We start from the raw sequence: 57,405 nt of genomic DNA on the forward strand, positions 1-57,405 counted from the left end.
ATATCGTCCTTTCAGAGGTTTTAAAGAAGCTGCTGCATGTAACAGGATTACAAACGGGGTGGATTTTTTTAATTGATGATTCCGGGAGACTCGAACTGGCTGCTAAGGAAAATTTGCCGCCGGCCTTATCTCATAACAACTATACTCCCATGTGCAGCGGCGATTGCTGGTGTATCGACCGCTATAGCGATGGGCGATTGGATAAGGCTACCAATATCATTGAATGCAAACGCCTGGAAGATGCGATTGAACGGAAAATGGGTGATACAAGGGGATTAACCCACCATGCCACCGTACCGCTTAAAGCGGGCGATGAAAAATTTGGCATCCTAAATGTGGGTTCTCCTTTTAAAAAGCATTTTACTAACGGAGAATTGGCGCTATTGGAATCAGTGGCTTTACAAATCGGTACAGCACTAAAACGAATAAAATTAACCCAGAAAGACCAAGAAATCGCTTTAGCGGCAGAGCGGAATAGACTGGCCAGGGACCTGCATGATTCTGTCAATCAATTGCTGTTTTCCTTAAGTCTTACTGCTTCCGGCGGCAAAGAAATGATTGATAAAAGGGAAGTTAGAGAGACATTCAGTTATATTCAGGATTTGGCTCAGGAAGCGTTAAATGAAATGAGGGCGTTAATTTGGCAGCTGCGGCCAAGGGGATTAGAAAAAGGTATTGTCAGCGCGTTATGCAGTTATGGGGAAATGCTTGGTTTAACGGTGAATATCAAGTTAAATGGTGTCATCCATCTGCCATGCGCTATTGAAGAGGGGATCTGGCGGATTGGTCAGGAGGCATTGGCCAATTGCAAAAAACATTCGGGACAGTCTATAGTCGACCTATCCATTGAGGCCTCGGAAACGTATATTATGCTTATATTTAAAGATAAAGGCAGCGGTTTTATTTATGACGATACGAAAGAGCTGCCATCTCTCGGGCTAAAGAGCATGAAGAATCGGACAGAATCATTAGCAGGTTCTTTTAAACTAAAAAGTAACCCTGGCAAGGGGACAACGGTGCAAGTAAAAATACCGTTTTAGGAAGAGGAAAAACATGGGAATACGCATATTAATCGCCGATGACCATCACGTAGTCAGACGGGGTTTGGTATTTTTTCTGCGAACACAGGAAAACATCGAAATTATCGGGGAAGCAAAGAATGGGCAGGAAGCCGTCGAGATGGCTGGGAAACTAATGCCTGATTTGATTCTGATGGATTTGGCCATGCCCGTAATGGATGGGATTGAGGCCACGAGGAGAATTATTGAAACACAGCCTCATCAAAAAATAATGATACTTACCAGTTTTTCGGATCAAAACCATGTGATCCCGGCAATCGAGGCCGGAGCTTCTGGTTTCCAACTAAAAGATATCGAGCCGGAGGAACTGGTCAAGTCAATCAGACAGCTAATGCAAGGGGAGAATCAGCTGCATCCAAAAGCGGCCACCCATTTACTTTCCCGCTATACGCTAAAAAATGAAGAACAAAAGCCGCTAGATGAACTGACGAAACGGGAAGTTGAAGTATTAAAGGAAATAGCCAGCGGCAAAAGTAATAAAGAGATTGCGGCCACCTTATACATTACCGAAAAAACCGTAAAAACTCACGTTTCCAGCATTTTGGCTAAGCTTGAGGTTGCCGACCGTACCCAAGCGGCACTTTTCGCAGTGCGAAATGGGGTTGTAAAAAATTGAAATCAAGTTTAACACGGCTTTCCTAAGGTGAAAGCCGTGTTTTTTGGTGGAATTCTAAATTCTAATCTCCGGTTGTTAAAATGTTCCTCAACAAAAAGTGGTTTCCCCTTGTTTTTTCAGGAAAGACTATACATCGGTACCTCATTCGTGTCGTGTTCAACGGTTTCATTTGCATGGTCGATGTAACGCAGCAGGCTATATAGCTTCTTTTCAATGACAGAATAGTCACGTTCAAAATTGTAGGCATGCAGGAAATGTTCGATTTTCTTTGATAAAAATTGATCCGTAGTCCGAACCATTAATATCAGCAAATTATCCCATTCAGATCGGTGCGTATAGTATAACGCCCGGTCATAATCCATTTTATTCATTTGATCTGTCTCCTCCTTATTTAGGAGTTAAGCTTATTGTATGACATTTAAAAGAGAACACCCGCAGAAAATGTTGACACCCACTGTTCACAAGGTTTTCAACTTTTACCTGTATAAAAATAAGAAATGTGAGTGATTATGGCGAGAACATTATGTTTATTATTGATATTTATGGTGTTATGTGACGAAGTGCAGGCAAATATGGCAGTTGCAAATGGGCCGTATACCTACGAAGCATTTGAACAGGACCTCATGCAAATAAACACGAAATTTGGTAAAGATATTGAAGTGAAAAGCATCGGAACGACTCACTTTGGCCGAAATATTTGGGCACTGAAGCTTGGAAAAGCCGAAAAAAATATTGTGATGATAGGCGCTCACCATGGACGGGAATGGTTAACAAGTCTGCTGTTGATGAAGATGGTCGATGCGTATGGTGATTTGTACCGCAAAGATCCCAAAATAACTGCGCTTTTGGATAAAGTATCAATTTGGTTTGTCCCTATGCTCAATCCGGATGGTGTCATGATCCAGCAGAATCAGCTGGAAGGATTCCCGCCGATCGAACTTCAGCAATTGATCATCATGAACGATGGGGTAGAGAATTTTGAAAGTTGGAAGGCTAATGGTATCGGAATTGATTTAAACCGTCAGTATCCTGCGGGCTGGAACAAACTTAATCAAGGGCCGCAGGGACCTTATTACAAGTTATTTAAAGGAAAAAAGCCTTTTGAGGCAAGGGAAGTCATTGCGGTGAAAAAATTGATCGAAGACACCAAGCCATCGATTGCCGTTGCTTACCATACCGCAGGACAGGAAATTTACTGGAGTTATCAAAATGGACAATATCGCAATCGTGATCACTTATTGGCAAAAAAAATTGGTGCATTGACAGGCTATAAATTGGCAAAACCCCCTGAGGATGCGATTGGAGGGGGATTTACCGATTGGTTTATAACCCGCTATCGGCGTCCGGCGCTGACCATTGAGATTTGCCCCCTCGTTGGGGAAACAAATCCGCCAATATCCATGCTGCAATCTGAGTGGAAGCGAAACAGGCAGGTTGGACTAAAGCTGGCAAAGGAAGCAAGAAAACTTCCTCACTGATTTTCGATAGACTTCCCAATCAGGTATTGACATTTATTTCATCAATCCCCGATTCCCTTCATACATTGTGGTAAGAGGAAAAGGGGGAGTGGCTGATGAATGAGGCAGATAGGAAAGCACTGGAATATGCCATTGGTGAAATAACCGAAATTGCAACCGGCTTTGGTTTGGACTTTTATCCGATGCGATATGAAGTTTGCCCAGCTGAAATTATTTATACGTTTGGAGCTTATGGAATGCCAACCCGATTTTCGCACTGGAGTTTCGGGAAGCAATTCCATAAAATGAAACTGCACTATGATTTGGGATTAAGCAAGATTTATGAGCTGGTTATTAATTCTGATCCATGCTATGCATTTTTACTGGATTCCAATTCCTTAATCCAAAACAAGCTCATCGTTGCCCATGTATTAGCTCATTGTGATTTCTTTAAGAATAATGTCCGGTTCCAAAATACGAAACGTGATATGGTCGAAAGTATGGCCGCAACCGCGGAACGGATTCATCAATATGAAATTCAATATGGAAAAAGAGAAGTCGAGAAATTCCTTGATGCCGTGCTGTCGATTGATGAACATATTGACCCGTCGTTAATGCGGCCAAAGCTCGCCTGGTCAATCGAGGACGAGGATGAAGAAGACGATATCAGTCCTACAGCGTCTCCATATGATGATCTATGGAAACTTGATGATAAGGGGAAGACTGAGGAAAAACCAAAGCGCAAAAAGAAATTTCCGCCAAGGCCGGAGAAGGATTTGTTGCTGTTCATTGAATCCTACAGCCGCGAGCTGGAGGATTGGCAGCGTGATATTTTAACGATGATGCGGGAAGAAATGCTGTATTTCTGGCCGCAGCTTGAAACCAAAATCATGAACGAAGGCTGGGCATCGTATTGGCATCAGAGGATCCTCCGGGAAATGAACTTGACCAGCGGTGAGGCGATTGAATTTGCCAAATTAAATGCCGGTGTCGTCCAGCCATCAAAAACCGGAATCAATCCTTATTATCTGGGCTTAAAAATACTTGAGGACATTGAAGAAAGATATGATAACCCGACAGATGAGATGAAGCGTAGAGGCGTAAAGCCAGGGTCCGGCCGAGAGAAGATGTTCGAGGTTCGCGAAATTGAATCGGATATTTCCTTCTTGAGAAATTATCTAACAAAAGATTTGGTCATGAGGGAAGATATGTACCTGTTCCAAAAGCAGGGACGGGACTATAAAATTGTCGATAAGCAATGGGAGCATGTGCGTGACCAGTTGGTCAATATGCGAGTTAACGGTGGGTTCCCATACATTACGGTCAATGACGGCGATTATATGAAAAACGGCGAGCTATACTTAAAGCACTGGTTTGAAGGGGTGGAGCTCGATGTTAAGTATTTGGAAAAGGTACTCCCATACATTCATCAGCTTTGGGGCCGGCCGGTTCATATGGAAACCACGATTGAAGATCGGGCGATGTTGTTCTCGTATGATGGGAAAGGCGTCCACCGAAAATATTTATAAAGTCTGTAAAAGGAACTCCCCCACCCTTTTTGTGGAGGAGTTCCTTTTATCGTTTAGATAGCTGAAAGTTCTTTTTCAAGCGCCTTTTCTACAGGAACGTATTTGTAGCCGAGGTCTTTTGCCACTGCTTCATACGTAATTTCTCCGTTTGCCACGTTCACACCAAGCTTTAAAGCAGGATTCCCGATGATTGCTTTAAAGACACCATTACTCGCAATCTGTAATCCGTAAGGAACCGTCACATTCGTTAACGCAATCGTTGAGGTTCTTGGTACCGCCCCTGGCATATTGGCAACAGAGTAATGGATGACTCCATGTTTTTCAAACGTTGGGTTATCGTGTGTGGTCACATGATCGATCGTTTCTACAATTCCGCCCTGGTCAATTGCTACATCCACAATCACCGCGCCAGGCTTCATTGTTTTGACCATTTCCTCTGTAACAAGTTTAGGAGCTTTTGCCCCAGGAATAAGGACGGCGCCGATTAATAGGTCTGCCTCAGCAACAGCCTCGGCGATATTATAAGGATTGGACATTAATGTTTTAATTTGATTTCCAAAAATATCATCTAATTGGCGCAGACGGTCAGCACTTAGATCGATGATCGTGACATCAGCACCCAGGCCAATCGCCATTTTTGCCGCATTTGTTCCGACAATGCCGCCGCCAATAATTGTCACCTTGCCACGATTTACTCCTGGGACTCCGGCAAGAAGGATTCCTTGGCCGCCATTATTTTTTTGCAAGAAGGAAGCACCGATTTGCGCTGCCATACGGCCGGCCACTTCGCTCATTGGTGTCAGAAGAGGAAGTGTCCTGTTTACAGAAACCGTTTCATAGGCAATGGCAATAACGCCTTTATCTTTAAGTGCTTGTGCCAGCTCAGGTTCGGCAGCAAGGTGTAAATAAGTGAATAACACCAATCCTTGGCGGAAGTATTGATATTCGCTAGGGAGCGGTTCTTTTACCTTCATAATCATATCTGCTTTGGTCCAGACGTTTTCGGCAGTTTCGAGAATTTCAGCACCAGCTTTCTCGTAAGTTTCATTGTTGAAACCGCTTCCAATTCCAGCGTCCTTTTCGATAAAAACATGATGCCCGGCTGTAACGAATGAACTGACACCAGCAGGGGTAAGCGCTACCCGGTTTTCGTTGTTCTTAATTTCTTTAGGTACACCAATATACATCTCCCAATTCCTCCTACTGTTTAACTATAAGAAATCCCTTTGTTTAAAGTATAAATTGTTTAGCAGGGAAATTCTTTGTTGCTATCGGAGAAAGATAGAGGAATTTTTTGGGGATTTTCACAAAAAGTTTATATCCCCTTGTACTTTTCCAGTTTTAAATCGAGAAAAAGCATCATTTTCTGATTTGGATCCTTGAAGTTAACCTCCCCAATTTCGGAAATTCGTTTTAATCGGTAATTTAACGTGTTTGCATGGACATTTAATGCTTTTGCCGCATCATTTATATTATTGTCGCAGTTTAGAAAGACCTCTAATGTTTCAACGAGGTTGCTATTATGCTTTTGGTCATATTGATGAAGTCTTCTTAAAGAATAATTTTCGTAACCTTCCGTTTTTCTCTTTTCTAAAAGAAGGTCAAAAAGTTGATAGATACCCAGTTTGTGATAGTTATAGATATTTTTTGTTTCGTGTGGAAACTTAGCTTTTATCGATAAGACAGCCAGCGTTTCTTCATACGCATTCGTGATTTTTTGATAGTCATGATAGATACCGCTATACACTGGAATGATATTATAAATCCCGTAGCGGTCTGCCATTTTTCCTGTGAACAATAGTGAAAACTGTTCTAATTCCCAAAACACATTATCGAAGTTGTCTGTGGATACCAGCAAAATTAACTGATTACAGTCAATTGTATAAAGGATAATTTTTAACCGCTGGTTTGTTTTTAATAGGTACGAGATGGATTGTTCATCCTGACTCGTGATGTTCACCTGAAACTGAAAGACAAGAACGGCGAAAGAGGAGGGCGGAGTGATTTGCAAGCTATAGAAGTGCTCACTGATTTCCGCTGGATTATTCAAGTGACCGGTTAACAATTTCCAAAAGAATTCTTGAAATCGCTCTTCTTTTTTATTCTTTCTTGTCTGCAGCTGAAGCAGTTTATTTTTTACAGCGTCTGCCGCTTTTTTTAACAGCGTAAAATCCTCATCTGTTAACGTTCGATCGATTTCCAATGCCCAGATAAAGCCTAGAATTTCATCATGTTTCCAAATGGAGATGGCCACTCGATGGCTGAGCCCGATTTCATCCATGTTTTTTACCCGTATTGGCTCTTTCGTTTTTAGCAGGGCTGGAATCGTGCCTTCCTTCCAAAGCTGATTTATCACCTTTTCAGGTACCCTGCGCCCAATAATCGTGGAGACTCTGGCAGGGTCAGTTCGTTCATCATGCGTGCTATAGGCAAGAAGCCGGTGATTGGCATCCTCAATGGTAACCGGGCATTGTAACACCTGGCTAATCAAGTCGGCGAATTCATCTAAACTATCAAATGATGTCTTAAATGGATCATATCTAGTATTCAAAGAGATTTGCCCCCATAAGTTTATAGAAAAATCTTTGTTAACGCTTGCATCCTCTTGTTTAATTTTACAAAAAATACAGAAGAAGTTCATGTATTTCTACAAAATTACCTGACAAAAATTTCAGATTGAATAGTTGAATTCTTCACATACTAATTGTAAAGCTGAAAGGGGATAATCAAGATGAAGAAACTGGTGGTGTGTTTTTTTGCTGTAGTGCTGTCAATGACAGTGACGTCAGAACTTGCCTTTGCCGTAACCGGGACAAGCACCAAGGACCAATTGCTTGAGCAAAATACGATGTCCGTTCTTTGGTTTCAAAAATCTGGAGAGGCGAAAGCCCTCTATTATCAAGGCTATAATATGGGGAAACTGCGGTTGGATGAAATCCTAAAGAAAAATCAAAAGAGAAAAGGCAAAAACCCTGCCATTGTGCTGGATATAGACGAGACAGTGCTGGATAACAGTCCTTATCATGCCTGGATGGTCCAAACAGGCAAAGGGAATCTGTTGGACTGGAGCAAGTGGTTCAACCGTGCAAAGGCGAAACCGTTGCCTGGGGCCCTCGATTTCCTTAAGTATGCCGATTCCAAAGGGATAGCAATCTTCTATATATCTAATCGAAAGGAAGCACATAAGGAAGCAACCATAAAAAATTTACAGCAGGTCGGTGCACCGCAAGCGGACGCGGAACATGTTCTTTTACAGCAAGATGGAGAGTTAGGGAAGGAATCCCGCCGCCAGCATGTAGCAAAGACCCATGAGATTGTTTTGCTCTTCGGGGACAACTTAAACGATTTTAAAGAATTTGACCAACTGTCAGCCTCTAAACGAATAAACAGGGTGGAGCAGGACCGGAACGATTATGGCAATAAACTGATTGTGTTTCCGAACCCGATGTATGGGGATTGGGAAGCGGCGATTTATCAATATGACTTTAGCAAATCTCCAGAAGAAATTAGCAAAGTTAGAAAGGCCAGCCTTCAGGGTTTAGAGCCTTAAATCAAGAAACGCTGCAGCCAACTGACTGCAGCGTTTGATATTTTATTGAATAATAATTGTTGCTTAGCTTCTTACATTGTTAAGAATATTGATGGCAAAGATGATCACACCCAAGACCATTAAGGTACCTCCAGCCGCAACTGCAGGACCAGCGGAGCCGACACCTGAAATCAAAAGAGCCAGCCCAATCATCATGATAGGCAATGCGATATTATGAATCCAAAAATGAACTTTTGCCAATGTTGTGTCAGCTGCACCTGGAAACGCTACATAAATAAGACCGGCTAGTGTCATAGCCGTCCAGCCTAGTAAGTTGATATGGACATGAACTGGAGTGAAGTTGAAGTTTTCCGTCATCGACATGTACATCCCAATGCAAACCCCAATAACAAAGTAGCACACGGAAATCTTGATAAACTTTACACCCAATTTAACTCCCCCTATAAAAATAATGACTACAGTAGTAAATATGTAGGATATTTTTGAAGTAGAACAGTCATTTTGTCGGACGAGAAATAATTTTATTAGGGGAAAAAGGTCCGATAATGAACAAAAAAACACCTTTTGAGAAAGGTGCTTTTATGATGATTAAAAGATTGCTTTAATCCCTACTAGAACAAGCCCAATTAAAAAGCCGCAAACGGCTCCATTGACGCGAATCCATTGTAAATCTTTGCCGACATTGGTTTCAATCATGGTCACTAGCGTTTTTGTATCGAGCTTATCGAGATTTTCTTTCACAAGCTGCCCAACCTTGGCGTGATTTTTATCAATAAATCCAGTAATGTGCGATTTAATCCAGGATTCTAATTGGTCCATTTTATCCTTATCGGAAATAAGGTCGCTTAAATAATCCTTGATAAACGGCAGGACATACTCTGCATAAAAGTCTGGTTCTTCGACAAACTCCAATGCTTTTTGCCTGATTTGGCTTAACAGTTCGTTGATTTTTTCTTCTGCCTGCCAGTTTTCAATTAATTGGGATTTGAATTGGTTCAGCTCTAGATATACTTTTTCATCAGATTTAATGCTTTCCAGCTTTTGATGGATATGGATTAACAATGTTTGCCGGTTTTGATTAAACGGGTCTCGGAAACTGTCAATTCCTTTAAGAATCAGGTTTTGGATCATGCTCCCCAATTTTTCTTCGTTGATAAGATTGCTAAAGGAACGCAACGCAATCTGCATAAACCCATCCACTTTTATATTTTCAATCATGTCAACAGCCATGCCGCCAAGCCGGTATTTTGTAGTATCTTTCTTAGCCCATTCATCAACTTCTGCAATGAATAAATCCAGCGCTTTTTCGTCGTATTTCCTTAGGGAGATTTGATCAATTAATAATGGGATGTAATCCTTGATATCCAAAGAGTTTAGATGCGTTTTCAATTCCTTTTCAACGATTGGAGCCAGTTTGTTTACATTAATCATTGTAATCAAATGCTTTGTAAGGCCGGTTAGACTTTGTTTAACAGCATCCGAATGGATTTCTTGATTTACAACAGCAAATATTTTATCTGTAAATCGGAACCCCCCAATTTTCTCACGGATACTTTCCTTTGTAAGCCAATCATTCTCCAGCATGGCAATGATTTTGCCAATGATTTTTTCACGGTTCTTAGGCAGCAGTGCAGTATGGGGAATCGGAACTCCCAGCGGTTGCCGAAACAGGGCAGTAACCGCAAACCAGTCCGCAAGCCCGCCAACCAGCCCCGCTTCAAAGCCGCCCTGGAAAATTGTTTTCCAAATGGATGGCGGAAGTGGAATGGTGGCTAGAAATCCGACTGCCATTACAATTAGCGAAATAGTCGCCAAATGTTTTGAATTTCCTTTTGTTCCTGTCATCTTTGTACCCCTCGTTTATAAGATGAAAATAACATTTGACGCTATTATCTCAATAAATCTTTATAAAAAGCAAAAAAAACCTCTTAAAAAGCTTCCCAATATGTGAAAACTCCTCTCAGTTTAGAGAGGAGCTTTTCTTTTCTGGCTTTATATGGGTGATGAGTCCATCTAAATCAGTTATATAAAACTGAGTTTTTGGCTCGAATTTTAGATATTTCTCCTGCTGGAGCTGATAATAATTCACCTTATGAAGCGGGTCAAATTGCAGCATCGGGTATTTTTTCTGCTCCTTGACGTAACTGTCTACGGCCTTTTGAACCATATCCATTTCAACAGGAATATCTTTTTCATGTTCTTCAAATAGATCATACGTTTCTTTTGACATATAAAAGTTTTTTGATGGAATCCCGCCTAGTAAATGGGCCAATTGGGTAAAGTCTATACTGTTATCATCATTAACAAGGATAGTTCGATAGACTCCTTTTGGGAGGTTATCGGAAAATTCCCTGACTGCTTTTCGCACCTCCTCAATTGAAACTTCAATGATTGGATATTTACTCGTGTCGACTGCCGCCTTTTTAGCAGAGTTTTGCTCCTCCTGCTTCCCTTGTTGGAGTGGAGTTTTAAAATATTTCTGCACCATGGAATAAACGGTTATGCCACCAAGGCCAATTCCTAAAAATGTCCCGATTAAGGTGAATATGGGATCTTTCCCAAATCTTCCATCGAGAAAACTGCCCAGTTTATAACCGCCAAATACACAAAGAGCAATTGTGATGCCAAACACCATATTTAAAGAAAGGGTTTTCATTAGAAAGTTCGTAAATTCATTCCAATGTTCGTCATTCTTGTTTTTTCCCTTTTCGAAAAATCTTCTAACTTCTTTTATCATTTCTTCAGAAACATTATTCTCTTTAAAAAACCCTTCCAAATACTCTTTTTCCGATTTACCTTCATTTTTTAGCAGGCAAGCTGTTTTTTCAACGGAGCCCTTCGTGTAATGGACATAAATCCATTTTTCTTCAAATCCTAATTCGAGATTCTCTGTTACTCGGCCCAAGTATTTTGTAAACTTGTGCTTCATCATTACGCCCCCTTAATTTGTTCTGTATGTGAAAAGGACAGGCTGTGAGCAGGGAATGCTTCAGTTTTTGCCTCTTTTAGGATTTGTCTCGCTTCCTCTTTAGCTGATTGGATGATAAGCTTCGCTTCACCTTCGGTTCGCTTTCTGATTTCTCTTGCATCAATCTTAGCCTGCTTGAGGATTTGTTCGCTAATTTGCAGATTATTTTCAGCCTCAAGCTTATATTGCTCAGTTAATTGCAATTGGTTTTGAATCTGGTGTTTTCGATTCTCAAGAATACCAACGAGCTTTTTAAATACAAGCTTTTTTAAGATTAATACAAGTACGGTAAAAATTAAAGCCTGGTAAATCATCGTCCCCAACGATATAGGCAATCCCAATACTGTAATGTCCCCCAATTCCTTTTCTCCCCTTTCTATAGATTATGTTAAACGGTGAGCAATGTAAACCATAGTTAATGTAACAAAAATATAAGCCTGGATTGCCCCAATAAAAATGCAGAACGCCTGCCAAATAATCATCGGGACTGCCGCAAGTGAGGCAATAACAAAACCTTTCGTTACCGCCGCAGCCAGTAAGGCAAGCATGACCTCGCCGGCGTAAATATTTCCGAATAAACGAAGCCCTAAGGTTAATGTCGTGGCAAATTGCTCAATTACATTAATCGGAAACAAAAATTTAAACGGCTTAAAAAAGCTTACTAAATAATGTTTAAATCCGTTTTCACGAATATCGATAAAATGGGTATATACGATAATCATGATTGCTAGTGTCATAGTTACATGGGCATCTGCAGTTGGAGATTTCCACCAGGTAACTGGATGCTCCTCTGCCGTCATGATGGAAAAGGGGACCCCCATTAAATTTGCAATGAATAAATACATTAATAGAGAAACACCAGTAGATAAAATAAATAAATTGTTGGCTTTTCCCATTGAAGTATTCATTATGTCTTCTACAAACTCGAGAAGCCACTCCATAAAATTTTGCCACTTGTTTGGTATGTATGTATCGGGATTTCGTGTAAATAAATAGGCAATAAGAAAAACAATGATGGCTGCAACAGTGGTTGTCAGAATGATCGACAAGTCAAACGTTAAGTTCATCCACTCAATTTGAGGTTTGGCGTGTTCCATGATGTCCACCCCCTTTCATAACCAGGTAGGGAACTAACATGATGAGGAACGGAAGAAGTGAAGTTCGCATCTATAGTATAACAGAAAAGATTATTATTGCATGATAGTTCACAATTTATTCCTAATTTTCAGAATATAAAAGTGTAGCCATGCTTTTAAAGGTAGTAAACATTGCACAGTTGAAAATTTTATTATTAGACACCTTTTTTAGAAAAAAACACCTTTTCACTGCAACCCTTTTTGCTTTTAATCGTCTTATATTATGTTGTACAATAATCAAGTTGTTAAATTTAGAGAAAATGGGGGAGAAACCATGAAGAAATTTCTAGTATCACTTTCAGCCTTAGCGCTAGTTCTCGGTCTTGCTGCTTGCTCAAGCAATGATGAAAGCAAAACGGAAGAAAAGGATACGAAAAAAACCGAGGAAGCTGCAGCTCCAAAAAATAATGTTAAAAAAGATTTAGTCAAATTCTATAATGGGCTTGCAGAAAAGATCAACGCTAAAGATGGCGATTTAAATGCATATGAAGCTAAAGCGGCAAAGAAAGATCCTAAACCGGAAGATTTGCCGACTGCTGAAGACAGAGCTAAGGCAAGTGAATCTGCTGCAGCTGTGGCAGCAGAGTTAAATAGCACGCAAATTCCAGCGGAGTTAAAAGACCATCAGGCCGACCTCGAAGCAGCTGTAAAACAATACGCCGCCGCTTATCAAGCAAAAGCAGATGAATTGAAAAAGGATGCACCAAACTTTGAAGCTGCTGAAGCCACTTATACAAAAGCGGAAGAAGCGCTCGGCAAAGTTTATGAGGCAGAAAAAATGTTCCCGCCAAGCCTGGGCAATCAAGTAAATTAATCTATTATAATGAACAAGCCGAGATGAAGGTCCCGGCTTGTTTTTATTTTTCCTTAATGAACGTTTCCAAACTCTTTATAGGTCACTTGGAGTTCATTTAAAAGTTGATCCACAGACAAATAAGTTTCAGTATTCTCAAAGAACCACATATCATTTTCTTCAATATAAAAGGCTATCCCATCCACTTGTTTCGTAAATGCTGCATTTGCTGGTGTTTCAATTGAAAAGGCAAGGCTGTAACCCTTATGTTTTTCACCAAAACCAGCATATTGCGGGTACATCCGAATGCTAAAAGGGTTATTAAATTCAAATTCTTTTTCGAACCAATTTACAGCTTTTTCATCAATTGTAATGAACATATTTTTAGCACCAACCTTTTGTTAATGTGGTTTATTTTGCAAAGAAAGTTCAGGTAAAAGATTACCTGGTTAAAGAATATAACTTTTTCACGTTAGTGCCTATGATAATGTTCACTGTTTTACTAAAATGGATGAAGTGTTAAAAAATGTTCATTATTTTCAAGGTTTGGACTGATAATAACCATATAATTGTTACTGTTATTGTAACATCCATAAGGTAAATACGGTGGTATGATAGGTGTAATCAGAAAGGGGTTATGGCAAATGGAAAACGAATTTGAAAAGTTATCCGAAAATGTTAATGATATAAAAAGTTTAATCAAAACTTTTAATGATACTCTGTACCATATCGAAAAAAGACTGGCTAGATTGGAAAAAGTGGATAGTATCGAACATAGGGTGGCAGTCAACCAGATTGATTTATCCGATATTAAGGAATCTTTGGAACGTATCGAAAGCAAACAGGGAAGTGACATCCACCATTTAAATCGCCGCTTGGATACTCACCTTGTAAAAATTGCAAAAGTGGAGGAAGAAATTCTTATGTTAAAATCAAAATGAAAATAAAAAGATTAGGAAAAGAATCCTAATCTTTTTATTTTGATTTCGAAAAGAGAGCGCTTACTTGCTTTTGATTAATGCTTTAACGCCGTAATAGAGTATAGCCAATGCAAAGATTAGAATTGCGAGAGCGCCAATAACATGAAAGAATGATGACAGTCCGGCTAGAAATGAGATGGCTGGCATTTTAACAAGGGCAAAGCCTGCTAAAATACAAGCTAAAAATAAAACAGCTGTTTGATTCATTTTTTATCCCCTCCTTAATAGCAACATATGCAAGACGGTTGTCCAATGTATAGTTCAACTGTCCCATTTTTGGGGGCAAAAAAAAAACAAACCCGTTACAGGTTTGTTTAGTATAGCACCTCGGATTTCGAGAGGGCAATTTGCTGGATGTTTGCCTCGCCGTCCTTGGCTAGTTTGGTCACTTCAATATATTTAATGTGGTGCTCTTCCATTTCAATGATTTTAAAGGCAAACGACTCATGAATCATTACGTCGCCTTCTTTGGCCTCATAATTTTCGGTCAATATCCAGCCGCCGATTGTATCGACATCTTCATCGTCAATTTCAACCCCCAACAAGTCATTAACCTCGGAAACTAAAACCTTTGAATCTATAATATAATGGTAGTCTTTGATTTTACGAATCTCGGGAATTTCATCATTATCAAATTCATCCCGTATTTCTCCGACAATCTCTTCAAGGATGTCCTCAACCGTTACCAGCCCTGAAGTGCCGCCGTATTCGTCCATTAATACCGCCATATGCAGGCGGTCTTTTTGCATCTTTACAAGAAGATCGTGGATAGGAATCGTCTCAATAACCCGAATTATCGGGCGAATATAGTCTTCTAATGTTTGGCTGAACATTTTTTCATTTCCAATCAAATCTGTCATAATTTCTTTTATATTGACAAGACCGATAATATGGTCCTTATCTCCATCAATGACAGGATATCTGGTGAACTTTTCCTCCCGGACAATCTTGAGCACGTTTTCAAGGGTTTCATCCTTGGATAACGATACTATTTCTGTCCTTGGAACCATAATCTCTTTGGCAATGCGGTCATCAAAGTCAAAAATTTTATTCACATACTTAAACTCTGATTGGTTAATTTCGCCACTTTTATAGCTTTCCGAAAGGATAATTCGCAGCTCTTCCTCGGTATGGGCAATTTCATTTTCGGATACAGGCTTTAATCCAAAGATCCTGGAGACAATCCGGGCTGAGCCATTCAGCACCCATATAAACGGATACATCACCTTATAAAAAAAGATTAGCGGCCGTGATAAAGTGAGGGTAATCCATTCGGCCTTTTGAATGGCCAGGGTTTTAGGGGCCAGTTCTCCAACCACTACATGCAAAAACGTTATCGACGCAAAGGCAATTGAAATCGATAAAATTTTTGTAGCACTTTCAGGGATGTTCAAGGCCAAGAACACCGGACCAAGCAAATGCTCGATCGTTGATTCCCCAATCCATCCTAGACCAAGAGCGGTAATTGTGATTCCCAACTGACAGGCTGAAAGATACTCATCCAGGTTTGAAGTTACCCGTTTCGCCGCGATGGCTCTCGAATTTCCTTCCTCGATTAACTGATCGATTCTTGAGCTTCTAATCTTAACAATAGCAAACTCTGAAGCTACAAAAAAAGCAGTTAACGCGATTAAAATGGCTATTAAAACCAAGTTAAATATGTCCAAATAAATTCCCTTATCCCGTCCAATAAGACGAGCAGGGTGTCACCTCCTAGTTTAATAAAAAATTAACTTGTAACCATTTTTAAAGACTTAATGAATGCCTTACTCAGGGAGACCCAAATTACTCGTTAACTTTTTCTTATGCTTAATCAATTTCGACATATAAATAAATTACTAATAATTATAAAGAATATAAACTATACAGTCAAACGTTCTAGGTTCGAGTAGGTAATCTTATCTACAATTTATGGTAAAATATAAACAATATGAACAAATTAATTCTAAATATTATGAAAAAAATTTTTAGGACAGAACGTCCCCTTATTCAGGTGACGCTCTAATTTTTTTCACTTCAATAAATAATATATGATGCCCCTCAATATCGTTGATCTTAAAACTAAAACCATCCTTTTCAATGAAGTCCCCCTGTTTGACATCGAACTTCTGGGTCAAAAACCAGCCGCCGATTGTGTCAACATCTTCATCATCGAGAGCAGTGCCCAATAAATCGTTTACCTCACTGATCAGTACCTTCCCATCCAGCAGATAATGGTTTTCTCCCAATTTTTGAATGAGCGGAAGCTCGTCCGTATCAAACTCATCGCGGATTTCGCCGACAATCTCTTCAAGTATGTCTTCAACGGTTACAATGCCTGCCGTCCCGCCATATTCATCGGATAGAATCGCCAGGTGTGAGCGGTTTTTTTGCAGCTTCAACAACAACTCTTGTATTGGAATTGTCTCGAGGACATGAATCGCAGGTTTCAAGTAATGCATGAGCGGTTGTTCGCCGTTGCATTTTTGCCGAATGCAATCGGTTAAGACCTCCTTGATGTTGACTACCCCTAAAATATTGTCCTTGTCGCCATCGATAACCGGATACCGGGTATATCCTTCCTTACTGACAGTGTCGATAATCTCTTCTAGGGCAGCATCTTTGGAGAATGTAATAACCTCGGTTCTCGGCACCATGATTTCTTTGGCAATCCTGTCGTCAAATTCAAAAATCCGATTCATGTAACGATATTCGGACTGATTAATTTCCCCACTTTCATAGCTTTGTGATAGAATCAGCCGTAACTCTTCTTCAGACATAACCATATCTTGCTCTGAGACCGGCTTAATCCCGAATAGTCCCGTGACAAAACGGGCCGAGCGATTTAATGCCCAAATAAACGGAAACATCAACTTGTAAAACCAAATTAATGATGGAGCGAATAGCAAAATAATTTCCTCCGATTTTTGAATAGCGAAGGTTTTTGGGGAAAGTTCCCCTATAACTACGTGAACAAATGTAATTAAAATGAAGGAAAAAATGACTGAGATGATATGCACTAGTGATGCCGGAATATGAACCCAGTTAAAAACGGGATTTAACAGGGTTCGAATGGTTGGTTCCCCGAGCCAGCCCAAAATTAATGAAGTAATCGTAATTCCAACCTGTGTGGCCGATAAATAGCCATCCAAATTGGAAATAACCTTCTTGGCCGCCTGCGCTTTTTTGTGACCTTCGGCCACAAGTTGATCGATCCTTGTTACCCGCACTCTTACAATTGCAAATTCTGAAGCGACAAAATAAGCGGTAAAAGCAATCAGGATCATAATTGTTAAAATATTTATCCAAATCATCGGTCGCCTTACAGCTTGGTAAGGCACGCCACCTCACTTACATTACTCTTTCTCTCATTATTGCCTTATTGGGCAAATTCTACTTGTATAAAATATAAAAAAGCTGTCATTGTAGTGACAGCCATTTTAATGTTGTTGTTAATATGCCTTTGCATGATTGCCATTCCATTCGCGGGCAAGCTTGCTATAGATGATGATGTCGTGGAAATAGCCATTTAAATGCTCGCCATCTCGGATCGTTCCTTCTTTTTTAAAACCGAGCCTTTCGGGAATGGCCTGGCTTTTATAGTTTTCAACGCCGCAGCGGATTTCAATGCGGTTTAATCCTAGATCATAGAAGGCATAATTTAGTACTCCTTTAACTGTACGTGTGATGATTCCGTGCCCTTCCGCGTTCTTGGCAAGATAGTAGCCGATGGAGGCTATTTTATTGTACCAGTCAATTTGATGGAGGCCGATTGACCCTACAAGAGTGCCTTTATAGACAATACCAAGATTACAGGCATTGCCTTCCGCAAATTGATTTAGCCAGACGGGAATGACCGATTCAAATTGATATGGCGAAGTCATACTGTCCACCCATGGCAGCCACCTGCGCAAATGTTCCCGATTCTCTTCCACCAATTGATAAAGCTGCAATGTATGATGACGTTGAAACAATTGGAGTTCAATTTCATGATCAACCTTTAAAGTAAACATGAGGCAATACTCCTGTAAAATTTTTACTACATCATATGCAAACAGTTCCCGGCTGACAGTTAAATTAGAGAAGATTATAAAAATCCTAAAAAACATAAGCAGCTCGTATCGGTGATTTTTCCTTGTCAAACCGGAGAAACAATAGTATAGTCGGAAGTGGAATAAGTGAATATTTCCACAGGGGGAGCTGCCATTTGCGCGGCTGAGAGTGAACGTTCGAGTTCTGACCCTATGAACCTGTTAGTTAATACTAGCGTAGGGATGTGGTTTTGCCTAAGTATTTAAGCAATGCAGACAAACCTATGTCGTGCATTGCTTTTTTTATTGGAAAAACTAATATCCCCTTGCTCGGGAAGCTACACAGGTAGCTAAGTACCATTTCACAAAGGGGGAGATTGAAAGTGAACAGCAAGAAAAGTAACACACGTTTCATCGCGGAGGTCGCCGTTTTTTCGGCACTAGCCTATTTATTGGATTTGGCGGCTAATATCATGTCGTTAAAAATTTGGCCCCAGGGCGGGTCGATTTCCATTGCCATGGTGCCGGTATTCTTGATTGCCTACCGTTGGGGCATAAAAGGCGGTTTGTTAACCGGATTTTTGCTAGGGTTATTGCAATTTATTCTTGGATTTGCCCAAATTTATACGATCATTCAAGGAATAATCGATTATTTTATTGCCTTTACTGTCGTTGGTTTATCAGGTGTCTTTGCGGGTCAAATTAAAAAGTCTTTTGAGAAAGGAGAAAGAACCAAATGGATGACCTATGTTACCTTTGGTGCCTTTCTTGGCAGTTTGTTCCGCTATATATGCCATGTTTTCTCCGGAATTGTCTTTTTCGGCGAATATGCTCCGGAAGGCCAGCCGGTAGTTTTATATTCGCTGGTCTATAATGGAACCTATATGCTGCCAAACTTCATTGTTAGTTCGATTATCATTATTTTGGTAATTTCAGCCATGCCTAAAAAAATGTTTCTTCATGAAGCGTAAAATATTCAGGAAAAAGAAAAGCCTGCAAAGCTTTTCTTTTTTTTTTCGAACAATTGTCAAAAATACCACTTCAAAACTCAAAAAAAAGAGTTATAATGACTATATAAGAAAGAGAATCATTCTCAATTAACATAGATTGGGTGATAACGTCATGTTTGGTACATTAAAAGCTGGGGATAAAGGAAAAATTATCGATATTTCTCATGTAAGCCACCTTGTACAAAGAAGACTACTGGATTTGGGAATCACCGAAGGGTCTGAGGTGTGTGTGAAATGTGTCATGCCATTTGGCGGCCCAATAATGATTGAATCATGCGGCCAATGTGTTGGAATTCGCCGCAAGGAAGCGGTTCAGATTGAAGTGGTGAGGGTATAATGGAAATCGCTCTTATAGGTAACCCGAATACAGGGAAGACATCGTTGTTTAATAATCTAACAGGATCCTATGAGTACGTCGGCAACTGGAGCGGAGTTACGGTTGAAAAAAAGGTCGGGGTCTTTAAAAATAATATTGGTCATCTGATTGATTTGCCTGGGGTTTATACACTTAACCCTCTGTCTCGCGATGAAGGCGTTGTTACTTCGTTCTTTTTAAATGAACCGGTTGACCGTTTGCTTAATATTTTGGATGCGTCACAATTAGAACGGAATTTGCACTTGACTCTGCAATTGCTTGAATACGATCGGCCTGTTTTAATCGGCTTGAATATGATGGATGTCGCCAACAAGCGAGGAATTCATATCGACGTGAACAAGTTGTCTGACATTCTTGGCGTGCCGGTTGTGCCTGTTGTGGCCCGAAGTGGCAAGGGCTGCGACAAGTTGGTTGATGTCATTTCGACAAAGTCGCTTAAACCTGTCAGTAAGAACCTTGTTTATTATGGCAAAGAAGTGGAGTCGGCCATTACAGAACTAGCCCGGGAGATCTCCGGAAAAGCCGATCGTTCACACCGCTGGCTGGCCATTCAGTATTTTGAAGGAAACACTTATGTTAAGGATTACTTGGAATCTATCGCCGGCGAGCAAAAATTAACAGCGATCGCGTCAAAATTGGCGGCAGAGTTATTAAATCGCTATGATGCAAAATCAATGGCAAACTTTATTTATTTAAAAAGAAAAGAAGCGATTGAGAAAATTGCTGCTGATGTTGCAATCAAAAAGGATGCCGTCATTCCGCTGTCAGAAAAAATCGATGCTATTGTAACAAATAAGTATTTGGGCATGCCGATTTTCTTACTGTTCATGTACCTCATGTTCATGCTGACATTTGATTGGCTGGGAACGCCCTTATCAGACCTGTTGGATGGTTTATTAACCGGACCCATTACAACTTGGTTTGAAACAGCGTTAACTGCTGTAAATGCGTCCGATTTTATTCAAGCGTTAGTTCTTGAAGGCTTGGTGGCAGGTGTTGGCGGAGTTCTCGTGTTTGTTCCGCAGATCTTTATTCTTTTCTTCTTTATTTCGTTATTGGAGGACTCAGGGTATATGGCCCGAGTTGCGCTAGTCATGGACAGAATTATGGAATCTGTGGGACTGAACGGAAAAGCGTTCATTCCGATGATGATCGGTTTTGGCTGTAACGTGCCGGGAATCATGGCTGCAAGAACGATTGAAACACCGCGGGAACGGCTGTTAACGATTTTGTTGACACCGCTCATGTCATGTTCGGCACGGCTTCCGGTTTATGCGCTGTTTGTCGGAGCGTTTTTTGCCGGACATAAAGCCTTCATTGTTCTCAGTCTGTATGTACTAGGTATCGTTGTTGCGCTGACTTTGGCAAAAATCTTTTCTTCGACTTTATTAAAATCAGAAACTTCGTTATTTGTGATTGAACTGCCGCCATACCGGCTGCCGCAATTCCAGTCGCTATGGAGAAGTACCTGGGATAAAGGAAAAGGTTTCGTCCGGAAGGCGGGAACTTTTATCTTTGCCGGTTCTGTTTTCATCTGGCTATTGTCATACGCAGGCCCTCATGGATTAAAAGTGGAGATGGATGACAGCTTTTTAGCGGTAATCGGAGGTGTCCTTGCCCCAATATTGGAGCCAATCGGATTTGGCACCTGGCAGGCAGCCGCTTCGTTAATTACGGGTTTCCTTGCCAAGGAAGCAATCATTTCGACGATGAATATCATTTATTTTGTTCCGAATGATGCCAGCCTGCAAGGATTGCTGGCAGACTATTACTCGCCGCTGGCAGCCTACAGCTTTATGGTATTTATTTTATTGTACATTCCATGCCTTGCGACGGTTGCAACGATTTTTAAAGAAACCGGGTCAAAAAAATGGACGACCTTTTCGATCGGTTATGCTCTTGCGATTGCTTATGTTCTTTCATTGATCATCTATCAGGGCGGAAGGTTGTTTGGATTAAGCTAAAAGTAAAGGGAGTGGAGGAAAATGGTTGCCAGCATCTTGATTGGGACTGCGATATTTGGTTATGCCGCTTGGGCAATGGTGAAATTTATCAATAAATCTAAAAAAGGCAAATGCGCTGCCTGTGATTTGAAAAAATCATGTTCAAGTGGGTGCGGCATCCCGTCTGAAATGAAATAAAAAGAATTAAACTGCTATTGTACCAGATAGCAGTTTTTTGCATTTTTATAGGGTTATTGCTTTTAAATCAAGAGAGGTTAGTGTAAAATTTCACTAGAAGCTAGTGAAGGAAGGGCTTAAGATGACCAGGGATGAAATTATCAGGAGTGTTTCGGATAAACTCCGATTAATCCGAACTGAAGCAGGTTACACGCAGGATAAAATGGCAGACATCATCGGTGTATCAAAAAAAACACTTGTCCAAATTGAAAAAGGAAGATTGCTTGCCAACTGGTCTACGGTCGTTTCCATCTGTGCCTTATTCCGCGAAACGGAAACAGTCCAATTTTTATTTGGGAACGAACCATTGGAAGTATTGGAAACTGTCGCTCGGGAAGGCATTGATGTTCGGAAAACCAAAACGCTTGGCGGCCGGATTTGGTGGCGGGTCATTCAGCGGAAAAACGGATTTATTCTGCAGCAAAACGTCCTTAGTAAGCATTACCGAATCCTCGATGATAGAAATTACCGGATTTTCTCAAGCTTTGATGAGAAGCTTTCCAAACACCGCTTTAAGGAATTGACTACGGAAGTTTAGGAAATAAAGATGGGACGAGTTCCTGTCTTTTTATTTTTGGCGCGTTTTGGTCATAAAACGGCCGAAGCTACCGAATATTATACCTGTTATCACTACCGATCTATCTTTTTCGTATTTACGCATCTTCGGAGGTAGAATGATGGGATTTTTAAAGAATTTAAAAAAATGGCATGTGCTTCAGATTATTTTGCTAACTGGATTAATACTTATTTTATTGTTTTTTGGAGCGTTGCATTATTTTTCCAAGGGCGCCGATATTTCTGGCTTAAAAAATGAACTGCCGCAGCCGACGGTATTTTACGATGCTGGTGGGAACATTGCTAGCAAGGTGTCGGCCAATAAAAATGAAGGGGTACCGATTAAAGAAGTCCCCAATTCGATGATAAATGCCGTGATTGCCATTGAGGACCACCGCTTTTACCGTCATAATGGTGTTGATTTAATTGGCACATCGCGGGCGCTTGTTCGCGATATTAAAGCAGGTGCGATGGTCGAAGGCGGAAGCACCATCACCCAGCAGTTAATTAAAAATACACTACTCACTTCGCAAAAAACTATGACGCGAAAAATGCAGGAGGTCTTTTTGGCATTGGCCGTTGAACGGGAATATTCCAAACAGGAAATTCTGCAAATGTATGTTAACCAAATTTACTTCGGAAACGGGGCCTGGGGGATCAAGCAGGCCGCCAGCAAATATTTCGGGAAGGACGTTCAGGACCTGTCCATTGGTGAATCTGCATTGCTAGCCGGGCTAATCAAGGCGCCTTCTGCATTAAACCCGTATCATCATATGAATAAGGCAATAGACAGGCGCAACCTTGTTTTATTGCAAATGAAAAATCATGGGTACATTTCAACTGCTGAGTACGAAGGGGCAAGAAGGGAAAAAGTCGTGCTGAACGATAAAGGCGGCGATCCGTTTCGTGGGAAATTTCCATATTATGTGGATGGGGTATTATATGAAGCCATTAACAAGTACGGGCTTTCCCAGGATGAATTGCTGACAGGCGGGTACCAAATTTATACCGAGCTTGATCCGGTCATGCAGTCTGCAATGGAGAAGACGTACCAAAATGACGCATTATTTCCAAAGGGAGCAGACCGGCTTGTCCAAAGCGGCGGTGTCCTGGTCGATCCGAAAACGGGCGGGGTAAGGGCGCTTGTCGGCGGCCGGGGAGATCATACGTTTATGGGCTATAACCGTGCCGTTCAATTGAAAACACAGCCGGGGTCTTCGTTTAAGCCATTGGCAGTTTATGTGCCAGCATTGGAAGAAGGCTGGAAGCTTACTGATATGCTGAAGGATGAGCAGATGAAGTATGGCAATTACCAGCCGAAAAATCATAATTCCCAATACGAGGGAGAAGTGCCGATGTATGAGGCGGTCATGGAATCGAAAAATACTTCGGCGGTGTGGCTTTTAAATGAAATCGGCCTTGAAAAAGGGGTCAATTCTGTCGAAAGGTTTGGATTCCAATTGGCGAAAGAGGATAAGAACCTGGCGATGGCACTCGGTGGCCTGCATAAAGGAATTGCCCCCATTGATATGGCCGAGGCGTTTTCCGTGTTTCCGAACAATGGGGTTCGGGTTGAAGCACATGCGATTACGAAAATCGTTGACCGTGACGGAAAAATTATTTCAGAGTGGAAAGCGAAAAAGGAAAGAGTCACAACAAAAGCGGTCACTGACAATATGACGACGATGCTGCTCGGAGTTGTCGAACACGGTACGGGAAAGGCTGCACAAATCCCCGGCCGCGAAACGGCAGGAAAAACTGGCTCCACCCAGGTCCCAATTAAGGGGGTAAATGGTGTCAAGGATCAATGGTTTGTCGGCTACACGCCTCAATTGGTCGGCGCCATCTGGGTCGGTTACGACAAAACCGATGCAACGCATTTTTTAACACCAACCAGTGATGCCGGTGCCGCTGCCGTATTCCGGGAAACGATGAAGGAAGCACTGGCGAATACGCCAGTTGAGAAATTTGGAGTGTCCCATGTCGGTGAGTTGATTGAAAAACGGGAACAAGAAAAGTTGTATGAGAATTTCCAAAAGAATTTTGACAACGAAATCCACAAATGGGAAGAAAAGTGGAACAAACAAAAGGAAAAATGGGAAAAGAAGCGGAAGGATAAAGGAAAGGGCAACGGAAAAGGTAACGGTAACGGAAAAGGTAAAGATAAGGATTGAGTGGTTTAGGCACAGGGTGCGAATTAGCCCCTGTGCTTTTTTGGTGTGATTACTTGTGCTGATAGGAGTTCTACGTGCCCGAAACGGTTGGAAAAATGAGCGGGAGGTTACGTATCGGTGTTCTACGTGCCCAAAATGGTTGGACAAAGGAGAAATTGGTCACGTAGCGGTGTTCTACGTGCCCAAAATGCTTGGACAAAGAAGAAATTGGTCACGTAGAGGGTTTCTACGTGACCAAAATGGCGGGGAAAAAGAGAAATCGGTCACGTATCAGCTATATCAGCCCCTTCTGTTCCCGCCTTTGCGATTCCTACAATTATAACATTACCCTTTTTTAGTAAAATACGTCCATATGCCATAACCGGTTAATTGATAATTTCTTAAAAGAATCTGTCTAATTGTTTTCTTAGGGACAATCAACCCACACCATTCAAATACCAGATTCGTAGTCACTTTCAGACCAGGAAACAGCAACATCAATTCTTCGACGCTCCCCACAACTGCTGATTCAACAGATTCCTCCAAACCACTATCCCGACAAACAATTCTATTGCCCCGTAAAAATGTAGAAAGCTTATGAGATGCGGAACTAATGATTCCTTTTTGTAACCCCTCATAGGTATAAGCGGGATAGTTTGAATAAGGGTAATCTCCTATATCAAGCGAAATTAACAGATTGGCGAGATTCTCATGGCCTTTTGTTAATGTGGAAAATTCCGTATTCAGTTTTTTCAAAAAGCGATTAAGTTTTGTTGGAAGAATAACAGAATCATTGGGAGGAGCTTGATATAAAGTAAAATCGGGGTTGATATAAACTAGATAGGCTTCAATGTGGAAATTTAAATTATATTGTTGCAGTAACTGGCGAAACAGTGATTCACAACGTTGCAACTGGATTAAAGGATCATCTATTTCTTTCCCAGCCATAGTCTTAAGTTTCTTAGATTCATAAATATATTCGCCTTCGAAATTTTTCACATCAATAAGATAGATTGTTTTTTGATAGATAAGCACTGTGTCAATTTGAAAATACTTGTTGCCAAGTTTGAGCAGCAAACCATTGATGATATAACATTGATTTTGAAGCTTTACAGTTAATCCATCGAACTTTACTTCACCCTCAAAGCCCTTTTCTGCAGCATAATAATTCCTTTTTTCTTGCTCTGACAGGAACATACGTGCATTTATAGACCTCATCTTGCGTAATTCCTCTGGTATCTGTCGAGATTTTTTAAGCATAAGCCACCGTCCTTTATTCTATACTAAAATTAATTTTACAGAAAATTCATGTCAACTCTCCTCAGAATATATGAAAATTATGTTAACATTTGTAAAAATAAAAGATATTAAACCATCCCCGAAAAAAGTAAAATAATAGTAGTTAACCAAAAGAGAGGTGCGCGTGATGATTATTGTTACCACGGATTACATCCCCGGCAAGGAAATTAAAGAGTTAATCGGGTTTGTGAAGGGCAGTACGGTTCAGTCAAAGCATATTGGCAAGGATTTATTAGCTGGGTTGAAGACGATTGTCGGCGGGGAGATAAGGGAATATACGGACATGTTAAATGAGGCTAGACAAAAAGCGATTGACCGTATGGTTGACGAGGCGCGGGATTCAGGTGCTAATGCCATTGTCGGGATGAGACTGCAGTCAAGCTCGGTCATGCAGGGGGCGTCTGAAATAATTGCCTATGGTACTGCGGTATGGGCCGAGTAATGATTAAAGTTTCTGAAATTTGGGAATTGACATCTAAATTGGCGAGTGATAATCTAACAAAAGAAGAAAAAAGGAAATGGAGGGTTACGAAATGACTATTTTAAACAGAGTGCATATCACAACTAAATATTCTGACGTAACCTGTCCGCAAAAGTATCTTTTTAGTTGAATATACAAACAACACAGGTTGCGTGATCTTTGACTCGTAATCTGTGTTTTTTTGTCTCTATTTTTAAAAAGGGGCATACTGCACAATACTGCGGTATGCCTTATTTTTGTCCCAAAAAAGGAGGAACGAAAATGTTATTGTTTATGGAAATCTGGATCGCACACAATGAAGGTGATTTCGAAGGCGGCTAGCAGACATACAAAAGGGGGAAGACATCAATGTTTTCGGTATTAAAAAAATTAAGCTGGTTTTTTAAAGAAAATTGGCAGCGTTATACAGTTGCCATATTCATATTAGTATTCGTTGGAATTTTAGAGGTGATCCCGCCAAAATTAATCGGGATAGCGATTGATGATATTCATGTCGGCGGCATGACCAAATCAAAGATTTTCCAATACCTGGGCATATTGCTGGGCATCATGGTTTCAACCTATGGGATTACCTATGTTTGGCAATATAAATTATTTGGCGGCGCGTTTCTGATAGAGCGAAAACTCCGCTCACGGTTCATGAACCATTTGTTAAAAATGACTCCGGGCTTTTATGAAAAAAATCGGACTGGTGACTTAATGGCCCGTGCCACCAACGATTTAAAGGCTGTTTCGATGACGGCAGGTTTCGGCATTTTGACACTGGTGGATTCCAGCGTTTGGATGCTGACATTGCTGTTGACGATGGGGTTTCTCATCAGTTGGAAGCTGACACTGGCGGCAATTATCCCGCTGCCGATTATGGCCGTTTTAATGCAAATTTACGGAAAAAAAATCCATGCCCGTTTTATGGAGGCACAGGATGCATTCGGTGAGCTGAATGACCGTGTTCTTGAGTCGATTGCCGGAGTTAGAGTGGTCCGCGCTTATGTTCAGGAGAAAGCAGATATGCAACGGTTCCATAAGCTCACTGAGGATGTTTATCAAAAAAACATTCAAGTTGCAAAAATCGACTCCTTATTTGATCCGACTATAAAAATTCTGGTCGGCATCAGTTATCTAATCGGCCTGGGGTATGGAGCCTATCTTGTGTTCCATCAAGTGATAACTTTGGGAGGTCTTGTTTCCTTTAATGTGTATCTGGGGATGCTGATTTGGCCGATGTTTGCTGTCGGAGAATTGATCAATGTAATGCAGCGTGGGAACGCTTCATTAGACCGGGTCAATGAAACCTTGGCGTATGAGGCGGACGTGAAGAGCCCTCCAGAGCCAGTTCAGGTACCCACGCCTGAAAACATTACCTTTCAAAGGGTAACGTTCCGTTATCCCTCCTCGAAAAGTGATAATCTGCAAAATGTGAATGTGAAGCTTCACCAAGGAGAAACCCTAGGTATCGTCGGCAAGACCGGAAGCGGCAAAACGACCTTCATTAAGCAATTATTGAGGCAATACCCGCTTGGTGAAGGGAAACTGTCGATTGCCGATGTCTCGCTGGACCAGCAAAGCCTGGAACAAGTCCGCAGATGGATCGGCTATGTCCCGCAGGATCATATGCTTTTTTCAAGGAGTGTGAAAGAAAATATTCTATTTGGCTGCAAGGATGCTACCGAGGACGATCTGCAAACAGCTATCGATCTTGCGGCATTCCGAAAAGACTTGGAAATGCTTCCGGAAGGGCTGGAAACGCTTGTCGGCGAAAAAGGGGTTGCTCTTTCCGGAGGACAAAAGCAAAGAATCTCCATTGCGCGAGCCTTAATAAAAAATCCAGAAATTCTGATTCTCGATGATTCCTTATCTGCGGTGGATGCTAAAACCGAGAAACAAATTATCGATAATATCCGTGAGGTGCGGAAAGGAAAAACTACCATTATTACTACCCACCGAATGTCAGCGGTTCAACATGCTGATCACATCATGGTCCTAGATGACGGCCGGATTGTTGAGGAAGGCACACACGAACAACTCCTTGAACAGGGAGGCTGGTATCAGGAGCAATTTTTGCGCCAGCAAGTCGAAAATAAAGAGGGGGTAACGGCATGACCACCGGAAGACGGTTATTAAACTACGCATTAGCCTATAAAAAATTGATTATAGCCGCATTGGTTATGCTGACCATCTCTGTTGTAACCGATTTGGCCGGCCCGTTTATCGCCAAAAGCGTGATTGACCAGCACATATTAGGAATCGAATCGACCTGGTATGAAACAGCCAAGAGCCAAAAAGCGGTTCATTTTAACGGAAAGTATTATAAACGGGAAAAGTACCTGTCAGAGATCGACCAAAAAGGGAAGCAAGTCAGTATCCTGCAAGTAGGAACGAAATTTGTGTTTATTGATGATGGTATTCAATTTGATGGAAAGCGAAGCATAAAAAATGAAACACTGATCATTAAAAAGGGCTCGGAACAAGCGGAATATAAGGCTCGAATCCTTAAAGGGCCAGAACTGCTCGCTTTTTATCAGCCAGAAATTCCCGGTATTCTCAAACTATTGGCTATCTATTTTGGCTTATTGGTGGTTTCGGCGATCTTCCAATTTGGCGAACGATTTGTTTTGAAAAAATCGGCAAACCGGATCATTCAGAAAATGCGCGAGGATGTATTCGGCCAGATTCAACGGCTGCCGATCCAGTATTTTGACAATTTGCCGGCCGGAAAGGTGGTCGCAAGGATTACCAATGACACGGAGGCAATTCGCGAGCTCTATGTTACTGTATTGGCAACCTTTTTTACCAGTGTCATTTATATCACCGGTATCTATGCAGCTTTGTTTATTTTAAATGCCAAATTAGCGGCGATTTGCTTGCTGCTGTTGCCGCTTTTGTATCTCTGGATGATTATTTACCGAAAATATGCCTCCAAATATAATCGAATCATCCGTTCACGTAACAGTGAAATTAATGCGATGATCAATGAATCGATTCAAGGGATGAGCATCATTCAGGCATTTAATCGCGAGAAACAGTCGAAGGAAGAGTTTGAAAATCTCAACCATGGTCATTTTAAATACCAGAATAAATTGTTAAACTTGAATGCCTTAACAGGGCACAACCTTGTAGGGATTCTCAGAAACTTGGTCTTTGTCGCGTTTATATGGTATTTCGGGGCTCAGGCGCTTCTCCCAGCTAACGTGATCTCACTGGGTATACTTTATGCTTTTGTTGACTATATTAACCGCTTGTTTCAACCGGTTCAGGGCATTGTGAACCAGTTAGCCAACCTTGAACAGGCCCTGGTCGCCGGTGAACGGGTGTTTACACTGATGGATGAAGCAGGGGAAGACGTCAGCGAAGAGCGGATTCCAAGAATTAAAGGCAATGTCGCGTTTGAAAATGTCTCTTTTGGGTATAAAGAAGGCGAATATGTTCTTAACAATATCAATTTCCAAGCAAAGCCAGGAGAAACCATCGCCTTGGTTGGCCATACTGGTTCCGGGAAAAGCTCGATTATGAATTTGCTGTTCCGGTTTTACGATTGCCAACAGGGAAAAATCCTCATTGATGGCAAGGATATTAAAAGCTATCCGAGGCAAACGATTCGCGATCACATGGGGATCGTACTCCAGGACCCTTATTTGTTCACCGGTAGTATTGCCTCAAATGTGAGTCTCGATGATCCTTGGATAACCCGTGAAAAGGTGGAAAAGGCACTGAAGGATGTCGGTGCGGAGAAAGTATTTAAGCATTTGGAAAATGGTTTTGATGAACCGGTGATTGAAAAGGGCAGCACGTTATCAAGCGGGCAGCGTCAATTGATTTCGTTTGCCCGAGCGCTTGCCTTTAATCCAGCTATACTGATTCTTGATGAAGCGACCTCAAGCATTGATACAGAGACTGAAGCACTGATTCAAGAAGCGATGGATGTGTTAATGAAAGGCAGAACTACATTTATCATTGCCCACCGGTTATCGACAATCCGCAATGCCCACCAAATTCTTGTGCTAGACCGGGGGAGTATTGTAGAAATGGGAAATCATGATGAATTGATGGCGGCCAAGGGAAAATATTATCAGATGTATCAGCTGCAGCAGGGCGGGCATGGCCTCGCCGGTTAGAAAACGAAATGGGAACCCTTTACTCTAGGGTTCTTTTTCTTGTTGTTCACAAATTGTTCACTTCATTAAGTGTAAAGTGTTATTTTTATCACTGCGAAACAAAAGGGGCGGTGTTATGGTAAAAATGTTTACCAAAATTTTTTCAATGGGGTGGGAAAAACATGACTGATTATTCAGTGGTCCTTATCATCGGCAGTATCTTAATTCTTTCCTATTATATCGGCTATACCATTATTAAAGCTTAAGCTGCAGACAAAGTGTCTGCAGTTTTTTTCTTCTCATATGTTATGGTAATATGTGGATATAATGATAATCTACAAGAAGGTGGTATCCATATGGAGAATTACCGTATTGAAAAAGACACGCTTGGTGAGATTCGTGTTCCGTACGATAAATTTTGGGGGGCACAAACGCAGCGGAGCAAGGAAAATTTTAAAATTGGCAGTGAAGTAATGCCAATAGAGCTGATCTACGGTTTGGTGTACGTAAAAAAAGCGGCTGCAATGGTCAACTTCCGGTTAAAAAAGTTAAGCGAAACAAAAATGAATGCGATCACAAAAGTATGTGATGATATACTATCCGGAAAGTATGATCAACATTTTCCCCTGTCTGTTTGGCAGACTGGCAGCGGGACGCAATCAAATATGAACGTCAATGAGGTAATCGCCAATCGGGCAAATGAGTGGCTGTCTGCACAAAATCAAATGGAACGGATTCATCCAAATGATGATGTCAACATGTCGCAAAGCTCAAATGATACATTCCCGACAGCGATGCACATTGCCGGATACAAAAAATTGACCGAACAGCTTCTTCCTGCAATTAAGGAGCTAAAGAATACATTGCTTGAAAAGGAAAAAGATTTTTCGCAAATCGTGAAAATCGGAAGAACTCACCTCCAGGATGCAACACCATTGACACTAGGACAAGAGATTAGTGGCTGGAGTTATATGCTTGAGAAAAATGAGAAGATGATATCGGCTGCAAGTGATTACATGCTGGACCTTGCCATAGGGGGGACAGCTGTTGGAACAGGAATCAATGCAGGTCCGCAATTTGCAATAGAAGCGGCTAACCAGATTGCAGAGCTGACCGGTTTTCCATTCCGGCCGTCAGAAAATAAATTCCATGCGTTGATGAGCCACGATGAAATTGTGCTTATCCATGGAGCGTTAAAGGCGCTGGCGGCCGACTTGATGAAAATCGCCAACGACATCCGGTGGCTTGCCAGTGGACCTAGAAGCGGGATTGGGGAATTGACAATCCCCGCAAATGAACCGGGCAGTTCGATTATGCCGGGAAAAGTAAACCCAACCCAAAGTGAAGCATTAACTATGGTGGCCTGCCAGGTATTTGGCAATGATGCGACGATTGGATTCGCAGCAAGCCAAGGGAATTTTGAATTAAATGTGTTTAAGCCGGTGATTATTTACAATTTGATTCAAACGATTGGCCTCCTGACGGATGGGATTCACTCTTTTAATGAAAAATGCGCAGTGGGAATAGAGGCGAATTTGGAAGTCATCAAGCAGCATGTAGACCGCTCATTAATGCTAGTAACCGCATTAAATCCTTATATTGGCTACGAAAAAGCGGCGGAAATCGCCAAGCTCGCTTTTAACGAAAATCGCACCTTAAAAGAAGCTGCGCTTAAAACCGGGTATGTGACAGCAGACCAATTTGATGAATGGATTAAACCTGAAAACATGGTATAACCACAAGGAAAGCCCCCTCTGACTAGAGAGGGGGCTTTAAGCCATATTATTAATTTGTTTCAATCAGTTTTACTTTAAATTAGCGTTGGAAACCGCCGCCAAGTTGAGATTCAGCCATTGCAACAAGACGCTTAGTGATCTCTCCTCCGACAGATCCGTTAGCACGTGAAGTTGTGTCTGCACCAAGATTTACACCGAATTCTTGAGCAATCTCATACTTCATTTGATCAAGTGCTTGTTGTACTCCTGGTACTAAAAGTTGGTTAGAGTTGTTGTTACTTGCCATAGTTGAATAACACTCCTCTTAGTTAGTTTGGGGTTAGTATGGAGTTGAACCATATTGGAAAGCCACCTTGGCCTAACCCACGTTTATAGCTGAGTAAAAATTGGTTGGTTGGATGAACCGGAGTTGCACCGGTTAGAACCCTAGTCTGGCTTCATCCATCGATGAAATTTGTTGAGCTTGAGTTGTAATTGCTTGGTTGTTAATCATTATTATGACTAAATTCCAAAGGCTTATTCGAATTTTTATATGGAAATTTATCCCTTGTCATAGGGGGGATAAACTAACGCAAACTATGGATAAATCATAATTTAAAGGGTGAACTGAATGTCAATATGCCCGGTTTGCAACGGCCTGAGGGAAGTATTTTTATTGTGTACAAATTGCGGGGAAGCGATGATGGAAAGCGGCAGGTTAATTGATTATTTTGATGATTACAGTCCGTATATGGAAATTGATTTAATGAAACTGGAGGATGGCTATCCCGACACCCATTCTGGGCATAAATGTCCGCATCTATACAGCTGTCCGGCCTGTCATCACGACGATATCATTTTTATTAAAGAATAGGAGGCCGACATTTTGTCAGCCTCCTTTTGATAAAATTATTTATCTGATTGCGGGCGAACGCGAAGTTCAGTTTCACTGTCAAAGAAGTGTGCTTTATTTAAATCGAAGGCAAGCTCCAATGTGTCGCCTGGCTTTACATCGGCACGTGAATCAAGTCGTGCAACAAAATCTTGGTCATCAAGACTGGAGTAAATCATTAATTCGGCTCCTGTTAATTCGGCAACATCGATGTTGACCTTAACTTTTGTTCCGGCAGAAGCATCAATAAACACAGGCTCATCATGAATATCCTCAGGGCGGATTCCAAGAACCATGTTTTTACCGACATAGCCTTGTTCACGAAGATATTTCATTTTTCCTTCAGGGACGGAAATCACGGTTTTACCAATGATAAATTTGCCATCTTCCAATTTCCCGTTAAAGAAGTTCATAGCCGGGGAACCGATAAAGCCGCCGACAAATACGTTTTCCGGCTTTTCGTAGACTTCTTTTGGCGAGCCTACTTGCTGAATGATACCGTCCTTCATTACAACTAGGCGGGTTGCCATTGTCATCGCTTCTGTTTGGTCGTGTGTTACATAGATAGTCGTTGTGTCTAAGCGGCGGTGAAGTTTAGCAATTTCTGCACGCATTTGCACGCGAAGCTTGGCATCAAGGTTAGATAATGGCTCGTCCATTAAGAATACCTTGGCATCACGGACAATCGCACGTCCCAATGCAACACGCTGGCGCTGACCGCCGGAAAGGGCCTTTGGCTTTCTTGTTAAATAGGCTTCAAGTCCAAGAATTTTCGCTGCTTCTTTTACGCGCTGGTCAATTTCATCTTTAGGGAATTTGCGAAGCTTTAAGCCGAATGCCATGTTATCATAAACAGTCATATGCGGATATAAGGCATAGTTTTGGAATACCATCGCGATATCGCGATCTTTTGGTGCCACATCGTTTACGCGTTTGCCATCAATAAAGAAATCCCCTTTTGAGATTTCTTCAAGACCAGCAATCATTCTCAAAGTTGTCGATTTACCGCAGCCTGATGGGCCGACAAACACGATAAATTCTTTATCTTGAATGTGTAAATTAAAGTCCTTAACGGCAGTTACTTTGTTATCGTAAATTTTATAAATATGATCTAATTTTAACTCAGCCATTTGGAAAGCCTCCTTGTTTTATCTAACATCTTCAGTTTACAAGGAATAGTGAAAAATTCGTATGGACAGGATGCACAAAAAATGAAAGCGCTCTATTGGGCAGTTTGTCATTGTTGTGTATGTTCAAACAGCTGGCAGGCAAGAAAAACCGTAAATGCCCCGTAAAAATCCTTTAAGCCAATTCCGGTTCTCTCGGTGAACTTATCAAGCCGGTATTGCAGTGTATTACGGTGAATGTACAATTTTTTGGCAGTCGTACTGGCATTTAAATTATTTTCGAGAAACACCTTAATCGTGGTATACAGTTCGGGATCCCCCGCAAACAACTCAAAAATCTCGTGTGGTATTTGGCCTGCCAATTGCTTCGGCAAATGGGCGGCCAAATATGCAGGAAAAATGCGTTCATAGGTAAACAATCTTGAATTATTTCCTAAATTTCTAACCGCAAAGGCAAAGTATTCCCGTTCCTTCTTATAAATACTAGGGAGCATTTCAGTAAGAGGATATAGCTTTCCAACGTAGAATGAAATTTTTACATAAAAATCGCTTTCCAATGTTTCCGACATCGAAATTAACTCACCATCTGAAAGGGAGATTTGTTTTTTGCCTTCAATGACGACCCCGTTTTTCCGGCTTTCCCAAAAAATGATGGTGTCCTCGGTGAAAAATCCTTTTAAGGCATCCTCAATTTCAGGCTGGTTAATATCATGGCCGTTGATTTGAAACTGAACGAAGCGATATTCATGATCGGACGGATTGCTTGGAGGCGGTCCGTCAAACAATAAAAATTCATGCCATTTTCCAGAGGCGGTATTGCCTACTGTAGGTTGAAAGTCAATCAATTGGTACAGCGTTTTAAGGACGAGTAATTCCTGCTCGCTAATTTCTGTTTTTGGGATGCCAATCCACTCGTGAGCGGCTTCATCAAAAAATACGTATTGATGCTGTGGTTCCTGTTTTGGACGTTCAGCCAGCATAACGGAATTACTAAATAATGACAATAGCTTTTTTAACATAATTCATTTCCCCAGTCTGTTGTATATCATCCATTATAACAAACATAAAAAAAGCCGGGTCATGGTGACTCGGCGAATTAATCTGCTTGATAGGGTGGCTCTTCCTCTGGAAGCTGCCGTGCATGTTCAATATTGACGGCATCGTGGCGCGCATGTACGGAACCACCAGACAATCCTTCATTAATCATTCTGTCGATATCCACATATGCTTTGTCTCTACCTTCATAGTTGGAACCTTCATTGGTCATTTTTTCGCTTTTCTTGTTCAAACCCATCGATCCTTTCAGAAAATCTTTCCTTAGTTAGTTTATGACTAGGAGCAATTTTCATTCAAAAGGGGACAGCTATTTACTCATAAACATGATAAAGCATTAACTCATGAATCTGACTCTTTAGCGCTTCAATTTCCTCTTGTTCGGGAGTATTCGAGGTCCATTCAATTTTGCCGGTTTGGTGGTAAACCCCTGTAAACCTTTGTTTTTTATGATAAAAGGAAAAATTCCAGCCGGGAATATTTTTGTTCTCGAATAATGGCTTAAATTGAAAGTGCATGATCATTGTCAGAATCTCCCTTCGGCAATCTTGTTTACTCTTTAAGAGTAACCTGTTTTGCTAGAGATTTAAATAGGTTTTTTTGCAAGCTGGAGGAATAACTGGCATAGTTGGTCAATTTTCCGCTCTTCAATTTCCGGCTCATTAAAGCTCATCGGTTTTGAATTTACTTCAAAAATATAATAGTGCCCAGTTGTGCTTACAGCGGCATCAATCGAAAATTCACCAAAATAGCCGAATTGCTCCGATAAAGCAGTTCCAATAGGAGAGACAATGCTGTGGATAAAATGATCATGGGCAGAGGTTTGCACTCTCTCATATGGGAGCATTCTGCCTCCCGAGGGGATATGGGTGGTGATATCCTGTTCCTGTGATTGCCTGATGCCGATGCCAGTCACTTTATATTTTTCTTTGTCAGCATGGGCGAGGATTCGGAAATCGTACCGAAAGCCATCAATCTGTGACGATTGGATTTCTTGCTGGGCCAAATAATTTTTTTTAAGCAGCAGTTCGCGCCATTCCTCCCAAAAATGCTGGAAAGATGGATACGTTTGTGATGTATCTTTATCTTGCAATGTCAGCCTGTTGTCTGAATCAATCCTTAAGCGGAAGATTCCTTTACCTTTGGAGGAATTGGCCGGTTTCAAATAGATCCTTTTATATCCCGTTAAAAATGAGTGCAGTTCGTCCTCCGCCGTAACCAACAGCGACTCTGGCAGGTACTTCTTCAGGAACGGATGCTTCTTTAACAGCTGATATAATTCAAATTTATCAATAAAAGATGGATTGAAAAACGGGATATTTTTTTCTTTTAATAAAGAAAAAAAATGTTGGCTCTCATCCTGTTGCTCTGTTTTTCGAAAGGGAATTCGGTTATAAACGACATCAGGGTAGGGGAATCTATCCCTCATCCAGCGACTTTGCTCAGGATCAAATATATAGCCGTCAATCATGTCTTTGCCGGTATCCTCATAGGTAAACACAAAGCTTATTCCATTAAGTGAAATAAGCCTCTTTTGCAATTTAATAAATAATTCGCTGTTGCCTATTATTGTTCCATCAGACCTTCGTGCTGCCATAATTCCGATGACCGGATGGGGGAGGGAGCTGTTCATTTGAACAGTTCCTCCGGATGCATTAATGACTGTTCAGTTAAAAATACTGCATAGGCGAGCGATAATTTTCGCGTAAGAAAATCAAATTGTTGCAATTTCGGGTGGGTGAATATCGACCTGCCTGGTTTGGAGTTTGCTTCAAACAGCCAAACATCGCCGTTCTTGTCGATGCCCAAATCAAAGCCAATTTCGCCGATAATTCCGGAAATATTCCGTTCTAACGCCTGGCTTAAGGTAAGGGCGGCTTGGGAGAGTTTTTTTGTGTATAGTTCGCATTCATCATTTGGAAATATCTCCGCAATCGTTTTTATTTCTCCGCCGTTTCGTTTATGCGTGGTTACGGAGCCCTGTCCGGCGATTTTTGCGGCAATCGCTGACACCTGCCAATTTCCCGACTCGTCCTTATTGGTGTGAACGCGAAAATCCACGGCACGCTGATTGGTGCGAATAAGATGAATGCCTTGCTGAACCACCATGTTTTCAAGCGATTGATTGGGGAATACCCATTTAAATAATTTTTCCAAGGTTGAAAACTTACGTAACCGGTTGACTTCATCTCGATCTTGGTAGCGGCAATAGTAATATCCCGAATTTCGGTCATAAAGAATTTGGTGAATTCCGAGCCCAAGACTGCCATTCTTTGGCTTGATATAAACATGACCATATTTGGCGAGCATGGTTTCGATTTTTGAAAAAGAAGTAAATGGATGAGTCTCGGGAAGATAATTCTCGACTGACCCTTCCTGTAACAGTCGTTCGTAAATGTCAAGCTTATTAAAAAATCCAGGATTGTACCATGGAATGAGATAGTCCTTCTGCAGCCGCTGCTTGACCCTGGTTAATTTCCGGCTGTTTTCACTTTTGCGGTTGGGCAGTCGGTCATAAATCACATTCGGAAATGGAACTTCGATGCTCTGCCAGGTTTGCTGATGATAAAAAATTCCCTCGATGACCCCTTGCTCCCAATCGATATGCTGTTCACCAAAAATAAACACACAGGCCCCGACATTTTTACCTACCGACAAAAGCTTGGAAAAAAACGCGGTTCGCTCTCCAATCGGTTGTTCGGGAAGCTGTGTAAAACCGGCTGTGAAAATGCCAACAAGCGGCCCGATATAGAGTACCCCATTCTCGATAAATGCATGGAGCGGCTGCCTTAAATTCGGAAACTGGAGAACTTTTTGGATAGGTTTGCTAATGACAATCCGGTTATGGCTGTCAGGGTGGGGCCGAAAATCCACTTCCATTGATTTTGATCCAAAAGCAATTTTGTTCAATACCTTATCCTCCATTAATGAAGGAGGACAAAAAACAATTAATTGGTCGTTTGGGGCTACCTCAATGAGATAACGTTTTCGCATGATCGTACTTCCTTTCTTTTGAATCTGTCTGGGAAAGGAGTTTTGCGTAAAGCAGGGGCGCCCGGAACAGGATATCTTTCAAATTTGGACGAGTTTGCAACAGGACCTTCCGGCCAGGCTTTGAATTGATATCGAGTATCCAAATCGAGCCATTTTTGGCGATGCCGATATCCACCCCAATCTCAAATAATGGCAGAAATCTGTTCTCAAGCAGCTGTGGCAGTTCCCTAAGGATGTATTGTAGCTCCTGTTTAATATATTCACCCTTCGCAGGAGGAATCGCAGCCGCCCATTCGGCATACGTCATCACTGCCCCCCCGGCACTTAAGTTGGAGAGTATTCCTCCGGTTGTCCCGACCCGGATTCCTCTGCCCCTCTCTCCCCAAACGCCCTTGTCATTTTTTTGCATCAGAATTCGAATATCAAATGGTTGCGAGTCCTGATTGGACAATTCAAGGTATGGCTGCATAAGGTATTGATGCCTGCGGAACAGTGACTGCAGCCATTGAGTTAACTTTGCTTCATTGGGGAAGATTCGCGATATGATTTTTAGTTGTTTTTCCGTTTTGACATGAAAGGTTTTGTCACTTTTTCGTAAATAGTAAATCCCGTAGCCTTGTGAGCCGTTGACTGGCTTTAAGATGATTCTTTTGCCTGCATGTAGTTCTTTTAAAACCACTCCCGGACCAGGTACGGATTGTGTCTGGGGCAAGTAGGCAGACAATACTGTGTCTTTTAAGGCATCATACAACTCCAGCTTATTTGGCAGTCCGTATCCCAAAAAATTAATATCCTTTTTGGATTTTAGCCATGAGACAATTGGCAGGCATTGTTTCGAGTGCTCGTCATCTCCGTAAAAGCATCGGTCATACAGAAGGTTAGGTATCGGAAACTCGGCATCAAACCAGGCTTGGGAACGATGATCGAACCTTTTTCCCTTAACCTGGAGAGTATGCGGGTTGATTTCGGAGGGGATAAAGCGGAAGCATTCCACTCCGAGAGATTCCCCGAGCTTCGCGATTTCAGTTATATAGGAAGCTTCACTTTCTAAGGAAAGCGACATTATTCCAAAGGCTGTCATTTTTTAATCCTCCTTTTCTGTCATCGAATCAAATGCAAGCATGGTGCAAAGTTCGATAATGGCTGTGGCGGATGGCCTGATTTTTCCTGGTTCATCCTCGAAAAGCTTTGAAGGTTTCGAGTTGACTTCTATCAGCCAAGGATTCCCGGCAAGATCCACACCAATATCGATGCCGAGTTCCCCGGTGAGTCCTGACCCGGTCATGCTGACACTCTCGGCAATTGTCAGTGAAAGTTCTTTGATTCGCACAAGTGCTTTAGACGCTTGTTTATTATCTAGTACAGCTCGCAAGGCCCTGAGCGGTTTCATGCTCGTGCCGCCCCTGGCCAAATTAGCAACAAATTCTTCATCCGCTCCAATCCTGGCGATGGTGGACGTGACCACCCACCTATGATTAATATTCTTATGGCACAAGACTCTAAAATCAACGGGCTTAGTATCAAGGGTTAAAAATGGAATCCCTTGCTGGATGATATAAATGCGGTTTCTAAGCAAGGTTAGGATGACTTGATAAAGTTCCGAAAGCGGGTAATGGTTCGCCGAATTTTCTGGCTTATGATGTAAGGAGGATTGTATTGAAAATAGGCCATCTTGCACCCGGGTTATTTTTATGATGTTTCGTCCTTGGCTGCCATGGACGGGTTTTATAAACACAGTTTCATAGGTTTGCACAAAGTCATAAAGGTTTTCCTTTGAAAAAATTTTTGTCTCCGGGAGTGCCGATAGCAGCTGCTTCCCTTCGCTTAGCCGCTGGTAAACATCCCATTTGGACAGAAAGCGATCATTAAAAAGCGGAATCGCCAGTTGTTCCAGCTGGTTGCGAAACTTCTTGAATGAAGGGCTGTGTTCAAGTTTGCGGGAATGAATTCGATTATAAATGACATCAGGTAATGGAAGTAATGCTTCATGCCAAGCCCCATTTTGAAAATAATAACCATGTATCGGAAATCGATCATGCCGAAACACATAAAAAAACCCGCCTCTTTCCTGAATTCCATGGTGAAGTTCTTCGCAAAACGCATGGATGGACCGGAAGTTTGGCTGTCCCTGCCCGGGTTCCGGAAAATCTGTCACTAATCCGATTATTGGACCGATCTGCAGGGTGTTAATGTCTTGCTTGTAGACTGCTTGAAACTTATGACTATTGAGCGGGAGGCTAAATTTTATGAAGATATTTTCAGAGACTAATATTTCGTTTCCAGCGTTATCAGTCAATTGAATATCTGCAGTTACTACTGTTTTTCCACATATCAGTTTTATTGCTTCGGTTTGGTTCAGTTGTAGTTGTTGATGCAATTCAGACGATAGTTGGATGAAGCGGTCCTTCGTATTTGTGGGTTTCCTGGCAGCAACCGTTACAGGAATTAATGAAAAAGCCATAATCACTCCTCATTTAATTCATTTTCTGGGCATTTGTATAGTATATTATGTAGTAGCAATTCCGTTGGTGATTTGAACATTCTCGCATTTGGATGAATAGTTTGTTATAGTTGTAAGGAATTGTGACCAAAAGGAGTGGACCCAAATGGCAGTTAATTTATATGATTCAGCTTATGCGCTTGAAACCGCCATCCGTCAAAGTGATGAGTACCGGGAGCTAAAGCAGGCATATCAAGAAGTCAATGCCGACCCCACGGCCAAGCAAATGTTTGACCAGTTTCGGCAAATGCAATTGAACTTGCAGCAAAAGCAAATGATGGGACAAAATATTTCCGAGCAAGAGGTACAACAGGCCCAGGCAACTGTTGGTATGGTCCAGCAGAACCCAAAGATTGCGAACCTTATGCAGGCTGAGCAGAAGATGAGCATGATCATCGGCGAATTAAACCAGGTCATTATGAAACCATTAGAAGAGCTTTATGGCCAATTTTAAGATGTATTTTTAGGCTTTCGGGTACGTACCCCGGGGCCTTTTTTCTTTTGACGAAGGTTAAGAAATGGTTTGCTTGGTGGGCAATTTTCCATCAGTTTTACATGCTTTGTTCTATAAATGGCTGAAAACTCATAAAAGTTATATAAGGGTAATTTCACCAAGAACAGGGGGCAACATGATGATCTATCGCTTACTGGCGTTAAATATTGATGGGACATTGCTGCAATCAAATGGCAGAATCCATAAATCCTCAAAGGAAGCCATTGAATATGTCCGGCAAAAAGGAATATATGTTACGCTTGTTACATCCCGCAGCTTTGCTTCAGCCCGCAAAGTGGCCAGGGCCTTGAACATAAAAGCTCCACTCGTAACACAGCAGGGATCGTATATTGCAAATGCAGAGGGAAAACTAAATTATGCTAACCGGATTAATCAGGACATCACCTATGATACAATCCGGTTTCTTGAGGGATTGCCATGTCAAATCCGCCTTGTGCATGAGGATTACTCCGTTGCAAATAAGCAAAAGCTTCGCAGCAACCTCTTGTCTAGAACCGTATTTACCTCTGGAGACCCGATGTTTTATACGCAGCAATTTGTATCTTCTGTCAGCGAATACTTACATGAACATCCTATGACACCGCCAAAGATTGAGGTTTATTTTGAAAATAAAAACGATCTGGAGGATGCAAAAAAAGCGCTGGAGGGCATGTATACCGAAATTGATATGATCAGGCTCGACCCGTTACGGATTGATATTGTTGCATCAGGCGTTTCCAAGCTGACAGGCTTGGCATACCTCGGCAGTCAACTGGGATTCAAGCTTCAAGAAATGGTCTATATTGGCGACAGCATTGACGATATCCCATTGATCGAAGCTGCCGGACTTGGCGTATCGATGTGGAACGCCCCATTTGAGGTGAAACGGGCCTCGGACTGGGTAACTAGATCACAAAACGAGCACGGTGTAGCCTATATGGTAAAAGAACACTTCCGCAAACAGCAGCCAATTGAATTTCTGCGGAAGATGAAGATAATTAAACAGTAACTCGAAAATAAGCGTAGGAAGATATCAATTTAAACTTGCAAAGGATACCAGCAGAACCTGCTAATGGTATCCTTTTTTGCTTGTGAATAATTTCCACTATATTGACCTTATTTTTTTGATTATGTACACTTAAGTAAGTTTATTTTGAAAGGTGATTTACTTGAAAATTTCAATCATAGGATTAGAGGATGAAAGATTCAATCGGCCGCTTCAGCTGATTGCCAATTTGTTTTTTGAAGAGTCACAGATCCTGTCAGCTGATGCCACAGATGCTGATTTATTGATAAAATTTGATCTGAAGGTTGACGAAAAGATTTCTGTTACAGCAGAATTAACGGCCAATGAAGGCAAAGCAGTTTCTGCTGATTACCAAACGGAATTAAATCTGACAGATTCAGAGAAAGAGCGGTTTACACAAATCAAAAATGCCGTTTCCCATGTTTATTTAACTGTTTTACAGGACTGGACAGGCATGACGCAAAAATGGGGAATTCTCACCGGAGTTCGGCCAACCAAGCTGCTTCATAAGAAATTGCAGGAGGGTATTCCCTTGGTGACGGCGCATCGGCAATTGAAGGATGACTATTTAATTACCGATGAAAAAATTAAGCTGATGCAGCAAATCATCGACCGGCAGCTTGCAGTTGTCCCCGATCTTTATTCATTAAGGCGGGAAGTCAGCATCTATATCGGCATCCCGTTCTGCCCGACCAAATGTGCTTATTGCACCTTTCCGGCCTATGCGATTAATGGGCGCCAAGGATCGGTTGATTCCTTCTTGGGCGGCCTTCACTATGAGATGCGGAAAATTGGCCAATGGCTGAAGGAAAAGGGTGTTCGAATTACTACCGTTTATTACGGAGGTGGCACTCCGACTAGCATTACCGCGGAAGAAATGGATATGCTCTATGAGGAAATGTACCAATCGTTTCCTGATGTAAATAAAATCCGAGAAATCACGGTTGAAGCCGGTCGTCCGGATACGATTACGCCTGAAAAATTAGAGGTTTTGAAGAAGTGGAAGATTGACCGGATCAGCATTAATCCACAGTCATATACCCAAGAAACGTTGAAGGCGATTGGCCGCCATCACACCGTTACTGAAACAATCGAAAAATACCATTTGGCGCGTGAAATGGGTATGAACAATATCAATATGGATTTGATTATCGGCCTTCCAGGGGAAGGGATGGAGGAATTTACTCATTCTCTGGCAGAAACAGAAAAGCTGATGCCGGAATCGTTAACGGTTCATACCTTATCGTTCAAGCGCGCTTCGGAAATGACGAAGAACAAAAAAAAATACAAGGTTGCTGACCGTGCTGAGGTTGAAAATATGATGGAGTCGGCCCAGAATTGGACGGCAGAACACGGCTATGTCCCGTATTATTTATACCGCCAGAAAAATATCCTTGGCAATCTTGAAAACGTTGGCTACTCACTGCCAAATCAAGAAAGTATTTATAACATCATGATCATGGAGGAGCAGCAGACCATTATCGGGCTTGGGTGCGGTGCCTCTAGTAAGTTTATTGATCCATTGACCGGAAAGATTACGCACTTTGCCAATCCAAAGGATCCAAAGTCTTATAACGATGGTTTTGAGGCTTATACAGATGAAAAAATAAAAATTTTAGAAGAGTTATTCGCTGAAAAAGGTTCTCCTGCATAAGTGCTGGGGGCCTTTTTTATGTAGAATATTCCATTCTTAATAAAGGATAATTTTTGAAAATGTCGAATATTTAAAGGAAACCAATTCATAGAATGCTATGGATTTTAAACGCTTTCAAAACTGGAGGGGGAATAGTTTTATGATGGTAACACCTTTAACGATGACGCAAATGCTGGAACGGGCTGAGCGATATTTTCCGAAGAAGCAGGTTGTTTCACGAACGGAGAGCGGGATCCAGCGCTTCACTTACAAACAAATTGGCGAACGGACCAGAAGGCTTTCTGATGCATTAACAAAACTGGGCGTTGAAAAAGGGGACCGGGTCGGAACGTTGGCTTGGAATCACCACCGCCATTTAGAGGCCTATTTTGGAATTCCTTGTATCGGCGCAGTCCTGCATACAATCAACATCCGGCTTTCACCGCAACATATTAGCTATATTATCAATCACGCCGAAGATAAAGTACTCCTAGTAGATTCCGACATCCTTCCATTGCTTGAAAAATCCGCATCAGAATTAAAGACTGTAAAAGCTTTTATCATCATGACAGACAAAAAAGAACTCCCTGAAACAACACTTGCACCCGTATATCATTATGAGGATTTGCTGGCCGAAGCAAACCCGAATTTCCAATACCCAAATGACATTAACGAAACTGACCCTGCTGGAATGTGCTATACTTCCGCCACAACGGGAAATCCAAAAGGGGTAGTTTATTCCCATCGGGGCATTTTCCTGCACAGCATGGCGTTTGGCTTGGCTGACACGGCGGCCATCAGTGAAAATGATATTGCCATGACGGTTGTTCCGATGTTCCATGCCAATGCCTGGGGAATGCCATTTGCCGGCGTATGGTTTGGCGCCACACTGGTTTTGCCTGGTCCATATTTTACGCCGAAACTATTGGCTGAATTAATCCAGCAGGAAAAAGTAACGATCACCGGCGGTGTGCCGACGATTTGGCTGGGACTGTTGAAAGAGCTTGAGGAAGGCTCGTATGATATGAGCAGCCTGCGTGGAATCCTATGCGGCGGATCTGCAGCACCAAAGGGCATGATAAAGGCGTTTGAACAAAAATATAATGTTCCATTTATGCATGCCTATGGCATGACGGAAACGAGCCCGTTAGCCGTGTTCTCAAAATTAAAAAGCTACCAAGAAGAGCTGGATTATGAGGAAAAGCTGGAAATTAGGGCAAAGCAGGGTGTACTCGTTCCTGGTCTTGAAATGAAAATCGTCGGCAAGGATGGCGAAGTGGCTTGGGACGGCAAGGAAATGGGCGAATTGTGCTTAAGGGGTTCGTGGATTGCCTCTGAATATTATAAAGATGAGCGGACGCTTGATGCGTTCCATGATGGCTGGCTTCATACAGGTGACGTCGTTACGATTGACGAAGAGGGCTTTATCAAGATTGTTGACCGCACAAAAGACCTAATCAAGAGCGGCGGCGAATGGATTTCGTCGGTCGATTTGGAAAATGCGCTGATGGCCCACGAGGCTGTGTTTGAAGCGGCTGTGGTAGCCGTTCCGCATGAAAAATGGCAGGAACGCCCTGTTGGCTGTGTTGTGTTGAAAGATGCATACAAAGGTAAAGTCACCAAAGATGATTTATTGGAATTTTTGGCTCCGCAATTCGCCAAATGGTGGATTCCTGACGATATTCTTTTCTTTGAGGAAATCCCTAAGACTTCAGTAGGGAAGTTTTTAAAGATGGCACTTCGCGATCAGGTTCAGAAAGAGGTCAGTCAAAAAGGGTAAATCAATCAGGACAAGGGGAAAATCCGCCCTTTGTCCTTTTTATGTGAAAAAATTCAATATATTTAGAGAGTTTACTTTTTTTATTGAAATTTATCTATATAATGGAATTGAACAAAGTATATGGGAGGGGATCGCCATGTCGTTAAGTTTTATGACAGATAAGGTGGCATTAACCATAAGTGGCCGCGTCGCAACGCTGGAAATGAACCGGCCTGAAGCGCTCAATGCCATGGATGTGGACATGATTAGAGGACTTGTCGGAAAACTGAAGGAACTCAGCGAATCGGATGCGATTGATATTGTTGTGTTGACAGGAAAAGGTAGGGCTTTTTCCGCAGGCGGCGATATTAAAACAATGCTTTCCAACATGAATGAGAAGGATTTCTTCCCGGTCATGGACTGCATCAGCGAGTTAATTATTACGCTTTATAGCCTGTCTAAACTTACCATTAGTGTAGTCTCCGGGGCGGCTGCAGGCCTTGGGTTCAGTCTGGCCCTGGCCACTGACTATATTATCGCAGACAAATCTAGCAAACTGGCTATGAACTTTATCGGAATCGGTCTCATTCCTGATGGCGGGGCGCATTTCTTTTTGGAAAAAAGACTGGGTGAAACAAAGGCGAAGCAGGTTATTTGGGATGGAAAAATGATGACTGCCGAGGAAGCGCTTGCAATTGGTCTTATCCAGGAAGTGGCCGATGGTGACCTCCAAGAGGCGGTACATACAAGAATAACAGATTGGCTGAATCGGCCAGTCCAGGCGATGATCAAGACGAAAAAGATTTTGGCAGAAAAAAATCGCCCGCAACTATTGAAAATACTAGAATTAGAGAAATTTGGCCAGCAAAAAATGCGTGAAACGGAAGACCATAAGGAAGGCATCAAAGCGTTTCTCGAAAAAAGAAGGCCAAATTTTAATGGAAGATAAAAAAAGAAGCCGTTGCGGCTTCTTTTTTTAAGGATGAAACAGAAGAAGTTTCCCCGCTGGAGACGTGCAGCGGTGTGTTTTATCAAGCAAATTTTTCTCCGCTAACAGCTGTTCCCCTTGCTTCTTTGCGGCTTCATCGTTTTCTGCCTGGAAGGCTTCATCCAAAATCTTTTCCCCATTTGCTTCAAATGCAGTTAACTTATACGTTTTCATTCCCATACCCCTTTTATAAATTTCTCCCTATTGATATTTTTGCATAATTTTTCAAATAGTGCAAAAAGAAAACGCAAAACTGCAATATGGTATAATTGTGTCGGGTAGGAAAGGAGTGGCAAAAATGGTATTAAAATTAAAACATGTCACCAAACGGTTTGGTCCATTTACAGCTGTAGACGATTTGTCGTTAACGATTCCGGAAAAAGAAATGTTCGGCTTTCTCGGCGCAAACGGGGCCGGAAAAACAACAACGTTTAGAATGATTTTAGGCCTTCTTGATGCCAGCGCGGGAAGTATCACTTGGGACGGAAACCCGCTGAATTATTCTACTAGTCACCTTGTCGGTTATCTGCCAGAGGAGCGGGGGCTCTATCCCAAACTCAAGGTGCGAGAACAGATTGTCTATCTGGCCAGATTGAGGGGAATGCAAAAAGCCGACGCATTAAAAGAACTAAAGATATGGCTGGAGAAGTTTAAAGTTCCCGAATACGAAAATAAGCGGGTCGAGGAGCTTTCGAAAGGGAACCAGCAGAAAATCCAATTCATTGCTGCCGTCATCCATAAGCCAAAGCTGTTAATTTTGGATGAACCTTTTAGCGGACTGGACCCGGTCAATGTTGAAATGTTAAAAGAAGCGGTTCTGGCATTAAAAGAGAACGGAACCACGATTGTTTTTTCAAGCCACCAAATGCATCACGTTGAGGAAATGTGTGAGCATTTATGCATTTTACATAAAGGCAGACCGGTTGTATATGGCGCATTAAAAGAAATTAAACGTGCGTTTGGGAAAAAGAACCTGATCATTCATGCCGATTTCTCATTGGATTTTTTAAAGGACTTTCCTGGTGTTGTCAAAACAAAAACGACAACAGAGGGAGCCGAATTGCAAATTGAAGGGGAAAGAGTGGCAGAGAGCATTCTTAAGGAAATTGTCGGGAAGGGATTCATCCGGAAATTTGCCCTTGAAGAGCCGTCTTTAAACGATATATTTATAGAGAAAGTAGGCGATTCCTATGAATAGCTTCTGGATTATCTTACTTCACACTTATCTAAACAAATTAAAGAGCAAGTCGTTCATTGTCACGACATTGATGACGGTTGTCATTGTCATGGGGCTGACCAACATTCAAAATATCATCGATTTATTTGATAAAAATGGCGGGAAGGATCGTATTGCCGTTCTTGATGAAACCGGGCAGCTTTATCAACCTTTGAAGCAGCAAATGAAGGCAACTAACAATGATATCAAACTTACACAATATAAAGGAACCGAAAAAGAGGCTGAAAAAGCGGTAGAAGAAGGCAAATACAATGGCCTCATCCTGTTAAGCTTTAATGATGAACAACTGCCGGAAGCCACTTATAAGGCAATGAGTATTGCTGATTCCAGCCTGTTCTCCGATCTGCAAATAGGCTTGCAACAGGTTAAAACCATGCTTGCTGCTTCAAAAATTAATTTAACTCCGGAACAGCTGCAAAAGCTTTATGAACCGGTTGCGTTTGACAAGATAGCGCTTGAGAAAGATGCCAAAACGGAAGAAGAATTGAATCAGGCCAGAGGCCTCGTCTATGTACTTTTATTTGTCATTTATTTTTCCGTTATTATGTACGCCAGTATGATTGCAACGGAAGTCGCAACCGAGAAATCATCGAGGGTAATGGAGATTTTGATTTCCAGTGTTTCGCCAATTAAGCAGATGTTTGCCAAGATTATCGGGATTGGACTCCTGAGCATGACACAATTTGCGGTATTCCTGATTGTCGGTTATTACTCGCTTACGAGCAACATGGATTCGTTAAAGGACGGTTTCTTTGGGGTATATGGATTCGGCAGCATTCCAACCGCAACGATTGTCTATGCAGTTATTTTCTTTATCCTTGGCTATTTTCTCTATGCCACGCTTGCCGCATTCTTGGGGTCGCTCGTCAGCCGGATCGAGGATGTGCAGCAGATGATTACCCCAATGACCTTGCTGATCGTTGGCGGATTTATGATTGCGATGTTTGGCCTTGGCAAGCCTGATGCAGCGTTTATTACGGCCACTTCTTATATTCCCTTCTTTACACCAATGATTATGTTTCTTCGTGTCGGGATGTTGACCATCCCAGTTTGGGAAGCTGTCTTGGGGATTGCCATTTTAGTAGCCACAATAGTTGCATTGGCTATATTTGGTGCAAGGGTATACAGGGGCGGCGTATTAATGTACGGCAGGTCCAACTCCTTTAAAGATATTAAACAGGCGTTAGAATTGACGAAAAACGAATAGTTGTTGTGAGCTTTACCATTTTTGGTAAAGCTTTTTAACTATCTTTATACAGAACGTGCATTCGCATTTTGGGCATGATACAATGATAAAAAAACAGTGAGGAAAAATTATGAAAAAAATATCGTTTATTCATGGGGCCGATTTGCACTTGGACAGCCCGATGGTGGGGTTAAGGCATTTGCCGCAAGCCATTTTTACGAGGGCCAAAGAGAGCACCTTTACGGCATTAAAAAAACTTACCGCGACGGCAATTGAGCGAAAAGTCGATTTTGTTATTCTTGCCGGGGATTTGTTTGACGGCGAGGACCGAAGCTTGCGCGCTCAGTCACGCTTTCGGGCGGAAATGCAAAAGCTGGCACAGCATCAAATTCCGGTCTATGTGATTCACGGCAACCATGACCATTTAAACGGCTCTTGGGTTCATCTTGATTTGCCGGAAAATGTTCATGTATTTGGCAGCAAGGTGGAAAGAATGGCGCTGGTAACGAACAGTGGTGTGACCGTCCATCTTTATGGCTTTAGCTACCCGACCCGTCATGTGTATGAGCGGAAAATCGATGAATATGGCAAATCCGGAGAAGCTGATTTTCACATCGGCATACTCCATGGCAATGAAAGTTCCGGAACCGAGCATGATAACTATGCTCCATTCATCGTGAAGGACCTATTAGAAAAAAACTTTGATTACTGGGCTTTGGGCCACATTCATAAGCGGTCAGTTTTATCCGATAACCCTCCGATTATTTATCCTGGAAATATCCAAGGAAGAAACAAAAAGGAAATCGGTGCGAAAGGGGTTTATCATGTTTCGCTTAATGAACTCGGGGCAGAATTCTCCTTTGTGGATTGTGCGGATATTGTCTGGGAGGACGTCGAGATCGACGCGGCAAAGGCGGAAAACTTCAATGATATCCTTGGCTTATGCCAATCTGCCATCCATTCTTGTCAAAAAAGTAACGCAGGCACGTTCCTATCACTAAAACTGACTAATATTCACTTGGATGATGATCGAGAAAAAAGAACGTTGAATGGGGAGCTATTGGATCTCCTATTGGATGATGTACAAAGTGAGGATTCGTTTGTCTGGATTGTCGATATCACATTTTCAGAAAGAAAGCTTCTCGATAAAGAGCTGTTAATTCAGGAAGCCAATTTTTACGGTGAGCTGTTCGAGACCATCGAGCATTTTGAAAATACGGGCAATGCTTTGGCACCCTTGTACGAGCACCGCCTGGGAAAAAAATATTTATCCCATTTATCAACTGCCGAACAGCGCGAATTAATCGGGCGGACTGAAAAACTATTAATTCAATATCTTTATGATTGAAGGGAGTGAATCCTGTTGAAAATTGTCTCGATGCATATTTACGGTTATGGGCAATTAGAAAATATTCAAATCGATGATTTAGCAGATTTTCAAGTTTTTTTTGGCGAGAACGAAGCCGGCAAATCAACCATTATGTCCTTTATTAACAGTATTTTATTTGGGTTTCCGACAAAACAGCAGGCCGAGCTGCGTTATGAGCCAAAGCACAGCACGAGGTACGGGGGAAGTATCAGAATTTTTCACGAACAGCTCGGGTTTGCTGTAATTGAACGTGTTAAAGGCAAGGCCGCTGGCGATGTAAAAGTCATCTTGGACAATGGCACTTTTGGCGGCGAAGAGCTTTTAAAAGACCTGTTGGGGAATTTTGATAAAGGACTGTTCCAGGCCATTTTTGCATTTAATATTCATGGGCTGCAAAATATTCACCAAATGAAGGGTGAAGAGCTGGGCAGATTTCTGTTTTCAGCTGGAACATTGGGAACGGAACGGCTGGCAAAGGCAGAAGCAGAGCTTCAAAAGGAGCTCGATTCCCGGTTTAAGCCTGGCGGAAAAAAACCTCCATTAAACGAAAAATTGCAAGAGCTTCATGAAATCAATGGGGAGTTAAAAAATGCCGCGGCAAAAGTGAAGGAATATGAACCTCTGATTGAAAAAAGAGAAAGGTTTCTCCAGGAATCGGAGAAAATGAATCAGGAGTTGGCAGATGTTCAGCTGCAATCGGAAAAATTAACCGAATGGAAACGAGTCCAATCGTTTGTAAAGGAAGAAAAGCTGACGCTAAATGAGCTTGAAGAACTGGGGCAGATCCAGTTTCCTGTCCGTGGCTTGGAAAGGCTGCAACAGCTAAATCAACTCATTCTTCCCCGCAAGGCAGAACTAGTCAGCTTGGAAGAAAGAATGGAAAAAGCAAAGCTTGATCTAATTGAGCTTGAACCTGATGAATCACTCGCAAAAGACGAGCCTGTCATTGTGAATTTGCTTAATCAAATTCCTGTATTGGAACAATTAACCCTTGAAAAAGGCCAGTATGAACAAAAATTGGCACACTTGGAAAAAGAGCTTACCGTTATTAACGAGAAACTCCATTTGCCGTTAAACGAAGAAGATATTCTAGCAATCAATACAAATATATATATGAAAAAACAGGTTGAAGACATTTCTAGACGCGGTGAAAAGCTATCGGAAACGAAGGCTGACCTCGATTATTTGCTTCAAGAAGAAAAAAATGCGCTGGAGCTAATGGAAAAGGAAGTACAGCTAACGTCTAGTCTGTGCCTGCCAAAACAAGAACGTGCACTTCTGGAGGAGCAGGTACAGGGAAATGACAAAAGAAGTCTTGAAGAAGAATTAAGGACGATTAGAGACAAACGGGATTTTTACCAGCATTCACTGAAGGCGGAGCAGGCATCGAGAACAAGGCTTAAGCAGCAATTTTTTGCGATTGAGTTTATCCTAATTGGGCTAACCGTATACGGCGCGCTTACAAAGCAATGGATTCTGCTGTTCTTGGGTTTGGGGGCCTGTGTCGTTTTTGCTGTGTTTATGTTCCAGAACCTAAAAAGTTCAAAACAAAATGAAACCAATCGAAAGCTCGAGGATTTAAAAAAACAAGAAACAAAGATAATTGAGAAACTCCAGTCGGAAGCATACCACGATACAGAAATAGCCGAAGAAAAATTAAAGCGCGACAACCAACGGATCGAGCAGTTGCAGGTTTTGAAGGTAAAGCTCCAGCAGCAGCAAGCCCAGCTTCGAAAAGTGATGTATAAATTAGAAACCTGGGAGCAGGAGTCTAAAGACCATCGAAAAGCCTTATTGACGATTGGCAGCGAGCTGAAAATACCCGAATATATGGCTGCCTCGTTTTTGTTGGAGGCTTTCGGCCAAATCGAAGAGTTTAAAGAGATCTGCCGGGAGAAACATCAGCTGCTTGAAAAAATAGCGAACATCAATCAGCAACAACAGCAGATTACGGATCAGCTAAAATACTATGAAAATCGCTATTTGTCTGAAAAAGGCCTTGATTTACATAAAACAGTCTATTTATTGAAGAAGAAGCTGGAGGAAGAACAGGAAAAACGGATTAAGCTTCGAGAAAGACGTGCAAAGTTAGCGGAAATGGAATCCGACCTGCAGCAAAAGAATAAAGAGCAAGAACAGCTGGAGGCTGAATATCTCAAGTTGTTGGGTGAAGCCAATGTGGAAACACCAAAGGAATTCTATGAACTTGGCGAAAAAGCGGAAAGACGGAGTGAGCTTTTGGATAAGCTCGAGAGCCTTCAAGGAAGGCTTCAGTTCTCCATCCTGTCAAAAGAAGAGTGTGAATATTACTTACACATTCATAATTGGGATGATTTAATTGAAGAGTGTCAGCAGCGTTCGCGGCAATTACAAGCTCGATTAAAGGAATTGCAAGAGGCCCAGGCCAAGGTCAAAGTTGAGATTGGGCTGCTTGAAGAAGGCGGTACCTATTCCGAAATCCTTCATCTCTACAAACGGAAAAAATTCGAACTGGAAGAGATGGCTAAAGAGTGGGCTGTTTATTCACTGGCCCAACATATTCTTTTGGAGACAATTGAAAAATACAAGAGTGAGCATTTGCCGCGAATGTTGGAGAAAGCAGAGGGATTTTTGGAGTTTCTTACAAGTGGAAACTACCAAAGAATTCACCCTCATCCAATCGGGACCGGATTCCTAGTCGAAAGGAAGGACCATACCCTATTTGAAGCGAATGAATTAAGCCAGGCCACTACAGAGCAACTTTATGTTTCTATTAGATTGGCTTTGGCGATCACTTTATTTGAAAAATATCAGTTTCCGATTATCATTGATGATGGCTTCGTTAATTTTGATGCTGCCAGAACGCAAAGGGTCATTGAGCTGCTAAAAAGCTTAGGACAAAAGCAAATTTTATTTTTTACCTGTCATCAGCATTTACTGCCGCTTTTTCCAAAGGAAAATATTATTCAATTGGAAAAAGGTGCTGTTCAGATAATTTCATAGAAAAAAAGTGGATTATGGTATACTCTAGCTAGAGGGAAGGAGCGTGGAGTGGTTGGCAAAAGGAATTTTGCATTATGAAGTCGGGGATCAGGTAGAATTATTCCTATTAATAAAAAATTCAACAAAAGGGATTGCCAGTAACGGGAAGCCGTTTTTGACCTTAATCCTACAGGACCAAAGCGGTGAAATTGAGGCAAAGCTTTGGGATGCAAATGAAGAGGATGAAAAAAATTATGCTCCGCAATCGATTGTAAAAATTCTTGGGGATGTCCAGAATTACCGTGGCAAAAGCCAATTGAAAATTCGCCAGATTCGCAAGACCAATCCTGCGGATAATGTAAAGCTGGAGGATTTCCTTGAGACTGCGCCATTAAGCCAGGATCAAATGGTCAGCAAGCTAACCCAATATATTTTTGATATGAAAAATCCGAACATCCAGCGGATTACCCGTCATTTAATCAAAAAACACCAAAAGGCATTTCTTGAATTTCCGGCTGCTACTAAAAATCATCATGAATTTGTTTCGGGCCTAGCCTATCATGTTGTCAGCATGCTTGATCTAGCCAAGGCAATTGCCGATCTTTATCCGAGCCTTGACCGGGACCTGCTGTATGCGGGGGTCATTTTGCACGATATGGGTAAGGTTATGGAGCTGTCCGGCCCGATTTCAACGGTCTATACGCTAGAGGGCAACTTGCTCGGTCATATCACCATCATGATTACTGAAATTGGCAAAGCAGCCGAAGAGCTGGGAATTAACGGAGAAGAAGTATTAATCCTTCAGCATTTGGTCCTTAGCCATCATGGAAAAGCCGAATGGGGCAGCCCAAAACCGCCGCTTGTGAAAGAAGCGGAAATCCTTCATTATATAGACAATCTTGATGCAAAAATGAACATGCTCGATCGTGCCTTGGAAAGGGTCAAGCCTGGAGAATTTACCGAGCGCGTTTTCGCTTTGGATAATCGTTCATTTTATAAACCTGTTTTTCACAAATAACCCGAGTCTCGGGTTATTTTTTTTTGCAAGTAAGCATAATTATGTAGTAAAAAAGTGGACAACCACTTTGAAGGGAGCAAGCGAAATTGACTATTCCTATTTGGGTTTATGCAGTAGTGGTTGGTATTATCATCAGTGCGTTAATGGCCATCAAGACAGGAAGAGAAGAGCGTGAATTAGAAATGGAGGATATCGAGCGCGAGGGCGAAATTTACATGAAGCGCCTGGAGCGGGAAAAGGAAGCACGAAAGGGACATAGTCAAAGTGCAACAGAATAAATAGAAGAGCGGAAGCGCCCGCGCGCTTCCGCTCTTCTTATTATTGGGCAGCTGTTCCAAGATTAAGGGCGTCTTTCAAGTCTTTGTCCTTAATTTTTACATCTGCATCTTTCAATTCCTTTTGCATGATTTCATTGATTTTCTCACTTGTTAGTTGTGAGGATTTCAATTCTTTTTCAAGATCTTTTTTTACTTTATCAAAAGAAGCATTTTCTCTTGTTTCAGTGACTTCAATAATATGGTATCCAAATTGGCTTTTCACTGGTGCGCTAATTTCATTTGCTTTCAATGCAAATGCAGCTTTTAGAAAGTCCTCATCCATTTGCGCATCAGGGCCAAACCATCCAAGGTCTCCACCAGCAGCTTTTGCAGCTTGGTCCGTAGAGTAAGTATTGCTTACGTCTTCAAACTTTTCCCCGGCATCCAGCTTTGCTTTCACTTCATTTGCTTTTGCTTCATCTTCAACCAGTATGTGTCGGGCTTTGATCTGTTTTTTATAGGTATTTTCGAAGTAGTCTTTTAATTCTTTATCAGTTACTTTAATATTCTCCATGGCGGCTTTTTCTTGAAGCATTCCAAGCTTCATCGTTTTCTTCAAGTCTTCTTCACTCTTATAGCCGTATTGCTGAAGCGTCATTTCAAAGTTCGCACCGAGATCTTTTTTCAATTGTTGCATCTTTTCGTCCAATTCCTTGTCTGTCACTTTATATTTTTTGGACAGGACCTTTTCATAAACGAGCTGTTGCAGTGCTTGCTCCCCGAATTTATCCTTCATGACATTATAAAGCTCTTCTTGGCTAACATCACCTGCTTTAGTCTCTGCGACTTTTTCAGAACTTGCACCATTACATGCGCTTAATCCAAGAACCCCACCGGCTAATGTGAGGGCTAAAATCCATTTTTTCATGATTTTTCTCTCCTAAACAGTAAATTCTTTTGGGCTTTTGTCCACATCCTCTACTATAACATAAATGGGAACGGCTGCAAAAAATAAATTCATTTTTTTGTAAACTGAAATATACCCAATATCTTGAGTAGACTTTTCCCGAAAAATGGGGTAATGGCCTAGTCGAAATGTATATCGTATGAATAGTATATCGTAGCAATAAATGAAAACTAGGTGTGGACGATTCCGTTAGGACGGTTCATGAAGCTGGTTGAATTTATGCGTTATGACAATAAAGGAGGTAAAAAGCATGTCAGGAGGAGCTGGTTACGGAGCAGGCTTTGCGTTAATCGTAGTTCTTTTCATCCTATTGGTTATCGTTGGGGCCGCTTGGATTTGGTAATGAGGCAATAGGAAAAGCGATGAGAATATACTCATCGCTTGTTTTTTTGCAAGCTCTACTATGTATACAGGATTTCCACATACGAAGAAACCAGCAGGATGGTGACCAGTACGTTAATAGTCCGAAAAACTTTGTGTTGACGGTCTTCAGGTATTTCTTTTTGGATGCAAAGGGTGCTCGTCATTTTATTGACATAAAACAAGATAAAAACGGCCAAGACAATAAAAATGGAGATCATCACTGATTCCCTCCTTATGGTTAATAATGCGCTTTTCTCTTTACAATATCAAAAATTGCCTCAAAAAGATAGTGATATAGATTGGAAGAATGGCAGATTATTTTTTTGCGCGAGCATCTCGATTCTTAATTTTTTGCTATTCCAGACAAAAGGTTTACCCTTGCCGGAAATGGGTGAATAATAAATATATAAAGATTTACAGTGGAATGAGGATTACAATATGCAGGAATATGAACGGCTAAAAGCAAGGGTGGATTTACTCCAATATCATCAAAAGTTGTTATTGGAGCTGGTCGATAACCCTAAGCTTTCATTTTATCGATTAGTGATCGAGTCCGGGATTACCGAAACTGAAATCACCAATTTTTATTCTTTATGTGATAAATTGAGCAAAAAAATGGCAGAACAAAAAGCGGAAGGATATGTGAACTTTCATCCGCTTTTCGAAGAGCTATTATTTTCCATGCCGGTAAGTCTGGATGCAAGTAAGGTTGTAAAGGCCTGCTTGGATCAAGATTTATACAGGCCCATGTTTATGGAGTTCGCCAAATACATTTAACAAGTTTAGGCCAGTTCATGTTCTTCAGTGGTTTCCGCTTTTTTAAGCCTGCCATTTTCTTCGATAAATTTGGTTTCAATATTATGGAAGGAACGCTCGAAAATTTCCATGAAATCATCGCCATAAATGTTGCGAATAATGGCCATTATTTCAATAATATCCGGAAACTTGCCATACAAGGCCCTTAACGGCAATGCGCCAGTGAATGCAGCATTTCCATCCGGATGATAGGTTTCCATTGATTTTAGGAGAAGGTCCTCGCCTTCCTTAGTCAACTGGATGTAAGTATTGCGCTTATCATTTTCTTTTTTTGAAAACTTCAACAAACCTCTCTCTTCTAACTTTTTTGAAAAATTAAAAGCGGTTGAGACGTGCATTACCCCAAATTTTGCAACATCAGAGATCGAAGCACCATTTAAATGATAGGCAATCCAAAGAATATGGTGTTCATTAATATTTAAATCATACGGTTTAATCCATTGCTGCCAGTCTTTCTCAATTGATTTCCATAACGCTTTACTAAGTTGCGCAATTCTTTGACTAAAAAGCATCGCTTCCTTCATTGAATATTCTTTCTCTGTCATCCCCATTTTCACCTACTTTATTATTACTCTACTATCATTATGCCAATAAAATAAAAATTAATAAAGAAAAAATTCACAAAATTTTAGAAATTGTAATACTTATATTTTAATTTTTAATATAATTCGGTTTTATTTTCATTATTCCTGCTAGAAAATGGCAACTTTTTAGAAAAATAATAGATAAAAAGATTTCCTCAAATAGTTTAGCCCATCCGTCTCATAGGAATGGACGATAAAACATA

The 57,405-nt window shown here is 41.5% G+C and carries 59 protein-coding genes and 1 riboswitch (1 of these 60 cut by a window edge); of the genes, 32 read left to right on the plus strand and 27 right to left on the minus strand.

Annotation, left to right across the window (positions count from 1 at the left end):
• Both AR334_RS20360 and AR334_RS20365 read left to right on the plus strand, forming a co-directional pair.
• Positions 1-1,040 carry the 3' portion of a GAF domain-containing sensor histidine kinase gene (locus AR334_RS20360; RefSeq protein WP_066316594.1) on the plus strand. It extends 76 nt beyond the left edge of the window, so only the last 1,040 of its 1,116 coding nucleotides appear in the window; the start codon falls outside the window, past its left edge; the stop codon is at positions 1,038-1,040.
• 13 nt (positions 1,041-1,053) lie between these two features.
• Positions 1,054-1,695: a response regulator transcription factor gene (locus AR334_RS20365; protein ID WP_066316597.1), complete on the plus strand. Its 642-nt coding sequence runs from the start codon at positions 1,054-1,056 to the stop codon at positions 1,693-1,695.
• A 116-nt stretch (positions 1,696-1,811) separates the two neighbouring features.
• On the opposite strand, the gene AR334_RS20370 is transcribed toward AR334_RS20365, so the two are convergent.
• Positions 1,812-2,066, minus strand: coding sequence for a YhdB family protein (locus tag AR334_RS20370; protein WP_066316600.1), 255 nt, complete (start codon positions 2,064-2,066; stop codon positions 1,812-1,814).
• 138 nt (positions 2,067-2,204) lie between these two features.
• On the opposite strand from AR334_RS20370, the gene AR334_RS20375 reads away from it, so the two are divergent.
• Positions 2,205-3,173 carry a M14 family zinc carboxypeptidase gene (locus AR334_RS20375; RefSeq protein WP_066316603.1) on the plus strand — a complete coding sequence of 323 codons (969 nt, stop codon included), beginning with the start codon at positions 2,205-2,207 and terminating at the stop codon, positions 3,171-3,173.
• 95 nt (positions 3,174-3,268) lie between these two features.
• The gene (locus tag AR334_RS20380) at positions 3,269-4,681 is read left to right on the plus strand and encodes a SpoVR family protein (RefSeq protein ID WP_066316605.1); all 1,413 of its coding nucleotides are present in this window, start codon (positions 3,269-3,271) and stop codon (positions 4,679-4,681) included.
• 53 nt (positions 4,682-4,734) lie between these two features.
• Here AR334_RS20380 and ald read toward each other — a convergent pair whose 3' ends face one another.
• Positions 4,735-5,868 carry an alanine dehydrogenase gene (gene ald, locus AR334_RS20385; protein WP_066316606.1) on the minus strand — a complete coding sequence of 378 codons (1,134 nt, stop codon included), beginning with the start codon at positions 5,866-5,868 and terminating at the stop codon, positions 4,735-4,737.
• Positions 5,869-5,996: 128 nt separating this feature from the next.
• Positions 5,997-7,232, minus strand: a complete 1,236-nt coding sequence (locus AR334_RS20390; protein ID WP_066316608.1) for a CdaR family transcriptional regulator — start codon at positions 7,230-7,232, stop codon at positions 5,997-5,999.
• Positions 7,233-7,412: 180 nt separating this feature from the next.
• On the opposite strand from AR334_RS20390, the gene AR334_RS20395 reads away from it, so the two are divergent.
• The gene (locus AR334_RS20395; RefSeq protein ID WP_156431348.1) at positions 7,413-8,231 is read left to right on the plus strand and encodes a 5'-nucleotidase, lipoprotein e(P4) family; all 819 of its coding nucleotides are present in this window, start codon (positions 7,413-7,415) and stop codon (positions 8,229-8,231) included.
• Between the two features lie 63 nt (positions 8,232-8,294).
• On the opposite strand, the gene AR334_RS20400 is transcribed toward AR334_RS20395, so the two are convergent.
• The 5 genes from AR334_RS20400 to atpB all read right to left on the minus strand — a co-directional run bounded on the left by AR334_RS20400 (position 8,295) and on the right by atpB (position 12,296).
• A complete protein-coding gene (locus AR334_RS20400) occupies positions 8,295-8,660 on the minus strand; it encodes a cytochrome-c oxidase (protein WP_066316614.1) in 366 nt (121 codons plus the stop codon).
• 159 nt (positions 8,661-8,819) lie between these two features.
• Complete coding sequence (locus AR334_RS20405) at positions 8,820-10,076, minus strand: DUF445 domain-containing protein (RefSeq protein WP_066316617.1); 1,257 nt, start codon at positions 10,074-10,076, stop codon at positions 8,820-8,822.
• Between the two features lie 115 nt (positions 10,077-10,191).
• A complete protein-coding gene (locus AR334_RS20410; RefSeq protein WP_253701330.1) occupies positions 10,192-11,163 on the minus strand; it encodes an AtpZ/AtpI family protein in 972 nt (323 codons plus the stop codon).
• Positions 11,163-11,558: an ATP synthase F0 subunit B gene (locus AR334_RS20415; RefSeq protein ID WP_066316621.1), complete on the minus strand. Its 396-nt coding sequence runs from the start codon at positions 11,556-11,558 to the stop codon at positions 11,163-11,165. The genes AR334_RS20410 and AR334_RS20415 overlap by 1 nt, the downstream gene beginning before the upstream one ends.
• Positions 11,559-11,582: 24 nt before the next feature.
• The gene (atpB, locus tag AR334_RS20420) at positions 11,583-12,296 is read right to left on the minus strand and encodes a F0F1 ATP synthase subunit A (protein ID WP_066316622.1); all 714 of its coding nucleotides are present in this window, start codon (positions 12,294-12,296) and stop codon (positions 11,583-11,585) included.
• Positions 12,297-12,609: 313 nt separating this feature from the next.
• On the opposite strand from atpB, the gene AR334_RS20425 reads away from it, so the two are divergent.
• A complete protein-coding gene (locus AR334_RS20425) occupies positions 12,610-13,149 on the plus strand; it encodes a hypothetical protein (protein ID WP_066316624.1) in 540 nt (179 codons plus the stop codon).
• A gap of 53 nt (positions 13,150-13,202) precedes the next feature.
• Here AR334_RS20425 and AR334_RS20430 read toward each other — a convergent pair whose 3' ends face one another.
• Complete coding sequence (locus AR334_RS20430; RefSeq protein WP_066316627.1) at positions 13,203-13,508, minus strand: HesB/YadR/YfhF family protein; 306 nt, start codon at positions 13,506-13,508, stop codon at positions 13,203-13,205.
• 264 nt (positions 13,509-13,772) lie between these two features.
• On the opposite strand from AR334_RS20430, the gene AR334_RS20435 reads away from it, so the two are divergent.
• On the plus strand, positions 13,773-14,069 hold the full coding sequence (locus AR334_RS20435; RefSeq protein WP_066316630.1) for a hypothetical protein: 297 nt from the start codon (positions 13,773-13,775) through the stop codon (positions 14,067-14,069).
• 60 nt (positions 14,070-14,129) lie between these two features.
• Here AR334_RS20435 and AR334_RS20440 read toward each other — a convergent pair whose 3' ends face one another.
• The 4 genes from AR334_RS20440 to AR334_RS20455 all read right to left on the minus strand — a co-directional run bounded on the left by AR334_RS20440 (position 14,130) and on the right by AR334_RS20455 (position 18,100).
• Complete coding sequence (locus tag AR334_RS20440) at positions 14,130-14,315, minus strand: hypothetical protein (protein WP_066316636.1); 186 nt, start codon at positions 14,313-14,315, stop codon at positions 14,130-14,132.
• A gap of 107 nt (positions 14,316-14,422) precedes the next feature.
• On the minus strand, positions 14,423-15,775 hold the full coding sequence (locus AR334_RS20445; RefSeq protein WP_066316639.1) for a hemolysin family protein: 1,353 nt from the start codon (positions 15,773-15,775) through the stop codon (positions 14,423-14,425).
• A 318-nt stretch (positions 15,776-16,093) separates the two neighbouring features.
• Positions 16,094-17,401, minus strand: coding sequence for a hemolysin family protein (locus tag AR334_RS20450; RefSeq protein ID WP_066316641.1), 1,308 nt, complete (start codon positions 17,399-17,401; stop codon positions 16,094-16,096).
• Between the two features lie 138 nt (positions 17,402-17,539).
• Positions 17,540-18,100, minus strand: a complete 561-nt coding sequence (locus AR334_RS20455) for a GNAT family N-acetyltransferase (RefSeq protein ID WP_066316644.1) — start codon at positions 18,098-18,100, stop codon at positions 17,540-17,542.
• Positions 18,101-18,270: 170 nt separating this feature from the next.
• A riboswitch (TPP riboswitch) is annotated at positions 18,271-18,379 on the plus strand.
• A 122-nt stretch (positions 18,380-18,501) separates the two neighbouring features.
• Between AR334_RS20455 and thiT the strand changes: the two genes are divergently transcribed.
• The 7 genes from thiT (at position 18,502) to AR334_RS20490 (ending at position 24,735) form a co-directional block, all read left to right on the plus strand.
• Positions 18,502-19,089 carry an energy-coupled thiamine transporter ThiT gene (thiT, locus tag AR334_RS20460; protein ID WP_066316651.1) on the plus strand — a complete coding sequence of 196 codons (588 nt, stop codon included), beginning with the start codon at positions 18,502-18,504 and terminating at the stop codon, positions 19,087-19,089.
• A gap of 151 nt (positions 19,090-19,240) precedes the next feature.
• Complete coding sequence (locus tag AR334_RS20465; RefSeq protein WP_066316654.1) at positions 19,241-19,465, plus strand: FeoA family protein; 225 nt, start codon at positions 19,241-19,243, stop codon at positions 19,463-19,465.
• Positions 19,465-21,468 carry a ferrous iron transport protein B gene (gene feoB / locus AR334_RS20470; protein ID WP_066316659.1) on the plus strand — a complete coding sequence of 668 codons (2,004 nt, stop codon included), beginning with the start codon at positions 19,465-19,467 and terminating at the stop codon, positions 21,466-21,468. The genes AR334_RS20465 and feoB overlap by 1 nt, the downstream gene beginning before the upstream one ends.
• A 21-nt stretch (positions 21,469-21,489) precedes the next feature.
• Entirely contained in the window at positions 21,490-21,645 is a 156-nt protein-coding gene (locus AR334_RS20475) for a FeoB-associated Cys-rich membrane protein (protein ID WP_066316669.1), read from the plus strand.
• Between the two features lie 121 nt (positions 21,646-21,766).
• Positions 21,767-22,222 carry a helix-turn-helix transcriptional regulator gene (locus AR334_RS20480; RefSeq protein WP_066316671.1) on the plus strand — a complete coding sequence of 152 codons (456 nt, stop codon included), beginning with the start codon at positions 21,767-21,769 and terminating at the stop codon, positions 22,220-22,222.
• Between the two features lie 136 nt (positions 22,223-22,358).
• Positions 22,359-24,413: a transglycosylase domain-containing protein gene (locus AR334_RS20485; protein ID WP_066316675.1), complete on the plus strand. Its 2,055-nt coding sequence runs from the start codon at positions 22,359-22,361 to the stop codon at positions 24,411-24,413.
• 55 nt (positions 24,414-24,468) lie between these two features.
• Positions 24,469-24,735 carry a hypothetical protein gene (locus tag AR334_RS20490; RefSeq protein ID WP_172799268.1) on the plus strand — a complete coding sequence of 89 codons (267 nt, stop codon included), beginning with the start codon at positions 24,469-24,471 and terminating at the stop codon, positions 24,733-24,735.
• A 2-nt stretch (positions 24,736-24,737) separates the two neighbouring features.
• Here the strand turns inward: AR334_RS20490 and AR334_RS20495 are convergent, their stop codons facing one another.
• Positions 24,738-25,652, minus strand: coding sequence for a nuclease-related domain-containing protein (locus tag AR334_RS20495; RefSeq protein WP_082693046.1), 915 nt, complete (start codon positions 25,650-25,652; stop codon positions 24,738-24,740).
• A gap of 166 nt (positions 25,653-25,818) precedes the next feature.
• Between AR334_RS20495 and AR334_RS20500 the strand changes: the two genes are divergently transcribed.
• From AR334_RS20500 to fumC, 4 genes are all read left to right on the plus strand, one after another.
• Complete coding sequence (locus AR334_RS20500) at positions 25,819-26,133, plus strand: YbjQ family protein (RefSeq protein WP_066316687.1); 315 nt, start codon at positions 25,819-25,821, stop codon at positions 26,131-26,133.
• 387 nt (positions 26,134-26,520) lie between these two features.
• On the plus strand, positions 26,521-28,272 hold the full coding sequence (locus tag AR334_RS20505; protein ID WP_066316693.1) for an ABC transporter ATP-binding protein: 1,752 nt from the start codon (positions 26,521-26,523) through the stop codon (positions 28,270-28,272).
• Positions 28,269-30,284: an ABC transporter ATP-binding protein gene (locus AR334_RS20510; protein WP_066316695.1), complete on the plus strand. Its 2,016-nt coding sequence runs from the start codon at positions 28,269-28,271 to the stop codon at positions 30,282-30,284. The genes AR334_RS20505 and AR334_RS20510 overlap by 4 nt, the downstream gene beginning before the upstream one ends.
• Positions 30,285-30,619: 335 nt before the next feature.
• The gene (gene fumC / locus AR334_RS20515; RefSeq protein ID WP_066316700.1) at positions 30,620-31,999 is read left to right on the plus strand and encodes a class II fumarate hydratase; all 1,380 of its coding nucleotides are present in this window, start codon (positions 30,620-30,622) and stop codon (positions 31,997-31,999) included.
• A gap of 79 nt (positions 32,000-32,078) precedes the next feature.
• Here fumC and AR334_RS20520 read toward each other — a convergent pair whose 3' ends face one another.
• Positions 32,079-32,285 (minus strand): alpha/beta-type small acid-soluble spore protein, encoded by a 207-nt coding sequence (locus AR334_RS20520; protein ID WP_066316702.1) that lies wholly within the window; start codon positions 32,283-32,285, stop codon positions 32,079-32,081.
• A gap of 324 nt (positions 32,286-32,609) precedes the next feature.
• Here AR334_RS20520 and AR334_RS20525 point away from each other — a divergent pair, with 324 nt between their 5' ends.
• Positions 32,610-32,852 carry a hypothetical protein gene (locus AR334_RS20525; protein WP_066316705.1) on the plus strand — a complete coding sequence of 81 codons (243 nt, stop codon included), beginning with the start codon at positions 32,610-32,612 and terminating at the stop codon, positions 32,850-32,852.
• A gap of 35 nt (positions 32,853-32,887) precedes the next feature.
• Here AR334_RS20525 and AR334_RS20530 read toward each other — a convergent pair whose 3' ends face one another.
• From AR334_RS20530 to AR334_RS20565, 8 genes are all read right to left on the minus strand, one after another.
• The gene (locus AR334_RS20530; RefSeq protein ID WP_066316706.1) at positions 32,888-34,000 is read right to left on the minus strand and encodes an ABC transporter ATP-binding protein; all 1,113 of its coding nucleotides are present in this window, start codon (positions 33,998-34,000) and stop codon (positions 32,888-32,890) included.
• Positions 34,001-34,107: 107 nt separating this feature from the next.
• A complete protein-coding gene (locus tag AR334_RS20535) occupies positions 34,108-35,016 on the minus strand; it encodes a CdaR family transcriptional regulator (RefSeq protein WP_066316707.1) in 909 nt (302 codons plus the stop codon).
• Between the two features lie 77 nt (positions 35,017-35,093).
• Entirely contained in the window at positions 35,094-35,291 is a 198-nt protein-coding gene (locus AR334_RS20540; protein WP_066316708.1) for a hypothetical protein, read from the minus strand.
• A gap of 73 nt (positions 35,292-35,364) precedes the next feature.
• Entirely contained in the window at positions 35,365-35,574 is a 210-nt protein-coding gene (locus AR334_RS20545) for a YheE family protein (RefSeq protein WP_066316710.1), read from the minus strand.
• 62 nt (positions 35,575-35,636) lie between these two features.
• Positions 35,637-36,683, minus strand: a complete 1,047-nt coding sequence (locus AR334_RS20550) for a YheC/YheD family protein (RefSeq protein WP_066316711.1) — start codon at positions 36,681-36,683, stop codon at positions 35,637-35,639.
• Positions 36,680-38,044, minus strand: coding sequence for a YheC/YheD family protein (locus AR334_RS20555; protein WP_066316713.1), 1,365 nt, complete (start codon positions 38,042-38,044; stop codon positions 36,680-36,682). The genes AR334_RS20550 and AR334_RS20555 overlap by 4 nt, the downstream gene beginning before the upstream one ends.
• Entirely contained in the window at positions 38,022-39,125 is a 1,104-nt protein-coding gene (locus tag AR334_RS20560; protein WP_066316717.1) for a YheC/YheD family protein, read from the minus strand. Before AR334_RS20560 ends, AR334_RS20555 begins: the two co-directional genes overlap by 23 nt.
• A gap of 3 nt (positions 39,126-39,128) precedes the next feature.
• Positions 39,129-40,505 (minus strand): YheC/YheD family protein, encoded by a 1,377-nt coding sequence (locus AR334_RS20565; RefSeq protein ID WP_066316719.1) that lies wholly within the window; start codon positions 40,503-40,505, stop codon positions 39,129-39,131.
• 145 nt (positions 40,506-40,650) lie between these two features.
• Here AR334_RS20565 and AR334_RS20570 point away from each other — a divergent pair, with 145 nt between their 5' ends.
• The 5 genes from AR334_RS20570 to AR334_RS20590 all read left to right on the plus strand — a co-directional run bounded on the left by AR334_RS20570 (position 40,651) and on the right by AR334_RS20590 (position 46,405).
• Positions 40,651-40,998 carry a YlbF family regulator gene (locus AR334_RS20570; RefSeq protein ID WP_066316727.1) on the plus strand — a complete coding sequence of 116 codons (348 nt, stop codon included), beginning with the start codon at positions 40,651-40,653 and terminating at the stop codon, positions 40,996-40,998.
• Positions 40,999-41,176: 178 nt separating this feature from the next.
• Entirely contained in the window at positions 41,177-42,046 is an 870-nt protein-coding gene (locus AR334_RS20575) for a Cof-type HAD-IIB family hydrolase (protein ID WP_066316729.1), read from the plus strand.
• Between the two features lie 160 nt (positions 42,047-42,206).
• Positions 42,207-43,718 (plus strand): coproporphyrinogen III oxidase, encoded by a 1,512-nt coding sequence (locus AR334_RS20580; RefSeq protein ID WP_066316735.1) that lies wholly within the window; start codon positions 42,207-42,209, stop codon positions 43,716-43,718.
• A 139-nt stretch (positions 43,719-43,857) separates the two neighbouring features.
• Positions 43,858-45,477, plus strand: a complete 1,620-nt coding sequence (locus AR334_RS20585; protein WP_066316739.1) for a long-chain fatty acid--CoA ligase — start codon at positions 43,858-43,860, stop codon at positions 45,475-45,477.
• Between the two features lie 136 nt (positions 45,478-45,613).
• The gene (locus AR334_RS20590; RefSeq protein WP_066316744.1) at positions 45,614-46,405 is read left to right on the plus strand and encodes an enoyl-CoA hydratase; all 792 of its coding nucleotides are present in this window, start codon (positions 45,614-45,616) and stop codon (positions 46,403-46,405) included.
• A 27-nt stretch (positions 46,406-46,432) separates the two neighbouring features.
• Here AR334_RS20590 and AR334_RS20595 read toward each other — a convergent pair whose 3' ends face one another.
• Positions 46,433-46,618 carry a YhzD family protein gene (locus tag AR334_RS20595; RefSeq protein ID WP_066316750.1) on the minus strand — a complete coding sequence of 62 codons (186 nt, stop codon included), beginning with the start codon at positions 46,616-46,618 and terminating at the stop codon, positions 46,433-46,435.
• Positions 46,619-46,742: 124 nt separating this feature from the next.
• Here AR334_RS20595 and AR334_RS20600 point away from each other — a divergent pair, with 124 nt between their 5' ends.
• The 6 genes from AR334_RS20600 (at position 46,743) to AR334_RS20625 (ending at position 54,493) form a co-directional block, all read left to right on the plus strand.
• Positions 46,743-47,642, plus strand: coding sequence for an ABC transporter ATP-binding protein (locus AR334_RS20600; RefSeq protein ID WP_066316752.1), 900 nt, complete (start codon positions 46,743-46,745; stop codon positions 47,640-47,642).
• A complete protein-coding gene (locus tag AR334_RS20605) occupies positions 47,635-48,888 on the plus strand; it encodes an ABC transporter permease (RefSeq protein WP_066316757.1) in 1,254 nt (417 codons plus the stop codon). The genes AR334_RS20600 and AR334_RS20605 overlap by 8 nt, the downstream gene beginning before the upstream one ends.
• A gap of 109 nt (positions 48,889-48,997) precedes the next feature.
• Positions 48,998-50,215 carry a DNA repair exonuclease gene (locus AR334_RS20610; protein WP_066316762.1) on the plus strand — a complete coding sequence of 406 codons (1,218 nt, stop codon included), beginning with the start codon at positions 48,998-49,000 and terminating at the stop codon, positions 50,213-50,215.
• 15 nt (positions 50,216-50,230) lie between these two features.
• Entirely contained in the window at positions 50,231-53,218 is a 2,988-nt protein-coding gene (locus AR334_RS20615; RefSeq protein WP_066316766.1) for an AAA family ATPase, read from the plus strand.
• Positions 53,219-53,270: 52 nt separating this feature from the next.
• Positions 53,271-54,215, plus strand: coding sequence for a 3'-5' exoribonuclease YhaM (gene yhaM, locus AR334_RS20620; RefSeq protein ID WP_066316769.1), 945 nt, complete (start codon positions 53,271-53,273; stop codon positions 54,213-54,215).
• Positions 54,216-54,301: 86 nt separating this feature from the next.
• The gene (locus AR334_RS20625; protein WP_066316774.1) at positions 54,302-54,493 is read left to right on the plus strand and encodes a sporulation YhaL family protein; all 192 of its coding nucleotides are present in this window, start codon (positions 54,302-54,304) and stop codon (positions 54,491-54,493) included.
• A gap of 40 nt (positions 54,494-54,533) precedes the next feature.
• On the opposite strand, the gene AR334_RS20630 is transcribed toward AR334_RS20625, so the two are convergent.
• On the minus strand, positions 54,534-55,400 hold the full coding sequence (locus tag AR334_RS20630; RefSeq protein ID WP_066316777.1) for a peptidylprolyl isomerase: 867 nt from the start codon (positions 55,398-55,400) through the stop codon (positions 54,534-54,536).
• Positions 55,401-55,665: 265 nt separating this feature from the next.
• Here AR334_RS20630 and AR334_RS20635 point away from each other — a divergent pair, with 265 nt between their 5' ends.
• Positions 55,666-55,782 carry a YjcZ family sporulation protein gene (locus AR334_RS20635; RefSeq protein WP_253701331.1) on the plus strand — a complete coding sequence of 39 codons (117 nt, stop codon included), beginning with the start codon at positions 55,666-55,668 and terminating at the stop codon, positions 55,780-55,782.
• A gap of 58 nt (positions 55,783-55,840) precedes the next feature.
• Here AR334_RS20635 and AR334_RS20640 read toward each other — a convergent pair whose 3' ends face one another.
• Positions 55,841-56,020 (minus strand): hypothetical protein, encoded by a 180-nt coding sequence (locus AR334_RS20640; RefSeq protein WP_066316782.1) that lies wholly within the window; start codon positions 56,018-56,020, stop codon positions 55,841-55,843.
• A gap of 220 nt (positions 56,021-56,240) precedes the next feature.
• Here AR334_RS20640 and AR334_RS20645 point away from each other — a divergent pair, with 220 nt between their 5' ends.
• Positions 56,241-56,579, plus strand: a complete 339-nt coding sequence (locus AR334_RS20645; RefSeq protein WP_066316785.1) for a DUF1878 family protein — start codon at positions 56,241-56,243, stop codon at positions 56,577-56,579.
• Between the two features lie 5 nt (positions 56,580-56,584).
• On the opposite strand, the gene AR334_RS20650 is transcribed toward AR334_RS20645, so the two are convergent.
• The gene (locus tag AR334_RS20650) at positions 56,585-57,169 is read right to left on the minus strand and encodes an HTH-type transcriptional regulator Hpr (protein WP_172799269.1); all 585 of its coding nucleotides are present in this window, start codon (positions 57,167-57,169) and stop codon (positions 56,585-56,587) included.
• Between the last annotated feature and the right edge of the window lie 236 nt (positions 57,170-57,405).

The sequence above is a fragment of the Bacillus sp. FJAT-29814 genome (genome assembly GCF_001510715.1).
Classification (GTDB): Bacteria; Bacillota; Bacilli; order Bacillales; family Cytobacillaceae; genus Neobacillus.

Bases quoted from the DNA above. Each gene is read 5' to 3' on its own strand.
- AR334_RS20550 (WP_066316711.1), bottom strand. From the start codon at position 36,683: ATGAACAGCTCCCTCCCCCATCCGGTCATCGGAATTATGGCAGCACGA.
- AR334_RS20530 (WP_066316706.1), bottom strand. From the start codon at position 34,000: ATGGCTGAGTTAAAATTAGATCATATTTATAAAATTTACGATAACAAA.
- AR334_RS20450 (WP_066316641.1), bottom strand. From the start codon at position 17,401: ATGATTTGGATAAATATTTTAACAATTATGATCCTGATTGCTTTTACC.
- AR334_RS20540 (WP_066316708.1), bottom strand. From the start codon at position 35,291: ATGGGTTTGAACAAGAAAAGCGAAAAAATGACCAATGAAGGTTCCAAC.
- AR334_RS20585 (WP_066316739.1), top strand. From the start codon at position 43,858: ATGATGGTAACACCTTTAACGATGACGCAAATGCTGGAACGGGCTGAG.
- AR334_RS20570 (WP_066316727.1), top strand. From the start codon at position 40,651: ATGGCAGTTAATTTATATGATTCAGCTTATGCGCTTGAAACCGCCATC.
- AR334_RS20640 (WP_066316782.1), bottom strand. From the start codon at position 56,020: ATGATCTCCATTTTTATTGTCTTGGCCGTTTTTATCTTGTTTTATGTC.
- AR334_RS20430 (WP_066316627.1), bottom strand. From the start codon at position 13,508: ATGTTCATTACAATTGATGAAAAAGCTGTAAATTGGTTCGAAAAAGAA.
- fumC (WP_066316700.1), top strand. From the start codon at position 30,620: ATGGAGAATTACCGTATTGAAAAAGACACGCTTGGTGAGATTCGTGTT.
- AR334_RS20600 (WP_066316752.1), top strand. From the start codon at position 46,743: ATGGTATTAAAATTAAAACATGTCACCAAACGGTTTGGTCCATTTACA.
- AR334_RS20375 (WP_066316603.1), top strand. From the start codon at position 2,205: ATGGCGAGAACATTATGTTTATTATTGATATTTATGGTGTTATGTGAC.
- AR334_RS20545 (WP_066316710.1), bottom strand. From the start codon at position 35,574: ATGATCATGCACTTTCAATTTAAGCCATTATTCGAGAACAAAAATATT.
- AR334_RS20510 (WP_066316695.1), top strand. From the start codon at position 28,269: ATGACCACCGGAAGACGGTTATTAAACTACGCATTAGCCTATAAAAAA.
- AR334_RS20610 (WP_066316762.1), top strand. From the start codon at position 48,998: ATGAAAAAAATATCGTTTATTCATGGGGCCGATTTGCACTTGGACAGC.
- AR334_RS20595 (WP_066316750.1), bottom strand. From the start codon at position 46,618: ATGAAAACGTATAAGTTAACTGCATTTGAAGCAAATGGGGAAAAGATT.
- AR334_RS20535 (WP_066316707.1), bottom strand. From the start codon at position 35,016: ATGTTAAAAAAGCTATTGTCATTATTTAGTAATTCCGTTATGCTGGCT.
- AR334_RS20410 (WP_253701330.1), bottom strand. From the start codon at position 11,163: ATGATGAAGCACAAGTTTACAAAATACTTGGGCCGAGTAACAGAGAAT.
- atpB (WP_066316622.1), bottom strand. From the start codon at position 12,296: ATGGAACACGCCAAACCTCAAATTGAGTGGATGAACTTAACGTTTGAC.
- AR334_RS20440 (WP_066316636.1), bottom strand. From the start codon at position 14,315: ATGAATCAAACAGCTGTTTTATTTTTAGCTTGTATTTTAGCAGGCTTT.
- AR334_RS20435 (WP_066316630.1), top strand. From the start codon at position 13,773: ATGGAAAACGAATTTGAAAAGTTATCCGAAAATGTTAATGATATAAAA.
- AR334_RS20555 (WP_066316713.1), bottom strand. From the start codon at position 38,044: ATGCGAAAACGTTATCTCATTGAGGTAGCCCCAAACGACCAATTAATT.
- AR334_RS20575 (WP_066316729.1), top strand. From the start codon at position 41,177: ATGATCTATCGCTTACTGGCGTTAAATATTGATGGGACATTGCTGCAA.
- AR334_RS20650 (WP_172799269.1), bottom strand. From the start codon at position 57,169: ATGGGGATGACAGAGAAAGAATATTCAATGAAGGAAGCGATGCTTTTT.
- AR334_RS20370 (WP_066316600.1), bottom strand. From the start codon at position 2,066: ATGAATAAAATGGATTATGACCGGGCGTTATACTATACGCACCGATCT.
- AR334_RS20590 (WP_066316744.1), top strand. From the start codon at position 45,614: ATGTCGTTAAGTTTTATGACAGATAAGGTGGCATTAACCATAAGTGGC.
- AR334_RS20485 (WP_066316675.1), top strand. From the start codon at position 22,359: ATGATGGGATTTTTAAAGAATTTAAAAAAATGGCATGTGCTTCAGATT.
- AR334_RS20380 (WP_066316605.1), top strand. From the start codon at position 3,269: ATGAATGAGGCAGATAGGAAAGCACTGGAATATGCCATTGGTGAAATA.
- AR334_RS20560 (WP_066316717.1), bottom strand. From the start codon at position 39,125: ATGACAGCCTTTGGAATAATGTCGCTTTCCTTAGAAAGTGAAGCTTCC.
- AR334_RS20635 (WP_253701331.1), top strand. From the start codon at position 55,666: ATGACAATAAAGGAGGTAAAAAGCATGTCAGGAGGAGCTGGTTACGGA.
- AR334_RS20495 (WP_082693046.1), bottom strand. From the start codon at position 25,652: ATGCTTAAAAAATCTCGACAGATACCAGAGGAATTACGCAAGATGAGG.
- AR334_RS20605 (WP_066316757.1), top strand. From the start codon at position 47,635: ATGAATAGCTTCTGGATTATCTTACTTCACACTTATCTAAACAAATTA.
- AR334_RS20525 (WP_066316705.1), top strand. From the start codon at position 32,610: ATGTCAATATGCCCGGTTTGCAACGGCCTGAGGGAAGTATTTTTATTG.
- AR334_RS20500 (WP_066316687.1), top strand. From the start codon at position 25,819: ATGATTATTGTTACCACGGATTACATCCCCGGCAAGGAAATTAAAGAG.
- AR334_RS20480 (WP_066316671.1), top strand. From the start codon at position 21,767: ATGACCAGGGATGAAATTATCAGGAGTGTTTCGGATAAACTCCGATTA.
- AR334_RS20455 (WP_066316644.1), bottom strand. From the start codon at position 18,100: ATGTTTACTTTAAAGGTTGATCATGAAATTGAACTCCAATTGTTTCAA.
- AR334_RS20630 (WP_066316777.1), bottom strand. From the start codon at position 55,400: ATGAAAAAATGGATTTTAGCCCTCACATTAGCCGGTGGGGTTCTTGGA.
- ald (WP_066316606.1), bottom strand. From the start codon at position 5,868: ATGTATATTGGTGTACCTAAAGAAATTAAGAACAACGAAAACCGGGTA.
- feoB (WP_066316659.1), top strand. From the start codon at position 19,465: ATGGAAATCGCTCTTATAGGTAACCCGAATACAGGGAAGACATCGTTG.
- AR334_RS20395 (WP_156431348.1), top strand. From the start codon at position 7,413: ATGAAGAAACTGGTGGTGTGTTTTTTTGCTGTAGTGCTGTCAATGACA.
- AR334_RS20465 (WP_066316654.1), top strand. From the start codon at position 19,241: ATGTTTGGTACATTAAAAGCTGGGGATAAAGGAAAAATTATCGATATT.
- AR334_RS20505 (WP_066316693.1), top strand. From the start codon at position 26,521: ATGTTTTCGGTATTAAAAAAATTAAGCTGGTTTTTTAAAGAAAATTGG.
- AR334_RS20565 (WP_066316719.1), bottom strand. From the start codon at position 40,505: ATGGCTTTTTCATTAATTCCTGTAACGGTTGCTGCCAGGAAACCCACA.
- AR334_RS20475 (WP_066316669.1), top strand. From the start codon at position 21,490: ATGGTTGCCAGCATCTTGATTGGGACTGCGATATTTGGTTATGCCGCT.
- AR334_RS20425 (WP_066316624.1), top strand. From the start codon at position 12,610: ATGAAGAAATTTCTAGTATCACTTTCAGCCTTAGCGCTAGTTCTCGGT.
- AR334_RS20405 (WP_066316617.1), bottom strand. From the start codon at position 10,076: ATGACAGGAACAAAAGGAAATTCAAAACATTTGGCGACTATTTCGCTA.
- AR334_RS20645 (WP_066316785.1), top strand. From the start codon at position 56,241: ATGCAGGAATATGAACGGCTAAAAGCAAGGGTGGATTTACTCCAATAT.
- AR334_RS20365 (WP_066316597.1), top strand. From the start codon at position 1,054: ATGGGAATACGCATATTAATCGCCGATGACCATCACGTAGTCAGACGG.
- AR334_RS20520 (WP_066316702.1), bottom strand. From the start codon at position 32,285: ATGGCAAGTAACAACAACTCTAACCAACTTTTAGTACCAGGAGTACAA.